This is a genomic window from Huintestinicola butyrica, from assembly GCF_025567215.1.
GTDB classification, from domain to species: domain Bacteria; phylum Bacillota; class Clostridia; order Oscillospirales; family Ruminococcaceae; genus Huintestinicola; species Huintestinicola butyrica.
Map to the genome: position 1 here is coordinate 79,623 of NZ_JAOQKB010000003.1, position 45,792 is coordinate 125,414.

Consider the following 45,792-nt stretch of genomic DNA (forward strand, 5'->3'; position numbering starts at 1 on the left):
TTTAAACAAAACTTTTTACCTTGCTCTTATTTGTGCAGATTTTAAACAAAACGCCCCTGACGATATATCATCAGGGGCATTATCATTTTACTTTACTTCAGATACAACAGGTTCGAATTCAAGACGTACTGTGGGGAGCTTCTCCATGGTGTAGTAGTAGTTCTCTGCCCAGTCATCGCCCTGAGAAGGATCGTTCTCGCCGCTTGCGGGAGGTGCAAATATCTTGAGTGTCATATCGCACTCGCCCTCCAGAGGCTTCTCAAAGAATGCGCTCATAAGGTCAATGGTCTTTGCCTTGGGAGACTTGTAGAACCATGTGCCGTTAAGCTCCATCATATAGTTGCCGTCGTCCTCAAAGGTAACTTCGCAGAATTGAGGATTCTTCTCGAAATGGAGAGGAATTGCCACGCCGTCTGCGTCCTCTGCGCCGCCCCATCTGAGCTTTACGGGTGCGGAAGCGTCTGCCTTTGTTTCGGTTATCTCAGGCATGAACCAAGGGGAGTGGATTATCTCCTTGTATGTCTTGAGAACCGGCTGCTCGATGCCCACATCTGCATTGTTGGGATCCTCGATCTCCAGTCCCAGGCGGCCTCTGTCTCTGAACTGATACATTGTGAAGCCTGAGAACCAGTCAGCCTTTTCGTTTACCAGGATATCGCAGAATTCCTTTACCATTGCTGCCTGATCGTATGCGCCCGTAACATCGCCGTCGGCGTTGAACTCGCTCATTACCATGGGCTTGCCCTCGCCGCCGTTAAGGAACTTGTAGCGCTCAAAGCTTGCCTTGGTCTTTTCATAGGTCTCTCTTACGCTGCTTCTGGAGTGGGTGGAACCGCCCTTTACCGCAACGTCATAAGGCCAGCCCCAGTGGAGTGCCATGTACTTGTCAACAGACCAGATATCTGCGGAGGGGATAGTTGCCTTGAACTCCTCTTCCTTTTCCATCTCGGTCTTGTTAAGGTCCTCGATGCCGCCGATGCAGATGATAGTCTTTACATTGGGTGCATACTCGTGGATAATATCGGTGAAGCGAACGAAGAAATCGCCGATCTCCTTGTAGGTAGCTCTCTTGGTGAAGCTGAACCAGTTGCCTGTAGCCTCGTGGTTGATTCTGAGCATCATTCTGCCGAAAGGACGGAGATCCTTTGCAATGGCGATAAGCTGCTCATCGGTGCAGTGGGGGTCAACTGTAAGTGTGAGGGTAACGTCCTGACCGTGGCGGCGGACATCTCTCATGCAGGTGAAAGGCTCGTCATCGGTAGTTCCGCCGATACCGCCCTTGTAGGTGAAGTAATCGTCATAAGGGTAGTCCCACTGGAAGGAAACGTTTGCATCCTTCATTACCTCGGATATTCTTCCGGGCCACTGCTTGTCAAAGGGGTAATAGCAGTACATCAGGCTGATGCTTCTGTGAGGTCTGCCCATCTTGTGGAGTATGTAGTCCTGGTTTACATACTCGCCTCTTTCGGAGCCGTCGCCCAGGTCAACGGCGCACTTTGCCTTGCCCATGTGGACATTGTAAAGGTTTTCATTCATGGATATAGTCCTCCCATAATTATTTATTCACATTTAGACATTTTATCGGACAGGCATAACGCCTGTCCATATCATTTTAAGCTTGCTAATGTTATCTCTGCTGATTTGGGATATTGGGGTTCTGCTGAGGGATATTGGGATTTGAGGTGCGGGGCATCTTGATAGAGCCTTTTGTTCTCTTTACGGAAGTAAGGCTCTCTGCCAGAGTTTCCTCTGTCTTGGTGAGAATGTCGATGATATACTCATCGGCAGCGTTCTTTACAGCTCTTGCCTTGATAAGTGCGTTCTTCTCTATCTCAGCAGCTTTTGCCTGAGCAGCCTTGGTTATCTCGCTGTTTTCCACCATTGCGCTGGCACGGGCCTCCGCACGGGTGATGATCTCCTCAGCCTGCTTCTTGGCATCGTCCATAAGGGACTTGCGGTCCTGAACAATGCTCTTGGCATTCTTTATCTCATCGGGGGTGTACATTCTTATATGGTCGATACATTCTCTCAGCTGATCCACATCGACCACGCTCTTCTTGGAGGAAAAAGGGATAGCCTGAGCTTTATCGAGGATCTCGTCCATTGCGTCAAGATAATCTTCAAAAAGTGCCATTTTACTTCTCCTTACTGTTCGGGTTTAAGTCTTGCTTCAATATCCTTGAGTATGCACCTTGGAACAAATCGGCTGATGTCGCCGCCGTAATAAGCCACCTGCTTTACAACGCTGGAGCTGAGGTACATATTTTCCGAGCTGGTGGTGAGGAACACAGTTTCCGCACCGTCATAGATATTCCTGTTGACCAGTGCCATCTGGAACTCGTACTCAAAGTCGGTAACGGCTCTGAGACCCTTTACTATAGCCACCGCTCCCACTTCACGGACATAATCGGAAATAAGGCCGTAGCAGACATCTACTTCAACATTTTCAAAATCCGCTGTGACCTTTTTTATCATTTCCACTCTCTCTTCGGGAGTAAAAACGGGAGTTTTCATCTTATTTATCGCCACAAGGACAATTACCTTGTCGAAAAGCACGGAAGCCCTGTGGATAATATCCCTGTGACCGAAAGTAACAGGGTCAAAGCTTCCGGGGCATACAGCTATTCTCAACCGTATCAATTCCTTTCGGATATCATTCTTCATTATCGACAGGCAGGGGAACACGGTAAACAGTTACCTCTATCTTGCCGTATCTGTAGGTCTTTTTCTTTTCAAGCTTACCCACATTGTCGGGAAGCACCAGACCCTTTTCATGCTCGCAGACAACAATGCCCCTGTCGGACATTTTGCTTTCCAGAAGAGGGAGCGCCTGCCCGATAAGACCGTGCCTGTACGGAGGGTCGAGAAATGCAATATCAAAGGTCATTCTCACGCCACGTACAAAGTCGATGCTGTCCATAACGGAAACTGCGCTGTCACGGACAAAGCCGCAGGCAGTTACATTCTGACGTGTTATCTCCGCCGATGCCTGACTTTTGTCAACAAATCGGCAGTATTTTGCCCCTCTTGAAAGGGCTTCTATTCCAAGCTGACCCGAGCCGCTGAAAAGATCCAGCACCACTGAGCCTTCTATATCAAACTGAATTACGGAAAAAATAGCTTCCTTCACCATATCGGTGGTAGGGCGAACGTCCTCCCCCTCAAGGGTAACGAGCTTTCTTCCTCTTGCCAGACCGGTTATTACCCGCATATTATCTCCAATCTTTCCCGATGAGCACCTTTTGCATACATCGGAACTGTCAAAAATTACAAAACGATTACACGATACTATTTCTATTATAACCCAAAACAAAAGCTTTGTCTATAAGATAAAATGAATTTTCAGAGAGAATTTTGCACAAATTCATACACATCATTTGCTACACTTTGACTTATGCCGCCTGCCTGAGCGATCTCCTCAACGGTGGCTTTTTTCAGATTTTCCACAGTCTTGAAGTGGGTCAGCAGCTTCATCGCCTTTTTCTCGCCAATACCCTTGACGTTTGTTATGCCAAGCTCAAAGGTGGATTTTCTGTGCTTATTCCGCTGATATGTGATAGCAAAGCGGTGAACTTCGTCCTGGATACGTGTTACCAGCAGGAAAGCGGACTTTGTTTCGGAAATGCCTATCTCACCGCCGTCGCTGGTGATAGCTCTTGTGCGGTGGTTATTGTCCTTTACCATGCCAAAAACAGGTACGGTTATATCCAGCTCCCACAGCACTTCATTGACCGCAGCCAGCTGATTTTTGCCGCCGTCCAGCAGGATAAGGTCGGGGAGACGCTTGAAGCCCTCGTCCGTTTCCTCGGGGTCAAGGTAATGCTTAAAGCGCCTGCGCAGGACTTCCTGCATACAGGCAAGGTCGTTCTGGATAACATTTTCCTTGATGGAAAATTTCTTGTACATCTTCTTGCAGGGGCGGCCGTTCTCGAAAACTATCATGCCCGCAACCATGTCTGATGACCCCAGGTTGGAAATATCGTAGGACTCGATATAAAGGGGCGGCTTTTTAAGCCCCAGCATTCTTGCCAGCTCTTCAAGGGCGGATATCTCACGGGCAGTTCTGCCCACCTTTATAGAAAGATACTCCTCTGCATTGGACTTTGCTATCTCCGCCAGGCGCATATATCGTCCCCTCTGGGGGCTCATAACATCAACAGCATGACCCGAACGCTCCCTGAAAAATCTCTCCACGTCCTCGGGGCTTTCAACATCAGTACCAAGGACGATATTTCGGGGTATCTCCCGTCCGCTGCCGTAATACTGGGTGATGAAATCTTCCATCATAACAGTCTCGCTGTCCTCTTCGCCCAGGAACACCTCTTCACGGTCAAACAGCCTGCCGTTCCGGTACATGATGACCGCAGCGCAGGCTTCTCCGCTGTTTCGTGCAATGGCAACGGCGTCGGTGTCGGGGAGCTTTTCGGCAATGATGTTCTGGCTGTCCGCCGCTCTTGAAACGGCGCTTATGCGGTCACGGAGCTTTGCGGCAAGCTCAAAATCAAGCCGCTCTGCCGCCTCGTTCATCTGGGCGGTCATGCGCTCCACGGAAGCCTCCGAGCCGTTTTTGATGTAATCTACAGCCTCGTCGATTATCTTTGCATATTCCTCTTCGGAAATATTGCCCATGCACACGCCCATGCACCGCTTGATGTGATGATTAAGGCAAGGCCGACCCTTGCCGATGTCACGGGGAAACTGCCTTTTGCAGGTGGGGAGCATGAACACACGGCTGACCTCTGCCGCCGCTTGCTTTGCCACAAAGGAGCTGGTGTAGGGGCCCATTATCTCGCCTGTTTTGGGCTTCTGCATCTCCGCCGTAATGCGTGAATAAGGGGGCGGGGAAATGCGGATATAGCTGTAGCCCTTGTCATCTTTCAGCAGGATATTGTACTTTGGGGTATGCTGCTTTATCATTGAGCATTCCAGCACCAGTGCTTCATACTCGGAGGTGGTCACGATAAAGTCATAGTCATAGACATTCTCCACCATTTTTGCCACCTTGGGCGTGTGGTTGGGTGTCTTTGCAAAATATGATGACACACGGTTGCGCAGATTTTTCGCCTTGCCGATATAAATTATATGCCCTGTTTTATCCTTCATCTGGTACACCCCGGGGGCGGTGGTGAGCAGATAGGTTTTTTCTCTCAGATAATCGAGACGCTCGTTCATAGCAATGCCCTTCATTTGATTTAATAGTATTATTATTCTATCACAGCCCGCAGATTATGTCAATCACACAACATAGCCCACCATGAATCTGTCTTTGAATTTTCCGTCACAAAGGGCAGCTTCCGTTGAGGGGTACAGCACGGAATGGGCATGATTCCCGTAGCGGTTGAATGTCCGCATATTGCCGCCCTCGCTTACCGCCGCAAAGGTGTGTATCCCCAGATACAGCCCCATAACAGGCCAGCGGTAGCATATTATCCCCGCCCTGCTGCTGGATAGCGCATCATCAAAGCTTTCCTTCGGACCTATCTTTACAAAGGGCACATTAAATGCTTCAAGGCAGCTGCCCACCTTGTACGGGTCGCTGCCCCATGTGCCTTTGGGCGCAAGCCCCAGTATCCTTACGGCTGCGTTCATCTCAAACTCGACCGCAAGCTTGAAAAAGTCAGGCTCTTCACCTGCAAGGGTCAGGGCATTGTAAGCCGCCATGACCTCGCAGCACACGCCCGACATCTTTACCCGACAGAATTTCAGCTTTGGAAAATTTCCGCCGCTCTGATTTATGAGCAGCTCATATCCGTTGTAAATTTCTTTTGACGATCTGTTAAGCCCGATGTTTACATTGGCAAAATAATTCCTGAGGGGCTTTCTCGGCACTTTTGTCTTTTCAAAGCCCATGTGATTGAGATATGCTTCACTGAAGCGTATCCAGCCCTTTGGGGACACAAGCTTTGCTGCCGTATCTCCGCCTGCGGAAAGCACTCCCGCTCCGCACCTTAGCATAAGGTGTCTTCCATTGCAGGGGACTATTTCCCATATCTGATTTTCGCTTTCCGAAAAGCTTTCAAGCCCTGCGGAGCCTTCAGAAAGGGTCAATGCTCTGCCGTCATTTAATGAGCAGATCTTATATCCGCCGCCTAAGCGCATGAACCTGAAAGGCTGATCTTCAAACGCCTTTCCGCCTATGATAATGCGCATTATTTCATTGTGCAGTGCGTTTGCGTCCATTTCCACATTCCTTTTCCGTCTTTGATATCATTATGAGCAAAAGTATAAAGAAGAAAGCGATATATACAGGCATTATCTTCAGGCTGATATGGTTTGCCAGGAGTCCGAAAAGGGGAGGCATAAAGGTGGAGCCCACATATGCGCTTGCCATCTGGATACCGATTATGCCCTGGGAATTTTCTGCACCGAAATTATTTGGCGTGGAGTGGATAATGCAGGGATATACAGGCGCACAGCCAAGACCTATGACCACAAAGCCGATCTCGGCGACAATGCTCACAGGAATTGCGATAAGTGCCGCACCCACCAGCGCCAGGGAAGTTCCCAGCCTTATCATTTTATTGTCCCCGAGCTTGTCGGAAATAAAGCCCGAAAGAAATCTTCCTGCGGTTATGCCAATAAAGAAAAGCGAGCCGAATGCGGCAGCCTCGTCCTTTGAAACGCCTCTTGCGCCCTCAAGATAGCTGCTCGCCCAGAGCATCGTGGTGGCTTCCGCCGCACAATATGACATAAAGCCTATCAGCAGATAGGGAACTCCCTTTATTTTGAACGCACCCTTTATGCCCAGCGGCTTTGCGGAGCCTTCAGCCTCGGAAGCAGTCTTGTTTATCTTCCATAAGGGCCACGCCAGCACCAGTATCAGCGTGATGCCGAACTGGATATACGATACCGTGCGGTAGCCGTTTGTCCAGCCGGAATGGGTCAAAGCATAGCTCATTATATAGGGGCTGACGATAGTTCCCACGCCCCAGAAGCAGTGGAGCCAGCTCATGTGGCGGGAATTGTAGTGAAGCGCCACATAATTGTTCAGCGCCGCATCAATAGCACCTGCGCCCAATCCGTAGGGGATACCCCACAGGCAAAGCTGATAAAACTCCGTTGATGTGGAAAAGCCGAACATAGCCGCAGCGGTGAGGAACACGCTTATAGTCGTCACCGCCCTTGTGCCAAGCTTTTTGGTCAGTCTTTCGGACATAAGCCCAGAAATGATAGTTCCGCCTGAGATTATCATGGAAACAAAGCCCATGTATGACAATGGTATGCCATACTCGGCATGAATAGTGGGCCACGCAGAACCCAGCAGAGAGTCGGGGAGACCCAGACTTATAAATGCGATGTATATCACCGCCAGCAGAAGCAGATACATATTATCCCTCTTTCATTTATTGACCGTCACAAGTGCCGTAAATATTTTTCCGAACTCATATGCCCTTTGCAAAGCTTTCCGCCAGCTGAGCGGTGTTTCCTCCGGGTCGGCCGCCGCCCCGCACAACAAGGATATTCTTTCCCATATATTCCTCCGAAACATTTTTCGTCCATTATAGCACAGGGCATTTAAAAAGTAAAGCCGGATTTTTATTAAATTTTTATTTCATCATTTCTTTTACGCAGGCAATAATTCCCTTTTCTGCGGTCGGCAGATGAGCTGAAAGAGCCTGTTCTTCTCCCACCATGATCCCGAGACCGTAAAGTGGTTCATGAGCATAGTATAATACTAATCACCAATAAAACTATAGACAAAAAATCATCGCATAATCCATATACGCAAGATTATGCTCAATTTTTTGTATAGTTTTTAATTGGTGCTTAGTATAAGCAAAAGCCGTCTTGCAAATGCAAGGCGGCTTTTTTGCATAAAAGCATTACAATGCACAAACCGATCCCCCACAAAAAACACCCCGTATCAAATGATACGGGGTGAAATTTGTTTATTGAGAAGTCAGAATTACTTCTGAGCTTCCTTGATTGCAGCCTGAGCAGCAGCCAGTCTTGCGATAGGCACACGGAAAGGTGAGCAAGATACATAGTCGAGGCCAATTTCGTGGCAGAACTCAACAGATGTAGGATCGCCGCCGTGCTCGCCGCAGATACCGATGTGGAGCTTGGGGTTAACAGGCTTGCCGAGCTGGATAGCCATCTTCATGAGCTTGCCAACGCCAACCTGGTCGAGCTTTGCAAAAGGATCGTTCTCGAAGATCTTGGTGTCATAGTAAGCGTTGAGGAACTTACCAGCATCGTCTCTGGAGAAGCCGAATGTCATCTGAGTAAGGTCGTTAGTACCGAAGCAGAAGAAGTCAGCGTCCTTAGCGATATCGTCAGCTGTGAGAGCTGCACGAGGAATCTCGATCATAGTACCAACCTCGTACTTGAGATCGGAACCTGCTGCTGCGATGATCTCATCAGCAGTCTTTACAACGATGTTCTTAACGAACTTGAGCTCCTTATCCTCACCAACGAGGGGGATCATGATCTCAGGAACGATAGTCCAGTCGGGGTGCTTTGCCTTAACATTGATAGCAGCCTTGATAACAGCTTCAGTCTGCATCTTAGCGATCTCAGGATATGTTACAGCAAGACGGCAGCCTCTGTGGCCCATCATGGGGTTGAACTCGTGGAGAGAAGCAATGATGTTCTTGATAGTCTCAACGGACTTGCCCTGAGCCTTTGCAAGAGCCTCAATGTCAGCTTCCTCAGTAGGAACGAATTCGTGAAGAGGAGGATCGAGGAATCTGATAGTAACAGGGTTGCCCTCGAGTGCCTCGTAGAGAGCCTCGAAATCGCCCTGCTGCATGGGTTCGATCTTAGCAAGAGCTGCTTCTCTCTCTTCAACTGTATCGGAGCAGATCATCTCTCTGAATGCTGCGATTCTGTCAGCCTCAAAGAACATGTGCTCTGTACGGCAAAGACCGATACCTTCAGCGCCGAGCTCTCTTGCCTTCTTAGCGTCAGCAGGAGTATCAGCATTGGTTCTAACCTTAAGTCTTCTGTACTTGTCAGCCCAAGCCATTACACGGCCGAACTCACCGGCGATCTGAGCATCAACGGTAGGAATGATCTCGCCGTAGATGTTACCGGTTGTACCGTCGATGGAGATGTAGTCGCCCTCGTGGAAGGTCTTTCCGCCGAGCTCGAACTTCTTGTTCTCTTCATCCATCTTGATATCGCCGCAGCCGGATACGCAGCAGGTACCCATACCACGTGCAACAACGGCAGCGTGAGAGGTCATACCGCCACGAACTGTGAGGATACCCTGGGAAGCCTTCATACCGGTGATATCTTCGGGAGAAGTCTCAAGACGAACGAGAACTACCTTTTCGCCCTTAGCGTTCCAAGCCTCTGCATCATCAGCAGTGAATACGACCTTACCGCAAGCAGCTCCGGGAGAAGCGCCGAGGCCCTTTCCAAGAGGAGTAGCAGCCTTCAGAGCCTTAGCATCGAACTGAGGGTGAAGAAGAGTATCGAGGTTTCTGGGGTCGATCATAAGAACAGCTTCCTGCTCGGTCTTGTGGCCTTCGTCAACGAGGTCGCAAGCGATCTTCAGAGCAGCCTGAGCGGTTCTCTTACCGTTACGGCACTGGAGCATGAAGAGCTTGCCGTTCTCAACGGTGAACTCCATGTCCTGCATATCGTGATAGTGGTTCTCGAGGATATCGCAAACCTTGATGAAATCAGCATAAGCTTCGGGGAACTTCTCTGCCATCTGAGCAATAGGCATAGGAGTACGAACGCCTGCAACAACGTCCTCGCCCTGTGCGTTAGTGAGGAACTCACCCATGAGCTTCTTCTCACCTGTAGCAGGATCTCTTGTGAAGGCAACGCCTGTACCGGAGTTGTCGTTCAGGTTACCGAATACCATGGGCATTACGTTAACTGCAGTACCCCAGGAATAAGGGATATCGTTGTCACGACGGTAAACATTTGCACGAGGGTTGTCCCAAGAACGGAATACAGCCTCGATAGCGAGCTTGAGCTGCTCAACAGGATCGGAGGGGAAGTCAGAACCGAGCTGCTTCTTGTACTCTGCCTTAAACTGCTCAGCAAGTGTCTTGAGGTCAGCAGCGGTGAGCTCTACATCGTAATGTACGCCCTTTTCTTCCTTCATCTTGTCGATGAGCTGCTCAAAGTACTTCTTGCCGACTTCCATAACAACGTCGGAGAACATCTGGATAAATCTTCTGTAAGAGTCGTAAACGAATCTCTCGAACTTAGGATCGGAGTTGCCTGCGATCATAGCAGCAACAACGTCGTCGTTAAGACCGAGGTTGAGGATTGTATCCATCATACCAGGCATGGAAGCTCTTGCGCCGGAACGAACGGAAACGAGAAGGGGATTCTTAAGATCGCCGAACTTCTTGCCGTTTTCCTTTTCCATCCAAGCAACGCCTTCCATAGCCTGAGCCATGATCTCGTCGTTGATCTTTCTGCCGTCCTCATAGTACTGAGTGCAGGCCTCGGTGGTGATAGTAAAGCCCTGAGGAACAGGAAGACCTATCTCGGTCATTTCAGCAAGGTTAGCGCCCTTACCGCCGAGAAGGTTACGCATAGTCATATTACCTTCTTTAAAAGTATAGACCCATTTTTTTGCCATTGGATTTTACCTCCATATAAATATAGATTTTTTTCACGGCCGCAATTTGAGAATTGCAACAATTTACATCTTTTTCCCACATATATAACAGTGCATTGTTGTGCTGCCATGAACATAACTATATTATAACAGAAATATATGTATTTTTCTACTGTTCAATAGCAGAAAAATTGAGCCCGTATCTTTGGCTATTTTGACCAAAAGATTGTGATTTTCTATAATAAAGAACAATTAAAGTAAAATGCACTTGAAATATCCATCAAACTGTGGCATAATAATATTTGAAAGGCATATTGGCAGAACGCCATATTTTTACAGCCTGTATATTGATTTTGCACAATATACTTTAAGTATTTATTTACCGATGGCAGAAGCAGTAATTTAAGATACTTGATGTATAATCAAAGTTTTATAATACATAAAGTATATTATAACAAAGCAAGTGCAATTTACAGTTCTTTATAATCAGGAGAATTTATACTATGAGTAATAATTCTAAAAACTGCGCCGTTATCCTCGCAGGAGGACAGGGCAAGAGAATGAAGTCAGATCTCCCCAAGCCCATGTTTGAGGTTCTGGGTCTCCCCATGCTGGACTGGGCGATAAGAGCCTGTGAGGACGCAGGCATAACAGATATCTGCGTGGTAACAGGCTTCAACCACGAGGTCATCGAAAAGCACCTGGACGGCAAGTATCACACCGTTTTCCAGCCCCAGAGAATGGGCACGGGCCATGCGGTGATGATGACCATAGACTGGCTCAAGGAGCGTGCTGACGGCAACGTGCTTATCCTTAACGGAGACGCTCCATTTATCGACAAGGATACTATACTTGGAGCACTTTCTCTTCATGAGGAGAAAAACAACGCCGTTACAGTTATAACCGCCGAGCTTGATAACCCTTACGGATACGGCAGGATACTCCGCCATGATGACGGCATTTACGGCATCGTGGAAGAAAAGGATGCCACTCCCGAACAGAAGAAGATAAAGGAAATAAACTCAGGCGCATATTGGTTCGGAGTTGAAAAGCTCATCTATGCCCTTGGTGAGATAAAGCCCAACAATTCTCAAGGAGAATATTATCTTACCGACTCGGTTTATATCCTTATCAGCGCAAAATTTCGTGCAGATGCCTATATTTCTTCAAATTCCGATGCGGTTTTAGGTGCAAATGACAGAAAAGGTCTTTTGTTATTGAATAATACCGCAAGATTTGCTATAATAGAAAGGTTGATGGACGAGGGTGTCGAATTTACCTGCACCGACGGCGTTACTATCGGCAGGGACGTAAAGGTCGGCAAGGGTACGACTATCATGCAGGGAGTTATCCTCAAAGGAAACACCGTTATCGGCGAAAACTGCAAAATAGGCCCCAACTGCATCATTGAAAACTGCACAGTTGGCGACGGTGTTACCCTTAACTCCGTTCAGGCATTCGACAGCGAGATCGAGGACAGTGCAAAGGTAGGTCCTTTCGTTCAGATACGTCCCGGAAGCAAGATCTGCAAGGGCGTTAAGATCGGCGATTTCGTTGAGATCAAAAATTCCGTTATCGGTGAAAACACCGCTGTTGCACATCTTACCTACGTTGGCGATTCCGACGTGGGAAGCGGCGTAAACTTTGGCTGCGGCGTAGTTACCGTAAACTACGACGGCGAAAAGAAGTTCCGCACCACTATCGGCGACGATGCTTTCATCGGCTGCAACACTAACCTTGTGGCTCCCGTAAAGATCGGCAAGGGCGCATATACAGGCGCAGGCTCCACTATTACAAAGGACGTTCCCGACGGCTCTCTCGCAGTTGAGAGAGGAACAGCCAAGATAATAGAGGGCTTCGGTCTCAGAAAGCTCAAGGGCAGGATAGAAAAGAACCACAGCAAATAATACCTCAAAGGCACAGGCGCTGATTGTGAGCAGCGCATAAAACAGCCCCATATTTTTGGAATTTATTTATAGAAAAGGAGAAGAAAAATGAATCTTCACGGTAAGGATATCAAAATCTTCACTGCAAACTCCAATCCCCAGGTAGCTGCCGACATCGCAAAGGCGCTGGGACTTCCCCTCGGTCAGTCCGAGGTCGTTACCTTTTCCGACGGAGAGGTAAGCGTTTCCATTAAGGAAAGCGTTAGAGGTTCCGACGTATTCGTTGTTCAGTCCACCAGCACCCCTGTAAACGACCACGTGATGGAGCTTCTCATTATGATCGACGCATTTAAGAGAGCTTCCGCAGGCCGTATCACAGCAGTTATCCCCTACATGGGATATGCACGTCAGGACAGAAAGGCTAAGGCAAGAGATCCCATCTCTGCAAAGCTTATGGCAGACCTGCTTACCGTTGCGGGCGCTGACCGTATCCTCACAATGGATCTCCACTGCGCACAGATCCAGGGCTTCTTCAACATTCCCGTTGACCATCTCCTCGGTGTGCCCATTCTGGTTCCCTACTTCGTTGAGAAGTTCAAGGACATCAAGGACAATACCATCATCGTATCTCCCGACCTTGGCTCCGTAACCAGAGCAAGAAACTTTGCCGCTAAGTTTGACGCTCCTCTTGCTATCGTTGATAAGAGACGTCAGAAGGCAAACGTATGCGAAGTTATGAACATCATCGGCGACGTTAAGGATAAGGACGTTATCCTCGTTGACGATATGATCGACACCGCAGGTACCCTCTGCAACGCTGCAAAGGCTATCATGGAAAAGGGCGGCGCAAGATCCGTTACCGCTTGTGCAACTCACGGCGTTCTTTCAGGCCCTGCTATTGAGAGGATCCAGGCAAGCGTTATCAAGGAAGTTGTTATCCTTGATACTATCGCACTCCCTCCCGAGAAGCACATCGACAAGATCACTGTTCTCCCCGTTGCTCCTGTATTTGCTCAGGCTATCGAGAGAATTTACGCAGACAGACCCATTTCCCCTCTTTTCAATAACTGATATCGTATATCAAACCAAATAAATAAAAGATACATAGGCGGCACTAACATCGTTAATGCCGCCTAAAGGTATTTATAAATATGAGTTACCGAGCTTGTGTAAACGGAAGGAAATAAAATGAGTATTTTTGATGTATTCGAGCAGCTCAACAAAAACAAAGTCCCCAAGCCGACAGGTCCCGTGGAATATATCATTGTAGGTCTGGGAAACCCAGGGGCACAATATGAAAACACCCGCCACAACGCAGGCTTTATGACTGTCGATACCCTGGCGGCAAAATATAAATTTGACATAAAGAAGCTGAAATTCAAGTCCCTTACAGGCGATGTTGTCATTGCAGGCAAGCGATGTCTGGTAATGAAGCCCTCCACATTTATGAACAACAGCGGAGAAGCTGTGGTGGAGGCGATGAATTTCTACAAGATACCCATCGAAAATGTGATAGTATGTTATGACGATATAAGCCTTGAACCGGGCAAGCTGCGCATTCGCCGAAAGGGAAGCGACGGCGGCCATAACGGCATAAAGTCCATCATATATCTTACAGGCTCTCAGGATTTCCCACGCATAAAGATAGGCGTAGGCGCAAAGCCCTCCAAGGACTATGACCTGGCAAACTGGGTGCTGGGCAATTTTCCCTCGGAGGATATCCCCAAGATGCACGAATCCACCGAGCACGCCTGTGAAGCCATAGAGCTTATGGTCAAGGGCGAGACCGACAAGGCAATGAACCTTTTCAACTGATAAGAAAGACAGGCGGAAAATGAACAACTCACTTTTCGGTAAAATGCAGAGCGTGCTTATGTCTCAGTCGGACATAAAGGACATCTGCGACACATTAAAACGAGGATATTACCCACTGGCTGTGTCTGGACTTTCGTCCATACACAAGGCTCAGCTGGCACTTATAATAAGCACCCTTTCGGAAGAAAGCGCCCCTCTCCTTATCATCACCGATGACGAGGCAGGGGCTAAACGTATTTGCGATGATATAAACGAAATGTATGCCGTTTCCCAGAATGAAAATGAAACAGCCGCATATATCTATCCCGCAAAGGACATCACTCTGGCAAGGGTGGAAAGCGTTTCAAAGGAATATGAATACCAGCGCCTGTGCGTGCTGGCGAGGCTCATAGACGGCAGCTGCAAAATAGTCTGTGCTTCGGCGGAGGCGGTAATGCAGCGCACTATCCCTCCCGATGTGCTGGCTGACCGCACAATCAAGCTGTCAAGGGACACTTCCGTGCAGCTCCCCGACCTCATAAGCCGCCTTATCGCCGCAGGCTACACCCGCTGCGACAAGGTGGAAAGCCCCTCCCAGTTTTCCGTGAGAGGTTCCATTGCGGATATCTTCCCCGTGCAGGAGAAAATGCCCGTCCGTATGGAGCTGTGGGACGATGAGATAGATTCCTTTGCATATTTTGACCCCGAGACCCAGCGCCGCACCGAGCAGATAGACGAGCTTATTATCCCCCCCGCAGGCGAGGTGCTTTTTAACAGCGCAGACGCACTTGTACAGAAGATAAACGCCCTCTCCGCAGGAGTAAGAGGAAAGCGCACCGAGCTTGTGCGCTCAAACCTTGCCAAGGACGCAGACAATGTTTCAAACGGCGTAAGCCTTGCAAATATCGACAAGTATCTGCCGCTGGCATATGACAAGCCCGCACTTATCTTCGATTACCTGAAGCCCGACAGCCCTGTGCTTTTCTGTGAGTTCCACAGCTGCTGCGAAAAGGCAAAAGCAATACAGTCCCAGTTCAATGAGGACATGAAGATACTCCTTGAAGAGGGCGAGCTTTGCAGAGGTCTGGACGGCTATATAGCCGAGTTTGAGAGCATTTCCGAAACAGCTGTGAAATTCCCCTGCGTGCTTATGGATACGTTCCTGCGCACAAACGATATCCGCTGCAAAAAGCTCTGGACAATGACCGCCTATCAGACCGCTCCGTGGGGCGGCGAGATACGTCAGCTTTCGGAGGATCTGCGTTCGTTCATCGACCGCAACTACTCCGTCATCGTGCTGGCAGGCTCTGAAAAAACTCTGCCCATAATCGCCGAGGATCTGAGAAATGACGGCATTCCATGCGACATAATGACAGAGGAGACCACCCTTACCAAGGGCAGAGTTCTCATCACCACAGGCTGCCTGTCATCGGGCTATGATTATCCCGACATCAAGACCGCCCTTATCACTCAGGCAAAGGCAATGAGCTCCAAGAGGAAGCTCAAAAAGAAGAAAAAGGGCGAGGAAATAAAGTCCCTGGCAGATATCGCCCCGGGCAATCTGGTAGTTCACGCTCTCCACGGAATAGGCAGATTCGAGGGCATTCGCAAGCTGGAGCTGGAGGGCATCACCAAGGACTATATCACCATAAAATACGCAGGTACGGACGTGCTTTATGTGCCCGTTACCCAGATGGATCTTATTTCAAGATATATCGGTCCCCGTGACGATACGGGCGTAAAGCTCAACAAGCTTTCCTCCAACGAGTGGCAGAAAACACGTTCCCGTGTAAAGAAAGCCGTCAAGGATATGGCGGACGAGCTTATTGCCCTCTACGCAAAGCGCAGCAAAACAAAGGGCTTTGCATTCTCTGAGGACAACGACTGGCAGAACGACTTTGAAGCCCGCTTTGACTATACCGAGACAGATGACCAGCTCCGCTGCATAGAAGAGATAAAGCAGGATATGATGAAGCCCACCCCCATGGACAGACTTCTCTGCGGAGACGTGGGCTTCGGAAAAACAGAGGTGGCTTTCCGTGCCGCATTCAAATGTATGCTGGACGGCAAGCAGTGCGCAGTGCTTGTGCCCACAACCGTCCTTGCATGGCAGCATTACCAGAGCGCACTGAAAAGATTTGAGCATTTCCCGTTTAAAATAGAGCTTTTGTCCCGCTTCCGCACCAAAAAGCAGCAGGAAGAGATACTCAAACAGGTGGCTCTGGGCACTGTGGATATGGTCATAGGCACTCACCGCCTTGTGCAGAATGACGTTAAGTTCAAGGATCTGGGTCTTGCCATAATCGACGAGGAACAGCGTTTCGGCGTTGCCCACAAGGAGCGCTTCAAGGAAGCGTTTACGGGCGTTGACGTGTTGACCCTTTCCGCAACACCTATCCCACGAACCCTCAACATGGCAATGAGCGGCATAAGAGATATGAGCGTCATAGAAGAGCCGCCCGTTGACAGATATCCCGTGCAGACCTATGTTATCGAGCACAATATGGGCGTTATAATCCAGGCGATAAACAAGGAGCTGAGGCGTGGCGGTCAGGTTTATTATATCCATAACCGTGTGGAGACCATCGACCTGTGCGCCGCAAAAATAGCCGAGCTTATCCCCGACGCACGTATCGCCGTGGCTCACGGTCAGCTTTCCGAGGAACGTCTCTCGGATATCTGGACGGAGCTGGTTGACCACGAGATAGACATACTTGTCTGCACCACCATCATCGAAACAGGCGTTGACGTGCCTAACGTAAACACACTTATCATCGAGGACGCAGACAATCTGGGACTTTCCCAGCTCTATCAGCTGAGAGGCCGTGTGGGACGTTCCAACAGGCGTGCCTTTGCGTATTTCACTTTCAGGCGTGGCAAAGTGCTTACCGAAATAGCCTCCAAGCGCCTTGACGCAATAAGGGAGTTCACCCAGTTCGGCAGCGGCTTCCGTGTGGCAATGCGTGACTTGGAAATAAGAGGCGCAGGCTCAATTCTGGGCGGTCGCCAGCACGGTCATATGGAGGCAGTAGGATACGATATGTATCTGCAGCTGCTGAACGAAGCTATCGCCGAGGAAACGGGACAGACACCTCCCCGCACTCCCGAGGAATGCCTTATCGACCTGCAGATCGAGGCGCATATCCCCGACGACTATATCGAGAGCCTTGCAGGCAGACTGGACGCTTACCGCAAGATCGCAGCAGTTTCCACCAAGGAAGAGAGCATCGACCTGCTGGACGAGTTCATCGACCGCTACGGCGATCCTCCGAAAGCAATACAGGGACTTGTCACCGTTGCACTTACAAGGAATATGGCAGGCAAGGCGGGAATAACCGAGATAACCCAGCGCAGCAATGCACTGCTCATATATGTAAAGACAGCGGGCATGGAGCAGGTTCAGGCGCTTGTAAAGGCATTTGGCGGCAGAGTATCGGTAAACGGCTCTGCGGATAAGCCGTACATTGCTATAAAGCTTACCAAGACTGACAGACCTGTTGAGATAATGCAGACTGCTGTTGAAACATTCTATGAAGCAGGGGAACAGGCAAAGAAAACCAAATAATATAAGGGAACCTCTCCTTTTCGGCATGAAACGGAGAGGTTTTTTGCGTGCAGAGTCAGTTTTCGTGTTCATAATATGTTCTTGATTATTATTTCATAAAATGCTATAATATATTGTGAGTAGCTATAGGTACTCGTATCCGGTGATACAGATCAGTATTACAACGAAAGATGGTATTTATTTGATAAAAAAATGGCAGATCGGCACACCCGACCCTGCGGCTGCGGATATTCTTTCCCGACAGGGAGGGCTGTCCGTTCTCGCCGCCAAAGCCCTTGCTTCAAGAGGCATTGATACAATAGAAAAAGCTGCCGATTTCTTCGGTCAGAATGATGATGAGCAGTATTCCGACCCGTTCCTTATCCGTGATATGGACAAGGCCTGCGACGCTGTTTCCGAAGCGGTGGAGAACGGCACGCTCATCTGCATATACGGCGATTACGACTGCGACGGCGTTACCGCCACAGCTGTATTGTCAGGCTATCTTACCGATATCGGCGGAAACGTGATGACCTACATCAACGAGCGTGAAGAGGGCTACGGAATGAACAGCGGAGCTGTCAGGAAGCTGGCAGAGCAGGGCGTGGGGCTTATCGTCACCGTGGATAACGGCATTGCCGCCGTTGCCGAAGCGGAGCTTTGCAAGGAGCTTGGCATAGCCCTTGTTATAACCGACCACCATCAGCCCGGGGAGAATTTGCCCGATGCTCTTGCAGTGGTTGACCCCCACAGAGCCGACTGCCCCTCGATATATAAGGACCTTTGCGGCTGCGGTCTTGCACTGAAGCTCATTGCAGCCATGGAGGGCGGCGATATGGACTGCGCTGTTGAGCAGTTTTCCGACCTTGCCGCCGTTGCCACGGTCGCCGATGTTGTTCCTCTCACGGGCGAGAACAGGGCGCTTGTGCGGGACGGTCTCCATTACCTTGAAAACACCGAAAATATGGGGCTTCGTGCCCTTATCGGCAAAGCAGGGCTGAAAGCCCCCTACACCTCCGCATCGGCAGCCTTCGGGCTTGCCCCAAGAATAAATGCGGCAGGCAGGATAGGCTCTCCATCGGACGCTCTCTCGCTGCTTACGGAGGAAGACCCCGATGAGGCGGAAGCTCTGGCGGAAAAGATATGCGAGCTTAATGCAGAGCGCAAAAATTACGAAAACGCAGTTCTTGCGGATATCTACGAAAAAATAAAGGAAAATCCCGCAGTGCTGGACAAGCGTGTGATTGTTTTCAGCGGCGTTGACTGGCACCACGGCGTTGTGGGAATAGTTGCGGCACGGTGCATGGAAAAATTCGGCAGACCCGTTTTTCTCATGTCACGCAACAGGGGAGACACGGAGGTGCGTGGCTCCGCCCGTTCATTCGGCGGCTTCAGCATCTTCAAGGCACTGAGCTTTGCAGCAGATACCCTTACCAAATTCGGCGGACATTCGGGCGCAGGCGGCTTTTCTCTGACTGAGGAAAATATCCCGCTGTTTGATGAAAAACTGCAGGAATTTGCGCATGGTCTTGCCTGCGACGGCGTTTCATTCTCACCTGCGGTGACAGTCTGCGGAGCGGTAACTCCCGGTGAGCTTACGGCTGAAAACATCGAGGGACTGAACGTCCTCGAACCCTTCGGAGAAGCAAATCCCCGTCCCGTTTTCCTTATTTCCGACTGTGTGATATCAGACATTATCCCCCTTACGGGCGGAGCGCACACCAAGCTCACGCTCACAGGCGGGAACACAAAATTTGCGGCGCTTATGTTCGGCACAAAAACTGCTGAATTTTCATATAAAAAGGGAGATGTGGTGAACGTCATCGCTTCTCCCGAGATAAACACCTTCGGCGGCAGAAAAAGCGTTAATCTGCGCATCGCCGATATAAGAAAAAAAGGCATAAATCAGTCAAAGCTCATTGCAGCCGAGGAAGCATATTATGCCTTTAAGCGAGGTGAGCGTATCGACAGGCGGCTCATTCCCCACATAACCCCCGAAAGAGCCGACCTGGCGGCAGTGTATAAGGCTCTCGGGAAAGACACTATTTCTCCTTTCGGACTGTTCCAGAGGGTTGGCGGAGATATGAACTACTGCAAATTTCTCATCTGCCTTGACGTATTCGCCCAGTCGGGGCTTATGGCTTACGATAAGGGCGCAGACAGGATATCTGTCATTCAGGGCGCACCAAAAGCCGACACGGAGAAGGCTCCCATAATGGAAGCTCTCAGGCGGCTGGCGGCACAGTGATCACATACTTTAGGAGGCGGCGCATATGCTCAACAAATCCGAGACTGTATATACAATAGATTCGCTTATTCAGAAAATACTTGACGATGAAAAGCAGTATGACCTGAGCAAGATAATTTCCGCATATGAATTTGCGGCAAAGGCTCATGCAAATCAGGTGCGCTCATCGGGCGAGCCGTACATCACCCACCCCGTAGCAGTGGCATATATCCTGCTGGAGCTGGGTATGGATACGGATACTATCTGTGCCGCTCTTCTCCACGACGTTGTGGAGGATACGGACACCACCCTTGAAGAGCTGAGAAAGCTTTTCGGTCAGGACGTGGCAATGCTGGTTGACGGCGTTACAAAGCTGGGCAAGATACCCCTTTTCACCAAAGAGGAACAGCAGGCAGAGAACGTAAGAAAAATCCTCCTTGCCATGTCGCAGGATATCAGAGTTATCATAATAAAGCTCTGCGACCGCCTCCACAATATGAGAACGCTCCAGTTCCGCCCCGCATACAAGCAGAGGAACACGGCTCTGGAGACCATGAACATCTATGCGCCCATAGCTCACCGTCTCGGTATCAGGACTATCAAGGACGAGATAGAAGATCTGGCGTTCAGGTACCTTGACCCCTACGCATATGCCGAAATAGAGCAGATGCTTAAAATACGCAGTGACGAGCGTCAGGCATTCATCAACTCCATCAAGGAGCAGATCGCAAAGCGCTTTGTGGAAATGGGTCTGCCCGAGCCTCAGATGTCGGGACGTGTAAAATCGGTTTACGGCATTTACCGAAAAGCATTCATCAAGGGCAAGGGTCTTGATGAAGTGTATGATATTTACGCCGTGCGCATTATAGTCAACACTGTAAACGAGTGCTACAATGCGCTGGGTATAATCCACGATATGTTCAAGCCCATACCCAACCGCTTCAAAGACTACATCGCAACGCCCAAGGCAAATATGTATCAGTCCCTGCATACCACCGTTATCGGCAGAGAGGGTATCCCCTTTGAGGTGCAGATAAGAACTGTTGATATGAACTACACCGCTGAATACGGTATCGCAGCCCACTGGAAATACAAGGAGGGCATAAAGGGAAAGGATAAGCTGGAGGACAGACTGGCATGGATACGCCAGATAATTGAAGCCCAGCAGGAAACCGACGATGTTGAGGAAATTGTCCGCACCATCAAGAGCGACCTTGCTCCCGAGGATATTTTCGCATTCACTCCCAAGGGCGATATCATAACCCTGCCTGCGGGCGCAACCATAATCGACTTTGCCTACGCAATCCACACCCAGGTCGGCAACAGAATGAAGGGCGCAAAGGTCGATGGAAAGCTTGTTTCCCTTGATTATCAGCTCCAGACGGGCGAGATAGTTGAGATACTTACCTCTCAGGCTCCCGACCACGGTCCCAACCGTGCATGGCTGGATATATGCAAGACCAACGAAGCCAAGTCCAAGATACGCTCATGGTTCAAGAAAGAACGCCGTGAGGAAAATATCGCCAAGGGCAAGGAGGATCTGGAACACGAGTTCAAGCGTAACGGCATAAACGTTCCCCCCGAGGATATGGAAAAGTTCCTTGCAGACGATATGAAGCGCCACAACTGCGCAACGCTGGACGATTTCTATGCGGCTGTGGGCTACGGCGGCATCATTCTTTCAAGAATACTCCAGAGGCTCAAGGACAGCTACGCAAAGCAGTACTCCGCTCCCAACGCCGCAAAGCCCGCTCCCTTTGTTCCCAAGAAGAGCAACACCGGCATCATTGTCGGCGGCGAGAGCAACATAGACGTAAAGCTTTCCAAGTGCTGCAACCCTCTCCCCGGAGAAGATATCATCGGCTTTATCACCAAGGGCCACGGCGTTTCCGTTCACCGCAAGGACTGCTCCAAGTATATTGAAGCAATGAAGAACGGTATCGAGACCGACCGCTGGGTAGAAGTCACATGGGCAGAAAATGCAGCCAAGAACGACAATCCTATATTCAAGGCAACGCTGGACGTTGTTTCCTACGACAATATCTCTCTGCTGGCAAACGTTACCGCAGTCACAGCGGAAATGCGCATACCCGTCTCCGAGCTGACCACAAAGATGCTCAAAAACGGCAACGCAAATCTTATCATGACCTGCAGCATCGCAGGAGTTCAGCAGCTTAATATGCTTATCTCCAAGCTGAGAAAGGTGCAGGACGTTATCAGCGTGGAACGTATCGTAAACTGATACTGATAATATACCTCGGAAAGGCGGTAATAATATGAACGTGCTCAATCTTCCCCCTCTTAGCCAGTTCGGGGTAAACTCGTACCTTATCTGGGACGAGAACATGAACGGTGCTCTTATAGATGCTCCCTACGGCGGCGATTATATATTGAAGCAGATAGCCGAAAAGGGTGTAAAGCTGAAAAAGATCCTCCTCACCCACGGCCACTGCGACCACATTGCCTCAGCGGCATATGTGTCCTACAAAACAGGTGCGGAAATAGTTATCCATTCCGCCGACAGGGAAAAGCTCACAAACGGAAAGACAAATCTCACGGAATATTTCGGTCTCCCTCCCGTTGACCCCATTGGCGAAGCAACGGAGATACAGGACGGAGATATCGTAACCGTAGGGGAGCTGGAATTTGAAGTCCTCCACACCCCGGGTCACACAAGCGGCTCCGTGTGCTATATCCTGGGTGACAATATGTACTGCGGAGATACCCTTTTCAAAAACAGCATGGGCAGGACTGACATGACCGACGGCAGCGAAAAGGCAATGTATGAGTCTCTGGCAATGCTTTATGATTTTGATACCAAGACCGACTACAAGCTTTTCTCGGGTCACGGTGAAAACTCCACCATGTTTGAGGAAAGGGCACACAACCCTTATATGAAATACGCATGGGAGCATTTTGCGGGTGAGGAATAAAAAAACATAGCGAATAATCAAAACGAAAGGAGCGCAGCTGGGTGAAGTATTACACCATTATCGGCGGAGTAAACGGAGTTGGCAAAAGCAGTCTGACAGGCGTATTGAAAAAGCAGCGTACTGATATGGGTATGATAATCGACACGGATATGCTGAACGCCAAGTACAACGGCGACCGGATAAAAGGCGGAAAAGAAGCTGTCCGTCTTATAAACGACTGCCTTTCAAAAGGCATAGATTTCACACAGGAAACCACGCTTTCGGGAAAGAAGACCCTGAAAACAATAATCGCCGCCCGTGAAAAAGATTACTGCATACGTTTGTTTTATGTTGCTGTAAGCTCATCGGAAGAAAGCATACGGCGCATTGCAAACCGTGTTGCCAAGGGCGGGCACAATATCTCCGATGACGACGTTAAAAGGCGCTATGCCAACCGTTTTGATGACCTGCTTGCCGTTCTTCCGTACTGCAACGAAGCGCATTTCTATGACAATGAAAACGGCTTTGAAGAAGTGGGCGAATACCGCAACGGGGACATACTCTTTACCAGCGAAGCTCCCCCTACATGGCTTAAAGAAATAAAACATCGGCTGACAGAATAAGACTGCTTTCCTGCCGCCCGCAAAATAAAAAGCACTACGGGAAGCATGAAAAATACTTTCCCCCATAAGAAAAGTGAGATAATACAATGACCGTATATTTTGAAAACAACACATACAAATACGAGACGGAAGCGGTGCTGAAGCTCTTCTGTCCGCTGGAAAGCTTTGAGTTTGAATATGATAAGCCCGCTCCCGACGAAGGGGACAGGATAGTTGTATCCGTATCGGATAAGTTATACATACTCGCCTGCCTGCACGGAAAGACCTGCGAGAGATCTCTCCCGCTGCCCGAGGAAAGCGAGTATGAGATATCCTTGTGCAGGATGCTTTACAAGGCGCTTTCCGAAATCACGGGAGTAACGCCCAAATGGGGCTGCCTTACGGGAATACGCCCCGTAAAAAAGGTGAACGCACTTATTGAAGAGGGACTTTCCAAGGAAGAGATATTTGAAAAGCTGAAAGAAAAATATTATATCTCCCCCGAAAAATTTGAGCTTTCCTACCGCACCGCCGTGACACAGAAAAATGCGCTGGATACCCTTGACCCAAAGAGCTATTCGCTTTATGTGTCAATCCCATTCTGTCCGTCAAGATGCTCATACTGCTCATTTGTTTCCCACTCGATACAGTCAAAGGGAGCAAAGGAGCTTATCCCCCGGTATGTGGATATGCTCTGCCGTGAGATAGAGGAAACGGGAAATATCCTCCGTGGCAAGAACACTTTCTGCGACACTGTATATATCGGCGGAGGAACGCCCACATCACTTTCCGCACAGGAAATCGAAAAAATAATGCAGGCAATAGCCAAAAACATTGACATTTCTAAAATTCGTGAATATACTGTAGAAGCAGGCCGTGCAGATACCATCACCGAAGATAAGCTTATCGCCATAAGGGATAACGGAGCCACAAGAATTTCCGTAAATCCCCAGACCATGATAGACAGCGTCCTGAAAGCTGTGGGAAGAAAGCACACAGCAGCTCAGGTGGAAAAATGCTTTGCCCTTGCAAGGAGCCTTGGCTTCAAAAACATCAATATGGACACCATTGCAGGGCTGCCTACGGACACCACAGAGGGCTTTAAGGAGACCATAGACCGCCTTACCGCACTTGACCCCGAAAGCATCACCGTTCACACCCTTACGGTAAAGCGTTCTGCCGATCTGTTCAAAAGCTCCGATGATCTGAGAAAGAATTATCTTACGGATAACTCCATCTCGGAAATGGTGGACTTCGCCTTTGCGGAGCTGACCGGAAAAGGCTATGACCCATATTATCTTTACCGCCAGAAGAACACGGTGGGCAATCTGGAGAATGTGGGCTACGCAAAGAAAGGCTATGAGAGCCTTTACAACATCTACATCATGGAAGAGGCTCAGAACATCATTGCCTGCGGCGCAGGCGGCTCCACAAAGCTTATTGACCACTCCACAGGCAAGATAACACGGCATTTCAACTACAAGTTTCCCTACGAGTATATTTCACGCTACGAAAAAATGACGGCATACAAGCCGCAGCTGGAGGAGTTCCTTTCTCAGCTGTAACCAAGAGGAGGAAATTTTTATGAAATACGGTTTTGATGACATTGTTGCAATTTCCAAGGACGCTGTTGACAAGATAACAGGCAAGGCAAATGAGGCTGTCAACGTATCAAAGGCATATGTTGAGCGTGCGCAGCTGCGGGTTAAGCTCAAAGAGCGCTACTATGAGCTGGGCAAGGTATGCTATTCCATGCACAAGGACAGCACCGACGAAACAGGCAATATGAAGCGCCTTATCAAGGAAATAAAAATGCTGGAAGCTCAGCTGGAATTTGCTGAGGACGCCAGCGGCAAGCCTCATGTATGCGAGTTCTGCGGCGCAAAGAACGCTCCCGACAACACCTACTGCTGCAAGTGCGGCGAGAGATTATAAAATCATAATATAAACTCCCAAATGGAAGGAATGAACATCACAATAAAAAAGAATGATATTATCACGCTTGAAATAACGGATATTACCGCCGAGGGCAGCGGAGTGGGGCATGAAAACGGCATGGCTGTTTTCGTGCCCTCTGCCGCAAAGGGCGATATTATCTCGTGCAGGATAGTCAAGGTGCTGAAAAATCTGTGCTACGGCATAGTTGAGGAAATAATCACTCCCTCGCCCGACAGGCAGGACAGAGGGTGCGATGTCAAGAAAGCCTGCGGCGGCTGCGTTTTCCGCCACATATCATATGAGTCGGAGCTGGATATCAAAAACAACATCGTAAAGAACGCCTTTATCCGCCTGGGTAAATTTGAGGACAGCGGGATATTTATGCCTCCGCTTGGCTGCGATGAAACGGACAAATACCGCAACAAGGCGCAGTATCCCGTTACCACAGACAAGGACGGCAGGCTCACCTGCGGCTTTTATGCCCAGCGCAGCCACAGGGTAGTGCCATGCACCGATTGCCTTCTCCAGCCCGATACCTTCGGCGAGCTGCTAAGGGAGATACTGAAGCTTGCAAACGAGAGGCATATCTCCGCATATGACGAAGCCAGCGGAAAGGGCATTCTCAGGCACATATATCTGCGCAGAGGATATCACAGCGGAGAGATAATGGTCTGTTTCGTATCATCAAAGCCCGACCCGAAATTTCAGTCCATTGCAGATATACTTATGAAAAATCACGCCGATATAAAGTCGGTGATACTTAACATAAACAGCAAGAACACAAACGTTATCATGGGCAGCAGGTGCATAACTCTCGGCGGAAGCGACACCATAACCGACATTATGTGCGGAAACAGAATATCTTTGTCGCCGCTGTCATTTTATCAGGTGAACACCGCTCAGGCGGAAAAGCTTTACGGCATAGCTGCGGAGTTTGCGGCGCTGACAGGCGATGAGGACGTGCTTGACCTTTACTGCGGCGCAGGAACCATAGGGCTTTCCATGGCAGGAAAAGCAAAGCACATAACAGGTGCGGAGATAATCCCTCAGGCGGTGGAAAACGCCAAGCTCAACGCCCGTAAGAACGGCATAGAGAACGCCGACTTCATCTGCGCCGATGCGGGACAGGCGGCAAAGCTCCTGTGCGACAAGGGCAGAGCTCCCGATGTTATAATCACCGACCCTCCGAGAAAGGGCTGCGACGCTCTCACCCTGGACAGCATTGTGAAGATGTCTCCCAAGCGTGTTGTAATGGTCTCCTGCAATCCCGCCACCGCCGCCCGTGATTGCCGCTGTCTTGCGGACAAGGGGTATGAGCTTCAAAAGGTAAGGGCTGTTGATCTGTTTCCCGGTACGGGGCATGTGGAGTGTGTGGCATTATTGTCCAAACTCAAAAGTGACTAGCATATTGAGAAAAATACACAACGATCAGCGGCTCTCTAAGTCATCTGTGCAGAAGTGAAAAAAGTGATGCCCAAGGCTGTGCAATGTGTATTAAGGAGGTTGAGGATATTATGGAACGAACTGTAAGAAATGCGGCAAAAGCATTGATCATAAAAGACGGTAAGATGTTGGCAATAAAAATAAATGACGGAAAAGAAGAATGGTATATTATGCCCGGCGGTGGGCAAGATGCGGAGGAACTTCTTCCTGAAGCGGTTTGCAGAGAAGTGGCAGAAGAAATGGGATTGCAGGTAGAGGTGAAAGACTTGGCGTTTGTTATAGAAGGCTTACATGGAGAACAGTTTCATCGGGTCGATTTGGTGTTTTTGTGTGAGTATATAGGAAAAGCTGAAAATGCTGTTTTGCAAAGTGATACAAATCAGGTTGGATATGACTGGCTGGATATTGAGACTTTAAATACAACACCTTTATATCCTTCAAAATTACGCAGGCAGATCATGAATTTGTATGAAAGAAAAGCGTATAAAGTATATTTGGGGAATGAAGAAATTGGAGACCCGGAAGTAACAGACTAAATAATGAAGGGAATCGTTTATGCGAAGAGTGATACCGTATAATAAAGTGAGTTATGATTATGAGAAGGTATTGAATGAGTTTGTATCAGCCTTAAAAAACAGATTAGGCGAATGCTTAGTAATGGTTTATTTGACGGGAAGTTATGCGAGAGGCGATGCAAATGATAATTCGGATTTAGATGTGTTCTGTATTTTCAGTACAATAAATCAATATGTTTTAGAAACTGTTGGTCATTGTGCAAGAAACACATCGATACCTTATGATTTGTTGGAGATAAATACTCAAAGTCTATCAGTAAACGAATATAAAAGTAAAATATTCGAAGATTGGTCAGAATATGCGGTTACAGAACTAAATAGCGTTTTATTGTATGGTGAGCAACCGATAGAAGTTGAAAATATAAATGAAAAAATTCAGTTATCTTACAAGAAAAATATGGCAGATATTATAATGAGTATTCGCCATTATATATGTGTAGATGAGCCAAAGGAATTACTTACGCATAAAAAAATTTCTACATACATTTTGAAGCCACTCATGTTTGCATTAAGACAAGAACGCTTTTGCTCAACAGGAGTTTATCCATTGTCGACAGAAAGCTTATTAGAATCGTATCAGGATGATAACAGGATTTTGGTTGAATACTTCTTGAGTCAGGAAAGATTCGAAACTGATATTTTGTCTGATCATAAAGAGACTTTGATGTTTCTTCATGATAAAATACAAAACTTTCTTGAAAACGATATATGAGCAGAAAATCACTTGAAAACTTCAGCTTTATGAACGCATCTCCTCAAACGGCCCGAACACATAAAAGGATATGGACTTACCGAGCTGAGATCATGGCAAGAAAAGATCTCATGATTGACACCCCCGCACGCAGGTGATATAATAGAAAGAAAAAAAGAAAGCAGGCAAAAAAATGACAGGACTTGTACTTGAGGGCGGAACCTTCAGAGGAACATTCTCCGCCGGGTTCATGGACGCTCTTATTGAAGAAAACATCGAATTTCCGTACATAGTGGGAGTTTCTGCGGGAATATCCAACGCCGCCTCCTACGTGTCAAAGCAGTTCGGACGAAATCTTGAGATATTCAAAAAATACCGCAACGACAAGCGGTATGTGGGCGCAGGGAATTATATGCGCTGCAAAAGCTATTTCGGACTGGACTTCGTTTATGACGAGATACCCAACAAGCTTGTGCCCTTTGACTACGAGGAATATCACAAATACAAAGGCCACTTCCTTGTGGGCGTGACCAATGCCGAAACGGGCAAGTTTGAGTGCTTTGACGGCATCAGGGACACCGACAAGTGGCAGTATCTCAGGGCGTCATGCGCTATTCCCGGCTATTTTCCGCCCATAATGATAAACGGCAAACCCTATTTTGACGGCGGACTTGCTTCTCCCATCTGCGTAAAGCAGGCGCTTAAAGACGGCTGCTCAAAGACGGTTATAATCCTCACCCAGCCCAAGGGCTTTGTAAAAAAATGCGGCAAGGGCAATATTGTCATGAGCCAGCTCATAAAGTCAAAATACCCCGCAATGGAGATGCCGCTCCTCGCCCGCCACAAGCTTTACAACAATCAGATACAGTTCTGCGAGGAACTGGAAAGACGTGGCAAGGCGCTGATATTCCGTCCCTCCGAGGCGCTGGACAGCTTCCAGAAAAACACCTCAGAGCTGGAGCGCTACTGGAAAATGGGCTATGACCTTGCCAAGGCAAACGCCGACCGCATAAGAGATTTTATGAACTGATATATTCTGCTTTCATGTGCATAATAATGTTAACGCCGCACGATGTACGGCATATGCAATGAAAGGAATGTATATTATGGAAAAAAACGGACTTAACGCCCTTTTAAATTCAAACAGGCAGGCAAAGACATTTTTCGGCTCGCTGCCCGATTATGTTCAGGGCGGCATAATGCTCCGCTCGGAAGAGATAACCTCCGAAGAGGAGCTTCACAAATGCGCCGACAGCATCTTTGCGGAGTTTGAATAAGGGCACTCTGAAAGGAAAATCAAAATGCTGCCAAACGACCCCATCATGCTTATGAGCGTGGTAAACACCAAGCTCAGGGACATTTATCCCTCTCTTGAACGTCTCTGTGACGATCTTGACATCTCCGAAAAGGAGCTTACGGACAAGCTCAGTGCCGCAGGCTTCACCTATGACCCTGAGCAGAATCAGTTCAAATAATAAAAAATGGCTGTATCGAAGAAATACTTTCGATACAGCCATTCTTTATAAACATATAGCGCTTCTTGCCTTGTTCACGATAGTCTTGTCGTTTTCATAGGTGAGCATCTGGACGGCGTGACCGATATCCACCCATCTTATCTCGGCGATCTCGTCCTCCTGAGGGACGTAATCGAAGGTCTTTGCCTTGGCTATGAAATAGACCACTACCTTCTGGGTGTCCTTTCTGGGAAAATAGGTCACAGTTTCACGGAATGTGGGGTCGATGAGGACATCAAGCGACGTTTCCTCCTTTATCTCACGCAGAGCCGTCTCGACCTCTGTCTCGCCCTGCTCAACGTGCCCCTTTGGAAAAGACCAGTGACCGCTGTTAATGTGTTTTATAAGCAGTATTTCCGTGTTCCCGTGGTGCTTGCGATAGACTATTGCGCCGCAGGACTTTTCATAGGTCATATATGTAGCACATCTCCCTTTCCGAATAGAATTTTAAATTAGTATAATTATACCATAAAAAAATCGTTTTGTCTGCACTTTTTATAAAAAACATAAAAAAATTACGTTTTATTTTTTGTGACTTAATTTTTGGCGGCATGTTGCCGCTGCCTCTTCGTTGATTCGTTTTGTACAGGCATATCATTTGTGACTCGGTAACTTTCGTTTACACGATTTATTCAACAGTGTCGTGTCGCCGCTGCCGCCTCGTTGATTCGTTTTGTACAAGCATATCATTTGCAGCTCGGTAACTTTCATTTGTACAGGGATAGAATCCTGTCATTTACATCATGCCCTGCCGTTCCGACATATATGCTTTAAAGTTTGATATTGGCATTTTATATTACTATAAGTATAATTACAGTAATATTATACTATAATCAATCAAAGATTAAAATCAGATTACAACTTGCCGAGATACCTTGACAGGCGAGGTATCTAATATTATAATAATAGCATAGGAAATAAACGGAAAGAAGGTGCGTGATGTCAGTTGCATCCGACCTTATACGAGGTCACACGGACACAATAATACTTTCCCTGCTTATCATCGGGGACAGCTACGGATATAAGATAAACAAGGACATAATGCTTCTCACGGGGAACCGCTTTGAGTTCAAGGAAGCCACGCTTTACAGCGCTTTCAGGCGGCTGGAGCAGGCAGGTCTCATCGTCTCCTACTGGGGCGAAGAGGCTGTGGGCGCACGGCGCAAATACTACACCATCACCGATGCGGGACGGAAGCAGTACAAGGAAAACATTTCCGACTGGGAACGCACAAGGGCGGTAGTGGATAACCTGCTTTATGCGCCCAGGAACGAGGGGAAAGAAAATGGCACTGAATAAGCAAGACCTGATAAACGGCTTTTGCAAGGCAGGGATAAACAAAGGGGACGAGATAGAAGTCCACAGCTCCCTGAGCAGCTTCGGATATGTTGACGGCGGAGCAGAGACCGTTATCTCCGCCCTGAAAGAGGCTGTGGGAGATAACGGCAGCATTTTTATGCCCGCTCTGCGGCTCAGTCCCGAGCTTCCTCTTACAGAAGAGGACAAAAAAGCGGGCATCACCTCAAAGATAAAAATTCTCCCCGAAAACAGGACGCACAGCGCCATGGGCATAATTGCCGACACCTTCAGAATGATGCCCGACACTGTCACGGGCGACGGGATATTTGCAGTATCGGGCTGGGGACGAAACGCCAATGAAGCAGGCGAGCCGCCCGTAAAGCCATGGTATTCCATTCAGGCTCAGGCATATGAAAAGGGGCTTATCCGAGAGGGATACATAGGCAGCTGCAAATATATGTGCTTTGGCATACGGGACGTTGTAGGTCTGTACAGGCAGGCACTTGAGACCGACCCGCCGGGGCTGTACGGTCTGAGATAATGAAAGGAATGAGATTCGATGAAAAATTCACTTAAAGCATATGTTGACGGATTGTTTGCGGACGCTGTTCCAAGCCCTGCGCTGGAAGAGCTTCACGATGAGATACTTTCCAATCTTTCCGAGCGATATGACGACTGCATAAAAGCGGGAATGTCTCCCCAGAGAGCATTTACCGCAGTTATCGGCACCATGGGCGACGTAAGCGGACTTATCGCACAGGTAAGCGGTTCGGGAGTACATGAGGTTGGCATATTTGAAAAAATATCCCCCAAGAGCAGACTTTTTGAGAAATACGCATATGTATTTACAGAGGATAACCTTAAATCAATAAAGGGCGCTGTTATATCTGTGATGTGGCTGGCAATAGTCATCATTTACTTCCTTGTAAGCTTCCTCTATGGCGGCTGGACAGTCACATGGCTCATTTTTGTCGTAGGCGCTGCGCTGACGGTGGCAGTGAACACCGCCTCAAAGATCATGAAATACAGCAGGGCAGGCGATGACCCCGAAAGCAGGATAAAGCTTCTTTCCGCAGTCGAGGGCGGCGTTACCTCCATCATGTGGCTTGCCATTGTGATAGTGTACTTTATCGGCAGCTTCGCTTCACGCAGATGGGAAATTTCATGGCTCATATTCGTTGTGGGCGCTGCGGCGCAGATAATCATCAGCCTTGTTTTCAAAATTCAGAAAAGCAGATTTAATACTAATCACCAATAAAACTATAGACAAAAAATCATCGCATAATCCATATACGCAAGATCATGCTCAATTTTTTGTATAGTTTTTAATTGGTGCTTAGTATAAATTCGGAAAGGAAATCATTATGAAAGGACTAAGGCGCAGGGATATTGCGGTAATGGTCATCGTTTTTTCGGCGGCGGTATGGCTGGCGGGAATGATGCGCTCGTTCCTGCTGAGTGAGATTGCTGAAAGGCTTCTTCCCCATGTGATATTGCAGGCTGCGGAAAGCTCTGACGGCAATGAAGCACAGTTCTCGCTCAAAGCAGGCGATACAGTTCTGCGCATATACACAAGTCCCGACAACAAACTGCACATCTTCCGACAGGAGCATCAGAACTGTCAGGAAAAACAATAAATCGGTGCAGTGTAACATGAAAGGAACAATCAATGAACACCCCCATAAAGGATTTTACTGATAATTACGCAAAGAGCGGGATAATTCGTGCCCATATGCCGGGGCACAAAGGAAAATTTCCCCTTACCGAGTTTGATATAACCGAGATAAAAGGCGCCGACAGTCTTTTCGAGGCGGACGGCATCATTGCCGAAAGCGAGAAAAACACCTCGGAGATATTTCACTCCTACAAGACGCTTTACTCCGCAGGCGGCTCTACTCTCTGCATTTTCACAATGCTTGCCATGTGCCTTATGAACGGCAAAAACCGCCGTGTGGCTGCCGTGCGCAACTGCCACAGGTCTTTTCTCAATGCCTGCGTGTTCCTTGACGCAGAGGTGGAATGGATATATCCCGAATATGAAAACACCCTTGTTTCGGGAAAAATCACTCCCGAAGCAGTGGAAAGGGCCATAGAAAAGTCCTCCCCAGCCTGCGTATATCTCACCTCGCCCGATTATCTGGGGCATATAACCGAGATAGACGGAATCGCAGATATCTGCCATAAACACGGCGTGATGCTGCTGGTGGATAACGCTCACGGGGCATATCTTAATTTCATAGGCGAGCCGCCCATGCACCCCAATTACCACGGTGTCGATATGTGCTGCGACAGCGCCCACAAAACTCTCCCTGCCCTGACGGGCGGGGCATATCTGCATATAAACAACCCCAAAGCGGAAAAGTACGAGGGCTATGCCAAGGAGATAATGTCCATGTTCGGCTCCACAAGCCCCTCATATCTTATCATGCGCTCCCTGGACGAATGTGCCGATTTTATGGACACAAGGGCAGGCAAATATTTTAACGAGATGAAGCTTGCGGCGGATAAGGCAAAGTCTCTCCTTTCCCCCGTGTGGCGCACCGAGGACACGGAAGCTGGCAAGCTTACTTTGTTCACCCCGCCCTGCGGATATACGGGCACGGAGCTTGCGGACATTTTACGTGAATATAAGATAGAATGCGAATACGCCGACCACACCCACATCGTGCTTATGCTGACAGGGCTTTCGGCAGATGAGATAACATACATAGGCAAGGTGATATCAAACCTCCCACAGCCGAGGATATTTGTCCCAACGCCGAAGATAAAAAGCTTTTCGCCCCTTGAAAAGGCTATGAGCATTCGTGAAGCGGCATTTTCGGACAGCGAGGAAATATCCGTATCCGATGCGGCAGGCAGAATATGCGCCAGAGCCGTTTCCTGCTGCCCTCCAGGGATTGCGGCAGTTGTGGGCGGAGAAAAATTTTCCCGGGAAAGCATAAATATTTTGAAAAACTATAGCATTTTTAAAGTAAATGTGGTAAAATGATAATGTATAGCTGTACCATTGCTATACTGTAAAATTTGATTTTATGCAAAGGAAATGATCCTATGAAGCTGATATTTGCGGTCATCAACAACGACGACAGCCACGAGGTCTCAACCGAGCTTACAAAGAACGGTTTTTCCGCTACAAAGCTTGCTTCCACAGGCGGATTTCTCATGTCGGGAAATAGCACTTTCCTTATATGCACCGACGAACAGCGTGTCGATGAGGCAATAGACATTATCAGGAACTGCTCCAGAAGAAGGAAGCAGTTCGTTCCCACAACTCCCTCGGGCCGTGCGGAGGCTACTGCTTCCTTCCCTGCGGAGGTATCCGTAGGCGGCGCCACTGTGTTCGTAACGGACATCGAGCGCTTCGAGAAGCTCTGATATGAAGCTGTATTCAAAGGAATGTATCGAGCGGCCTGTAAGCGCCATGGCAAAAAGCGGGCGCTTTGTTCACTCGTATATCATCACAGGCGAAAAGGGCACGGGCAAAAAGGTGGCTGCAAAGTACATCGCAATGCAGCTGCTGTGCGATAATCACAATGCCTGCGGGCAGTGCCGTCAGTGCAGGCGTGTGCTGAACGGTCAGCACCCTGACTTCATCACCGTGGAAAAAAGCGGACGCATCTACACCATAAACGATGTGCGCACCAAGGTGGTAGATGACAGCTACACCGCTCCCAACGACTGCGAGAGAAAGGTGTATTTTCTCCCCGACTGCGAGGGCTGGATGGACGCCGCTCAGGACGCTCTGCTGAAAATTACGGAAGATCCCCCCGACACGGCGTATTTCATCTTCACAGCCGTTAATAAGAACAGCTTTCTGCCCACGCTCATCTCCCGCTCAATGACGCTGGAGGTCCCCGAAGCCACCCGTGAAAACTGTGCGCAGGCACTGAGGGACACAGGCAAATACACCGAGGAGCAGATAAGCGAGGCTGTAGGCTCATTCGGCGGAAACATAGGCAGGTGCATGGATTTTCTGGACGGCGACGCTGACCTGAAAAAATCCGCAGATGCTGTAAAAAAAGCAGTGGAAGCCATGATAACAGGCAACGAATATTCCCTGGCAGTGACGCTGAACAGCGCCGCATCAAGCCGTGAGGAAATGAGAAGCGTTCTTGAGATGCTCTCCCGTGTTGTCCGTGACGCCGCTGCCGCAAGGTATGGCTCAAAGACATTTCTCGGCTGCTCCGCAGGCGGTGCGATGAGAATGTCCGAAAGGATATCGTCGGGCAGGCTGATAGCAATGTACGACGCAATCTGCGAGGCTTCATACAGATGTACCCGAAACTGCAACGCCCAGGTGGCTGCGGCAGTTCTCAGCGGAAAGCTTTGCAGATAAATTTGAAAGGACTGGTCATAGAAGTGACTGAAATAATAGGAGTCAGATTTAAGCGCACCGGCAAGACCTACTACTTTGCTCCCGGCAGCCCCGCTCCCGAGGTGGGAATGCAGGTCATCGTGGAAACAGCCCGAGGCGTGGAATGCGGCGAGGTGGTCATGGGCAGCCGCATGGTGGAGGACGACAAGATAATCCCCCCCTTAAAGCCCATAATCCGTATTGCAACGGAAAAAGACCTGAAAATAGTTGAGCAGAACAGGGCAAAGGAACAGACTGCCGCAAAGATATGCCAGGAAAAAATTGCAGCCCACAAGCTGGATATGAAGCTGGTAGATGTGGAATGCACCTTTGACAACAACAAGCTCCTGTTCTATTTCACAGCCGATAACCGAGTGGATTTCCGTGAGCTGGTAAAGGATCTGGCGGCGGTGTTCCGCACAAGGATAGAGCTTCGCCAGATAGGCGTAAGAGACGAGGCAAAAATGCTGGGCGGTCTGGGCATATGCGGAAGGCCCTTCTGCTGCAAGACATTTCTCAGCGAATTCCAGCCTGTATCCATCAAAATGGCAAAGGAGCAGGGACTTTCCCTGAACCCCACAAAAATATCGGGAACCTGCGGCAGACTTATGTGCTGCCTGAAATACGAGCAGGATTTCTACGAGGAGCAGATGAAGGTAACGCCCAAGATCGGTGCATACGTCAAAACTCCCGATTTCAAGGGCTATGTGGAGGAGGTAAATCTTCTCACAGGAAAGCTCAGAGTAAAGCCCGAAAAATCCGATGACCCCTCCGTGGTATTTGACAAGGAGGACGTTAAGGTAATAAAAGACGGCCGTGTAAAGATCGACCGTGATGAAATAAAAGCTCTCAAGCAGCTTGAAGACAAATAATTATTGGAGGTATTTATTATGGAAAAGACAAACAAGGGACTTTCTATCGCAAGAGAGATCATTCTGGGAACCACATTCTTCCTTACACTGGCAAATGTAGTTCTTATGATAGTTCAGCTGGCTCTGGCTGCAAAGCAGAACAGAGGATACATCAAGATAAAGGACAATGACGAGCTTCCTTTCTGAGGAACGCTCACGACAGGAAAGGTTTGGGTAGTGTAAATGAGTGACGTTATTGACGTTAAGACAGGTTCAAAGGCAGGCAAGATAGTCGCTGCCGTAATAGTGCTGCTGATAGTCGTTATTATCGGCTGCAGCGCTTTTACCACGGTAAGGGCAGGCCACACGGGAGTTGTGGTAACATTCGGAAAGGTATCTTCAAGCGTGCTGGGAGAGGGACTTCATCTTAAAATACCCTTTATCCAGCAGGTAGTACAGATAGATAACCGTGTACAGAAGGCAGAGGTGGACTGCTCATCAGCGTCCAAGGACCTGCAGACAGTCACAAGCACCATTGCCCTCAACTACAAGGTGAGAAATTCCGCTTCGGCTGACATCTATCAGAATGTAGGCCCCGACTTCGAGTCCATCATCGTTTCTCCCGCAATTCAGGAGTGCGTTAAGGCTGTGACCGCAAAATACACCGCAGAGCAGCTCATCACCGAGCGCCAGAGCATCGGCGACCAGATGAAAGACCTGCTGGGCGAAAAAATAAACAGCTACGGCATTGATATCGAGATATTCAATATCATCACCTTTGAATTTACCGATGAATACAACGCTGCCATTGAAGCAAAGCAGACGGCACAGCAGAATGCGCTGAAAGCCGAGCAGGATCTCCAGCGTATCAAGGTAGAGGCAGAGCAGACCGTTGCCAAGGCTCAGGCAGAGGCAGAGGCTTACCGCCTTAAATCCGAGCAGATAACCCCTCAGATGATAGCAATGGAATACATAGACAAGTGGGACGGCAAGCTCCCCGCTGTAGCAGGCGGCGACAGCAGCTCCATGCTCATTGATATTTCACAGATAATCGCTCAGATGGAGGAAACTGCGGGCAACGGCAATACTTCTCAGCCTGCTGCTCAGCCCCCCGTGCAGTCCGTTCAGGACGGTCAGGACACATTTGCGGACGAAGAAGCTGCGGAATAAAACAGAATAAAAAATCGGCTCCATGAAATTACATGGGGTCGATTTTTTTTACACAAACACGGTAGCGGATTTTACACAGCAGCGGTAAAATTATCATGGGTGATAATATGGATGTAGTAAATATCATAAAGGTTTTATGGGGACTGTTTATAATATACCTTACCGTAAAGGCAATAAAGGTGATAATTGCCATAAGAGAGGGCAAGCCCATGACGGCAATGGTGGTGGATCACGCTGAGGAGCATGACGATGATAACATCAGCTATTATCCTATCATAGAATACACCGACGAATACGGGAATCTGCGCCGTGAAAAGCTTAATGTTTCCGACAGCCAAAAGGAATACGGCGAAAGAATATTATATCTTTACAAGGGAAAATTCTATCAGAAAAAATCCCTGATACCGGCCATTGTTATGCTGGTGCTGAACATTCTCCCTTTTATAGTTGTACAAATAGAAGGTATGTATGTGATCTCAAAACTATACAGATAGTATAACTATACCAAAAGTAACATTATTTCATCAAATTGTAAACCCCGCTTTTATTGCCTTTGTCATTACTATATGCTATAATGATGAAAAACATCGGAGGGGGTATTGATACTAACCGCCAATTTTTTAATTGGTTCTTAGTATAACACGATGAAAAGACACAATATTTTAAGCATATTATGTGCAGCAGTAATTTTAACAGGCTGTCAGCAGATATCTGAGGAATATGTTCCTGCCGAGGCTATCATAACATCGGCTGAGACTACAGCTGCCGAAACCACAGCTGCCACTACTGAGATCACCACAGAAACGGAGCCTGTGATCACAGAAAAGACCGTTTCATTCACGGCTCTGGGGGATAATCTCATACACTCGTCTATCTACAAGCAGGCGGCAAGGCGTGGGGCGGAAAGCGGCAAGGACTATGATTTTGAATACGCATATGCAGGGGTCGCCGATCTGCTTGACACGGCGGACATAACCGTGCTCAATCAGGAAACGCTTATCTGCAACGATATGATAGAGCCTTCCACATATCCCTGCTTCAACAGCCCCAAGGCCCTGGGGGACTATATGGCGGAGCTGGGGGTAGATGTGTTCACCATCGCCAACAACCACACCCTTGACCAGGGCACAAAGGGACTTACATATTGCCTGGCATATTATGACGAAAACAAGTTCATGCGTGTGGGCGCTTACCGTGACCATGCAGACAGGGAAAATATACGGGTAATGGAAAAAAACGGCGTTAAAGTGTCGTTCCTTGCATATACCGAAAGCCTGAACGGTCTTTCTCTCCCTGCCGATACTCCGCTGGAGATAGGCAGGACGGACACGGACGTGATGAAGAGCGAGATAGCCGCCGCAAAGGAGATATCGGACATCTGCGTGGTATCTCTCCACTGGGGCACGGAAAACAGCAGCGTGGTGGAGGACTATCAGCGCACGGAGGCAAGGGAGCTGGCGGAAGCAGGTGCGGACGTTATCATCGGCAACCACCCTCACGTTCTCCGTGAGATAGAGATATTTGAAAACAGCGACGGCGGAGACACCATATGCGCATATTCGCTGGGCAACTTTATCTCCGCACAGTCGGTAGGCACGAACCTTATCGGCGGCGTGCTGGATTTTGATGTTTCCGTTGACGAGGGCAGGGAGCCTGAAATAAGCGGCTACACCTTTATCCCCATAGTTACCCATTACGACCATAACTACTCAAATATAAGGCTTTATAAGCTTTCCGACTACACTCCCGAGCTGGCATCTGCTCACGGTGTAAGGGCAAATTCCCGCTTTGATTATGATTATATTATTGAGTATCTTACGGACAAGGGGCTTTATGAGGCGGAATGATAATCCCACAAAAAACGGCTGCCATTTTAAAATGGCAGCCGTTTTACTTTTAGTATATATTTGATTTATTTTACAGCAAGTTTACTTCTCTTCTGTGAAATAAACCACCTTGGAAGCAAAATCGCCGTGAATGCTTACGTTGATACCGCAGTTCATAAGAGCAGCTCCGCTGTGAACCTCGCCTGTCTCGTGATCCTTGTAGCGCTTTACGGGGTCAAGTCCCTTGAGCTTTATGCGTCTGCTGCGGTAGTTGGGTCTGCCTAGGACCTGAACAAAGGTGAATACTGCCTCGCTCTTGTCCTTTGCAACAAACATCCATGCGTCCCACATATTGTCCTCGAACACGTTGCCGATGCGGTACTGGTCGCCTGTGCGGATAAGGGGATTGTACTTCTTGAACATCTCTATCTGACCGGGTATCTCGTTCCTGTCAGCCTCGGGTATTCTTGTAACATCAAGCTCGTAGCCGAAGGTTCCCACCATTGCAACGTTTCCTCTTGTGGAGAAAGGTGTGGTTCTGCCTACGGTATGGTTGGGGCAGTCGGAAACGTGTGCGCCCATTGCGGAAGCAGGGTAGCAGATAGATGTGCCGTGCTGTATCTTCAGTCTCTCGATAGCATCGGTATCGTCGGAAGTCCATATCTGAGGAGAATAGAACAGCATACCCGCATCAAATCTTGCGCCGCCGCCTGAGCAGTTTTCAAGGAGCAGGTGAGGATAATCGGTGATAAGTCTTTCCATAACGTCATAAACGCCCAGAACATATCTGTGCCACAGCTCTCTCTGACGGTCGGAAGCAAGAGCGTTGGAGCCAACCTCGGTAAGCTGTCTGTTCATATCCCACTTGATGTACTCGATGTTTGCGCTGTCAAGTATCTTCTTCATCTGACCGTAAATGCAGTCTCTTACTTCCTTGCGGCTGTAGTCAAGAACATACTGCTGACGGCTCTGGGTCATGGGCATACCCTCTATTTGGATAGCCCAGTCGGGGTGAGCCTTGAACAGCTCGCTGTCGGGGGATATCATCTCAGGCTCGAACCAGATGCCGAACTTCATTCCCAGCTTGTTTACCTCGTCAACCAGGTGCTTGAGGCCGCCGTCTATCTTCTTTTCATATACGAACCAGTCGCCAAGAGAGCTGTTGTCGCTGTCTCTGTGACCGAACCAGCCGTCGTCCATTACCAGCATTTCAATGCCCAGCTGAGAAGCCTGCTTTGCGATGTCGATAAGCTTTTCGGTGTTGAAATTGAAGTAGGTCGCTTCCCAGTTGTTGATGAGGATAGGACGGCGCTTGTCCTTATATTCGCCTCTGATAATGTGCTGTCTGTACAGGTCATGGAATGTGCGGGACATCTCGCCGATACCCTTGTCGGAGTAAACCATAACGACCTCGGGAGCGGTAAATTCCTGAGCTGGCTCCAGCTTCCAGGAGAAGTCAAAGTGGTTGATACCCATAACGAAGCGTGTTTTCTTGTGCTGAGTTACCTCTGCCTGGGCAAAGAAGTTGCCGCTGTAAACAAGGTTGAAGCCGTAAGCCTCGCCCATATCCTCGTCCGCATTGTGGGAAACAAGTGCGGCAAAGGGGTTATTCTGGTGGGAGGACTCACCCTTTACTGAGTCGATGCTCTGCTTGCCGTGATGAAGTCTGCATCTTTCCATAACTCTCTCTCTTGCCCAAGAGCCGTTGAGGGTGATGAAATCATACTGATCCGAATCAAAATCAACACAGGCGGAAAGAGCACGGGTAAGCTTGAAAGCCTTGTCGCCGCCGTTTATAAACTTTACGCTTCTTGTAATGGCGTTAAGGTCAGCAAAAACAGTGTAGTAAAGGATAGCTGTAAGACCCGAATGAGCGTCCTTCATGGTGATAGCCAGTGTCTGAGCCTCGTCCTTAGCCGCAAAGGTAGCGGGGAGACGGACAGTGCAGTCCTCCAGCTGCTGATACAGCTCGGGCTTGCCGTCGATTATCTCGTAGGAAACAAAGCGCAGGTCAAGAGCGGTCATTCCCTTTTCGTCCATAATGGAAACAGCAGGCTCCCTGTAGTCGCCGATGCCGTGACAGGGATATTCAAAGGGAGTGGTGTCCATAAAGGTACCCATATCTCTCTCGTTTACCTTGGGAACAAAGGGATTTTCGTTCAGTCTCATAAGGTAGGAAAGATCCTCGTCGTCAGCTCTCTTACCGTAGTAGATGTGTGCAAGATGACCGCTTTCCAGAGCTGCAAGAGCATATGTAACGTTCTTGCCTGTAAGGGTAAAGATAGTCATTTCCTCGGTAAAGGTCTCGTTGGCATTTATCTGCCACTTCCAGTAGGTGTATTCCTTTTTGATCTTTTTTGCGGTGATAAGGTCCATGTATTTGCTTCCTTTCATTTATCAGTATCGGCGCCCGGTTCGTGCGCTTCTTCAAAAGCTTCCGAGACTGAGCCGCTGTACTGTTTGCTTTATGATTTATTCAAGAGGGATATACCCCGTCTTTTCAATAAGCTCCTGCCCCTGCCTGCCCTGCATAAATTCGGCAAGACGTGGAACATTTTCATTGTCATTATCTTCAAGATATATGGCGTAAAGGCTTGTGGTCATGGGGTATTCTCCGCTCCTTATGGTATCGGGATCGGGACATACTCCGTCAAGGGAGAGGAATTTTATGCCGCTCTCTTCACCGTCGGCTGCCATTCCCGAAGCATAGTAGCGGAATGAATATCCGATAGATGAAAGCTTGTTCTGATATTCCGCCACAGCGGTTATCACGCCCACCATTGACATTTCAAATTCTACCTTTAGCGGCTCCTTTAATGCCACATCGCCCATAAAATGCTCCATCATTGTCTGGGAGCCTGAGTTTTTCGGCCGCTGAAAGGCGAGAATGGGAACATTATCCCCTCCAAGCTTTTTCCAGCTGCGTATCTTTCCCGAATAGATGCCCCGTATCTGCTCCGAAGTGAGGGAATCAACGGGATTTTCGCTGCTTACGAAAAACACAAAGGCTTCCTTGCCGATAGGTGTCATCACAAGCGACTTTCCGTTATCCTCCGCCAGCTTTTTCTGCGCTTCAGAGGGCATTGCTCCGAAGAAAATATCTGTTTCGCCCGAAATAAGACTTTCGTATGCTTTTACGGTATTGGTGAAGCGTATGGGCATTGGCGGTTCATTTCCGCTTTCCTTTGCTGCCGACTGTATCTCGCCGATATTTTCATAGCAAGCGTTTGCGATCGCAGAATAAACGGGATATGCTGCCTCTGCACCGTCAAGCACAGGCATTTTTTCGGGGGCTGTTATCACAAACTCTGACGGCTCGGTAAGAAGCGCCAGCTTATTTTCTGGATTTTCCACATAGTATGGTCTGAGAGGAACGCTTGACAGACCGTGTTCATAGGGAAAACCATAGCCCTCGGAGGTCGGTGCAGGGTCATCCGCCATCATAATATATTGATCGTAATCTGTCATGTCAATATCTACGGTGGAAAGGCTGTGGTAATATTTTGCATATTCCCCGCCTGCGGCAAGAGCCGCAATGACTATTACCTCAGAAACGGCAAGCTTGATGCCTGGGAGCGGCCTGTCAATGCCATTAGCCTTTACAGCTCTGCGCTCGCCAACAGCAAAGCATATTATTCCCACTGCATTTATCAATATAAAGGCAGCAAGCCCCTTTTCAACAAGGAATGTCTGAAAAAAGTTCAGGTACGCAAACATCTCTGCGGCAGCGCTTTTATATATTTTATGTAAGCCGTCAGATTGTATCTTTGAAAATGAATTTACAACAAGCCCTGCCGCAAACGGCACAAGGGCGGGCAGATACACTGCCCACGGCTTTTCGGGTGCTTTCATCAGCCTTGCTGCGGTAAGGTATCTTCCCGCAAGAAAGCAAACTGCCGAATATATCACTGCCGCAGCCGCCAATATGGGTATATGCAAAATCATACAAAGGATAATGCCAAGACTTGAAAAAGCGATAATAAAAACGGGGACTGATATAAAATAAGCGGCAGAAAGTCGTTTCATATCAATGCTCCTTTTAAATAATGTCATGCGCAGCAGCTATTCTCTCACAATATCATCGGATTTCTCCTCGATATAATGCTCGGTAACTGTGCCGAAGCCCCTGGTGATAAGCCCTGTGAGCCAGTAGAATATCACGCCCGAAATGTTGGTATATATCGCCTCGGGAATGAAAATGCTCCTGAATACCGCTCCCGATGGGTCATATCTCCATATCCGATAGAAAAACAGATAATGGAGCAGCGACTGTATGACGATGACGCACAGGTCGAGCCACAGAAAGTTCAGTATATGCCGCCTTAGAACGTAATGGAACAGCAAAGATATAAACAAGCTTGCCCACATAAGAATAATGGCATTGAAGCCCGTAAGCGTGCCCGATGCGGAGTCAAGGAGAAGTCCGCACACGCAACCGAAAAGAGCGCTGTTGAACGGCGACTCACGGACAGCATAGCACACGGCGCATGGGATAAGCAGCACAGGCAAGGGGCTTCCCGTATTCACCGTGGAAATGAACACGTATGAAAAGGACATCAGAAGCACCTGTATAAGCTGCCTGATGATATAATTGCGCTGCTCTTTTTTCTTTTTCAGCTCAATGTTCATCGGAAGCCTCCGCAGTCTGATCTTCCCCGTTCTGCTCCGAAACAACTTCCGAAGCGGCTTCCGGAACAGTGTCCGGAACGTAAGAGGTCACCGCCTCCTCCTGACCTGTCTTTATGGCAGTTACCTCGTCCAGCTCATAGTTTATTATAACAAACACGCTTGTTATGGTGTTGGGATCCTCTGCGGGAATTACAACAGCGTACTTGGAAAGTCCGCTTGCTTCCATTTCAACAGATTCAACAGTGCCGATAAGCTGACCTGCGGGATAGTTGGTGCTTCCCGAGGTAACGATAACGTCGCCCACGGCGATATCGCTTTCCTTGCTTATGTAGCTCATGCGTATCCTGCCCCTTTTAGCCAGGTCATAGCCGCCCTCAACAATGCCCTCGGACTTTGTTCTTACAGTGTAAACGCCCACGGCGGTCTTTGGGGAATAAAGCGTCCTGACCTTGCAGGTGGAGCGGGAAACCTCATAGCACACGCCCACGATTCCGCTTTCAGTGACCACGGGATCGCCGGGCTTTATGCCGTCATTCTCGCCCTTGTCAACGGTAAAGGAAGCGTAGGGGTCGTTGGTGGTTCGTGCAATAACTGTGCATGGGGGAGAAAACTCAAAGTCGCTGTACTCCTCTTTAAGCCCCAGCATAACACGCAGCTCACGGTTTTCCTCCAGCACCTTGTCGTAGTCGATAACATCGTTGTAAAGGCTGTTGAGCTGTTCTTTCAGCTGAATGTTCTCGTTGTAGTATTTTTCCGCATTTATGAGCATATCCAGCGATGTGGATACCTTTTCGGATATCTTCGAGGACAAGCTGCGGACAGGCTCGAACACGGTCTCAAAAATATAGGAGCTGCCCGATGAGTAGCCCCCCGTTGTGACGGAATAGATCATTGCTCCCAGCAATATAGCCATAAGGGCGACTATTATTTTGAATTTTACGCTGTGAAAAAATTCTTTCAAGCCGCCTGCTCCTTTCAAGCTCCGTCAGATATTGTATCTTAATAGTATTTAGCGTCGTCGTTCAGAACATCGTGAAGCTTTTCGATATCCTCCAGCACCTTTCCTGCGCCTGTTGCAACGCAGTCAAGAGGGGATTCGGCAATGTTCACAGGCATACCCGTCTCACGGTTGATGAGCTTGTCAAGGCCCTTGATAAGCGCACCGCCGCCTGCCAGTGTTATTCCCTGGTCAATGATATCGGCAGCCAGCTCAGGGGGAGTTTTTTCCAGAGTGGTCTTGATAGCCTCAATAACATGAGTGAGAGGCTCAGCCAGAGCTTCTCTTATCTCAATGCTTGTTACGGTGATGTTCTCGGGGAGACCGTTGAGAAGATTTCTTCCCTTTATCTCCATTTCCTCCTCGCCGTCCTGCCTGTCGGGAGGGAAAGCGGAGCCGATGGCGATCTTCACATTTTCGGCTGTGCGCTCGCCTATGAGCAGATTGTATTTTTTCTTGATGTAGTTGATGATAGCGTTGTCGAAAGCGTCTCCCGCAATTCTTACGCTGCGTGAGGTAACTATGCCGCCAAGCGAGATAACAGCCACCTCGCTGGTTCCGCCGCCGATATCGACTATCATTGAACCCGCAGGCTCGGAAACGGGCAGACCTGCGCCTATTGCCGCAGCCATAGGCTCCTCAATGATGTTTACTCGCCTTGCGCCCGCATTCTCCGCAGCTTCCTTTACGGCTCTGCGCTCAACGGCAGTAACGCCCGAGGGAATGCAGATGATAACGTTTGCTCTGGTAAAGAAAAAGCTTCCCTTGAGAGCTTTCTGTATAAACTCGTTGAGCATGGCGGAGGTTATCTCAAAATCTGCGATAACGCCGTCCTTCAAAGGTCTTACGGCGGTAATGGAGCCGGGAGTTCTTCCGATAACTTCCTTTGCCTCCTGACCCACATATTTAGGCTCTTCAGTGCGTGAATCCACAGCCACCACCGAAGGCTCCCTTATGATTATGCCCTTGCCCTTCATATACACAAGGGTGTTGGCAGTACCAAGATCTATTC

Annotated in this window: 42 protein-coding genes; 28 read left to right on the forward strand and 14 right to left on the reverse strand. The window is 48.7% G+C overall.

From position 1 onward, the window contains the following. Positions 1-87 precede the first annotated feature (87 nt). From OCV68_RS04485 to ppdK, 8 genes are all read right to left on the reverse strand, one after another. Positions 88-1,536 (reverse strand): glycoside hydrolase family 26 protein, encoded by a 1,449-nt coding sequence (locus OCV68_RS04485; protein WP_262571054.1) that lies wholly within the window; start codon positions 1,534-1,536, stop codon positions 88-90. A gap of 91 nt (positions 1,537-1,627) precedes the next feature. Next, on the reverse strand, positions 1,628-2,134 hold the full coding sequence (locus OCV68_RS04490; protein ID WP_022474256.1) for an ATP synthase subunit B family protein: 507 nt from the start codon (positions 2,132-2,134) through the stop codon (positions 1,628-1,630). 11 nt (positions 2,135-2,145) lie between these two features. After that, complete coding sequence (gene coaD, locus OCV68_RS04495) at positions 2,146-2,631, reverse strand: pantetheine-phosphate adenylyltransferase (protein ID WP_022474255.1); 486 nt, start codon at positions 2,629-2,631, stop codon at positions 2,146-2,148. Between the two features lie 22 nt (positions 2,632-2,653). Then, positions 2,654-3,211, reverse strand: coding sequence for a 16S rRNA (guanine(966)-N(2))-methyltransferase RsmD (gene rsmD, locus OCV68_RS04500; protein ID WP_262571056.1), 558 nt, complete (start codon positions 3,209-3,211; stop codon positions 2,654-2,656). 131 nt (positions 3,212-3,342) lie between these two features. Further along, complete coding sequence (gene uvrC / locus OCV68_RS04505) at positions 3,343-5,172, reverse strand: excinuclease ABC subunit UvrC (protein WP_262571058.1); 1,830 nt, start codon at positions 5,170-5,172, stop codon at positions 3,343-3,345. A 63-nt stretch (positions 5,173-5,235) separates the two neighbouring features. After that, complete coding sequence (locus OCV68_RS04510) at positions 5,236-6,180, reverse strand: hypothetical protein (protein ID WP_262571060.1); 945 nt, start codon at positions 6,178-6,180, stop codon at positions 5,236-5,238. Next, positions 6,155-7,327, reverse strand: coding sequence for an MFS transporter (locus OCV68_RS04515; RefSeq protein WP_262571062.1), 1,173 nt, complete (start codon positions 7,325-7,327; stop codon positions 6,155-6,157). The genes OCV68_RS04510 and OCV68_RS04515 overlap by 26 nt, the downstream gene beginning before the upstream one ends. 579 nt (positions 7,328-7,906) lie before the next feature. Then, positions 7,907-10,549, reverse strand: a complete 2,643-nt coding sequence (gene ppdK / locus OCV68_RS04520; protein ID WP_147622916.1) for a pyruvate, phosphate dikinase — start codon at positions 10,547-10,549, stop codon at positions 7,907-7,909. A gap of 482 nt (positions 10,550-11,031) precedes the next feature. Here ppdK and glmU point away from each other — a divergent pair, with 482 nt between their 5' ends. From glmU to OCV68_RS04600, 16 genes are all read left to right on the forward strand, one after another. Next, on the forward strand, positions 11,032-12,435 hold the full coding sequence (glmU, locus tag OCV68_RS04525) for a bifunctional UDP-N-acetylglucosamine diphosphorylase/glucosamine-1-phosphate N-acetyltransferase GlmU (RefSeq protein ID WP_262571065.1): 1,404 nt from the start codon (positions 11,032-11,034) through the stop codon (positions 12,433-12,435). An 87-nt stretch (positions 12,436-12,522) separates the two neighbouring features. Then, entirely contained in the window at positions 12,523-13,485 is a 963-nt protein-coding gene (locus OCV68_RS04530) for a ribose-phosphate diphosphokinase (RefSeq protein WP_022474247.1), read from the forward strand. A 117-nt stretch (positions 13,486-13,602) separates the two neighbouring features. Further along, the gene (pth, locus tag OCV68_RS04535) at positions 13,603-14,229 is read left to right on the forward strand and encodes an aminoacyl-tRNA hydrolase (RefSeq protein WP_262571067.1); all 627 of its coding nucleotides are present in this window, start codon (positions 13,603-13,605) and stop codon (positions 14,227-14,229) included. A gap of 19 nt (positions 14,230-14,248) precedes the next feature. Further along, positions 14,249-17,773, forward strand: a complete 3,525-nt coding sequence (gene mfd / locus OCV68_RS04540) for a transcription-repair coupling factor (RefSeq protein ID WP_262571069.1) — start codon at positions 14,249-14,251, stop codon at positions 17,771-17,773. A 181-nt stretch (positions 17,774-17,954) separates the two neighbouring features. Then, complete coding sequence (gene recJ / locus OCV68_RS04545) at positions 17,955-20,000, forward strand: single-stranded-DNA-specific exonuclease RecJ (protein ID WP_262571071.1); 2,046 nt, start codon at positions 17,955-17,957, stop codon at positions 19,998-20,000. 25 nt (positions 20,001-20,025) lie between these two features. Then, positions 20,026-22,221 (forward strand): RelA/SpoT family protein, encoded by a 2,196-nt coding sequence (locus OCV68_RS04550; protein ID WP_022474243.1) that lies wholly within the window; start codon positions 20,026-20,028, stop codon positions 22,219-22,221. A gap of 34 nt (positions 22,222-22,255) precedes the next feature. Beyond that, positions 22,256-22,912, forward strand: a complete 657-nt coding sequence (locus OCV68_RS04555; protein WP_022474242.1) for an MBL fold metallo-hydrolase — start codon at positions 22,256-22,258, stop codon at positions 22,910-22,912. Positions 22,913-22,953: 41 nt separating this feature from the next. Next, complete coding sequence (locus OCV68_RS04560; protein WP_147622919.1) at positions 22,954-23,514, forward strand: zeta toxin family protein; 561 nt, start codon at positions 22,954-22,956, stop codon at positions 23,512-23,514. An 86-nt stretch (positions 23,515-23,600) separates the two neighbouring features. Then, positions 23,601-25,058 (forward strand): coproporphyrinogen dehydrogenase HemZ, encoded by a 1,458-nt coding sequence (gene hemZ / locus OCV68_RS04565; protein WP_147622920.1) that lies wholly within the window; start codon positions 23,601-23,603, stop codon positions 25,056-25,058. A 19-nt stretch (positions 25,059-25,077) separates the two neighbouring features. Next, entirely contained in the window at positions 25,078-25,428 is a 351-nt protein-coding gene (locus tag OCV68_RS04570; RefSeq protein WP_022474238.1) for a hypothetical protein, read from the forward strand. Positions 25,429-25,458: 30 nt separating this feature from the next. After that, positions 25,459-26,835 (forward strand): 23S rRNA (uracil(1939)-C(5))-methyltransferase RlmD, encoded by a 1,377-nt coding sequence (gene rlmD, locus OCV68_RS04575; protein ID WP_262571074.1) that lies wholly within the window; start codon positions 25,459-25,461, stop codon positions 26,833-26,835. 110 nt (positions 26,836-26,945) lie between these two features. After that, positions 26,946-27,410, forward strand: a complete 465-nt coding sequence (locus OCV68_RS04580; RefSeq protein ID WP_262571075.1) for an NUDIX domain-containing protein — start codon at positions 26,946-26,948, stop codon at positions 27,408-27,410. A 19-nt stretch (positions 27,411-27,429) separates the two neighbouring features. Then, entirely contained in the window at positions 27,430-28,161 is a 732-nt protein-coding gene (locus tag OCV68_RS04585; protein WP_262571077.1) for a nucleotidyltransferase domain-containing protein, read from the forward strand. Between the two features lie 172 nt (positions 28,162-28,333). After that, entirely contained in the window at positions 28,334-29,170 is an 837-nt protein-coding gene (locus OCV68_RS04590) for a patatin-like phospholipase family protein (protein WP_147622926.1), read from the forward strand. A 76-nt stretch (positions 29,171-29,246) separates the two neighbouring features. Beyond that, positions 29,247-29,417, forward strand: coding sequence for a hypothetical protein (locus OCV68_RS04595; protein ID WP_022474476.1), 171 nt, complete (start codon positions 29,247-29,249; stop codon positions 29,415-29,417). A gap of 24 nt (positions 29,418-29,441) precedes the next feature. Next, entirely contained in the window at positions 29,442-29,615 is a 174-nt protein-coding gene (locus tag OCV68_RS04600) for a DUF4250 domain-containing protein (RefSeq protein WP_022474475.1), read from the forward strand. Between the two features lie 45 nt (positions 29,616-29,660). On the opposite strand, the gene OCV68_RS04605 is transcribed toward OCV68_RS04600, so the two are convergent. Next, the gene (locus tag OCV68_RS04605) at positions 29,661-30,068 is read right to left on the reverse strand and encodes a bis(5'-nucleosyl)-tetraphosphatase (protein WP_022474474.1); all 408 of its coding nucleotides are present in this window, start codon (positions 30,066-30,068) and stop codon (positions 29,661-29,663) included. Between the two features lie 525 nt (positions 30,069-30,593). Between OCV68_RS04605 and OCV68_RS04610 the strand changes: the two genes are divergently transcribed. The 12 genes from OCV68_RS04610 (at position 30,594) to OCV68_RS04665 (ending at position 39,175) form a co-directional block, all read left to right on the forward strand. Then, positions 30,594-30,953, forward strand: coding sequence for a PadR family transcriptional regulator (locus OCV68_RS04610; protein ID WP_262571082.1), 360 nt, complete (start codon positions 30,594-30,596; stop codon positions 30,951-30,953). Continuing rightward, positions 30,940-31,494 carry an AAC(3) family N-acetyltransferase gene (locus OCV68_RS04615; protein WP_262571084.1) on the forward strand — a complete coding sequence of 185 codons (555 nt, stop codon included), beginning with the start codon at positions 30,940-30,942 and terminating at the stop codon, positions 31,492-31,494. The genes OCV68_RS04610 and OCV68_RS04615 overlap by 14 nt, the downstream gene beginning before the upstream one ends. Positions 31,495-31,512: 18 nt before the next feature. Continuing rightward, positions 31,513-32,211: a permease prefix domain 1-containing protein gene (locus OCV68_RS04620; RefSeq protein ID WP_262571086.1), complete on the forward strand. Its 699-nt coding sequence runs from the start codon at positions 31,513-31,515 to the stop codon at positions 32,209-32,211. Between the two features lie 106 nt (positions 32,212-32,317). Further along, on the forward strand, positions 32,318-32,590 hold the full coding sequence (locus OCV68_RS04625) for a hypothetical protein (protein WP_262571088.1): 273 nt from the start codon (positions 32,318-32,320) through the stop codon (positions 32,588-32,590). A gap of 32 nt (positions 32,591-32,622) precedes the next feature. Then, the gene (locus OCV68_RS04630; protein WP_262571090.1) at positions 32,623-33,942 is read left to right on the forward strand and encodes an aminotransferase class I/II-fold pyridoxal phosphate-dependent enzyme; all 1,320 of its coding nucleotides are present in this window, start codon (positions 32,623-32,625) and stop codon (positions 33,940-33,942) included. Positions 33,943-34,004: 62 nt separating this feature from the next. Then, on the forward strand, positions 34,005-34,328 hold the full coding sequence (locus OCV68_RS04635; protein WP_262571092.1) for a cyclic-di-AMP receptor: 324 nt from the start codon (positions 34,005-34,007) through the stop codon (positions 34,326-34,328). 1 nt (position 34,329) lies between these two features. Continuing rightward, positions 34,330-35,289, forward strand: a complete 960-nt coding sequence (locus OCV68_RS04640) for a DNA polymerase III subunit (RefSeq protein ID WP_262571094.1) — start codon at positions 34,330-34,332, stop codon at positions 35,287-35,289. A 23-nt stretch (positions 35,290-35,312) separates the two neighbouring features. Then, positions 35,313-36,179: a PSP1 domain-containing protein gene (locus OCV68_RS04645; RefSeq protein ID WP_022474465.1), complete on the forward strand. Its 867-nt coding sequence runs from the start codon at positions 35,313-35,315 to the stop codon at positions 36,177-36,179. An 18-nt stretch (positions 36,180-36,197) separates the two neighbouring features. After that, complete coding sequence (locus OCV68_RS04650; RefSeq protein WP_022474464.1) at positions 36,198-36,365, forward strand: hypothetical protein; 168 nt, start codon at positions 36,198-36,200, stop codon at positions 36,363-36,365. Between the two features lie 36 nt (positions 36,366-36,401). Then, the gene (locus OCV68_RS04655; protein WP_262571096.1) at positions 36,402-37,328 is read left to right on the forward strand and encodes a prohibitin family protein; all 927 of its coding nucleotides are present in this window, start codon (positions 36,402-36,404) and stop codon (positions 37,326-37,328) included. Positions 37,329-37,423: 95 nt separating this feature from the next. Continuing rightward, entirely contained in the window at positions 37,424-37,822 is a 399-nt protein-coding gene (locus OCV68_RS04660) for a hypothetical protein (RefSeq protein WP_262571099.1), read from the forward strand. Between the two features lie 150 nt (positions 37,823-37,972). Beyond that, a complete protein-coding gene (locus tag OCV68_RS04665) occupies positions 37,973-39,175 on the forward strand; it encodes a CapA family protein (RefSeq protein WP_262571101.1) in 1,203 nt (400 codons plus the stop codon). Between the two features lie 81 nt (positions 39,176-39,256). Here the strand turns inward: OCV68_RS04665 and OCV68_RS04670 are convergent, their stop codons facing one another. The 5 genes from OCV68_RS04670 to OCV68_RS04690 all read right to left on the reverse strand — a co-directional run bounded on the left by OCV68_RS04670 (position 39,257) and on the right by OCV68_RS04690 (position 45,790). Next, positions 39,257-41,443, reverse strand: a complete 2,187-nt coding sequence (locus OCV68_RS04670) for an alpha-galactosidase (RefSeq protein ID WP_262571321.1) — start codon at positions 41,441-41,443, stop codon at positions 39,257-39,259. A 183-nt stretch (positions 41,444-41,626) separates the two neighbouring features. After that, the gene (locus OCV68_RS04675; RefSeq protein WP_262571103.1) at positions 41,627-43,180 is read right to left on the reverse strand and encodes a PstS family phosphate ABC transporter substrate-binding protein; all 1,554 of its coding nucleotides are present in this window, start codon (positions 43,178-43,180) and stop codon (positions 41,627-41,629) included. Positions 43,181-43,216: 36 nt separating this feature from the next. Further along, on the reverse strand, positions 43,217-43,783 hold the full coding sequence (locus OCV68_RS04680) for a hypothetical protein (RefSeq protein ID WP_022473799.1): 567 nt from the start codon (positions 43,781-43,783) through the stop codon (positions 43,217-43,219). Further along, positions 43,773-44,744, reverse strand: a complete 972-nt coding sequence (gene mreC, locus OCV68_RS04685; protein WP_022473800.1) for a rod shape-determining protein MreC — start codon at positions 44,742-44,744, stop codon at positions 43,773-43,775. Before mreC ends, OCV68_RS04680 begins: the two co-directional genes overlap by 11 nt. Positions 44,745-44,782: 38 nt before the next feature. Beyond that, entirely contained in the window at positions 44,783-45,790 is a 1,008-nt protein-coding gene (locus OCV68_RS04690) for a rod shape-determining protein (RefSeq protein ID WP_262571105.1), read from the reverse strand. Positions 45,791-45,792: the final 2 nt, after the last annotated feature.

What these genes read in the sequence shown, in the direction of transcription:
- OCV68_RS04485 (WP_262571054.1), bottom strand. Translation starts at nt 1,536, where the DNA reads ATGAATGAAAACCTTTACAATGTCCACATGGGCAAGGCAAAGTGCGCC.
- OCV68_RS04490 (WP_022474256.1), bottom strand. Translation starts at nt 2,134, where the DNA reads ATGGCACTTTTTGAAGATTATCTTGACGCAATGGACGAGATCCTCGAT.
- rsmD (WP_262571056.1), bottom strand. Translation starts at nt 3,211, where the DNA reads ATGCGGGTAATAACCGGTCTGGCAAGAGGAAGAAAGCTCGTTACCCTT.
- uvrC (WP_262571058.1), bottom strand. Translation starts at nt 5,172, where the DNA reads ATGAACGAGCGTCTCGATTATCTGAGAGAAAAAACCTATCTGCTCACC.
- OCV68_RS04510 (WP_262571060.1), bottom strand. Translation starts at nt 6,180, where the DNA reads ATGGACGCAAACGCACTGCACAATGAAATAATGCGCATTATCATAGGC.
- OCV68_RS04515 (WP_262571062.1), bottom strand. Translation starts at nt 7,327, where the DNA reads ATGTATCTGCTTCTGCTGGCGGTGATATACATCGCATTTATAAGTCTG.
- ppdK (WP_147622916.1), bottom strand. Translation starts at nt 10,549, where the DNA reads ATGGCAAAAAAATGGGTCTATACTTTTAAAGAAGGTAATATGACTATG.
- glmU (WP_262571065.1), top strand. Translation starts at nt 11,032, where the DNA reads ATGAGTAATAATTCTAAAAACTGCGCCGTTATCCTCGCAGGAGGACAG.
- OCV68_RS04530 (WP_022474247.1), top strand. Translation starts at nt 12,523, where the DNA reads ATGAATCTTCACGGTAAGGATATCAAAATCTTCACTGCAAACTCCAAT.
- pth (WP_262571067.1), top strand. Translation starts at nt 13,603, where the DNA reads ATGAGTATTTTTGATGTATTCGAGCAGCTCAACAAAAACAAAGTCCCC.
- mfd (WP_262571069.1), top strand. Translation starts at nt 14,249, where the DNA reads ATGAACAACTCACTTTTCGGTAAAATGCAGAGCGTGCTTATGTCTCAG.
- OCV68_RS04550 (WP_022474243.1), top strand. Translation starts at nt 20,026, where the DNA reads ATGCTCAACAAATCCGAGACTGTATATACAATAGATTCGCTTATTCAG.
- OCV68_RS04555 (WP_022474242.1), top strand. Translation starts at nt 22,256, where the DNA reads ATGAACGTGCTCAATCTTCCCCCTCTTAGCCAGTTCGGGGTAAACTCG.
- hemZ (WP_147622920.1), top strand. Translation starts at nt 23,601, where the DNA reads ATGACCGTATATTTTGAAAACAACACATACAAATACGAGACGGAAGCG.
- OCV68_RS04570 (WP_022474238.1), top strand. Translation starts at nt 25,078, where the DNA reads ATGAAATACGGTTTTGATGACATTGTTGCAATTTCCAAGGACGCTGTT.
- rlmD (WP_262571074.1), top strand. Translation starts at nt 25,459, where the DNA reads ATGAACATCACAATAAAAAAGAATGATATTATCACGCTTGAAATAACG.
- OCV68_RS04580 (WP_262571075.1), top strand. Translation starts at nt 26,946, where the DNA reads ATGGAACGAACTGTAAGAAATGCGGCAAAAGCATTGATCATAAAAGAC.
- OCV68_RS04585 (WP_262571077.1), top strand. Translation starts at nt 27,430, where the DNA reads ATGCGAAGAGTGATACCGTATAATAAAGTGAGTTATGATTATGAGAAG.
- OCV68_RS04590 (WP_147622926.1), top strand. Translation starts at nt 28,334, where the DNA reads ATGACAGGACTTGTACTTGAGGGCGGAACCTTCAGAGGAACATTCTCC.
- OCV68_RS04595 (WP_022474476.1), top strand. Translation starts at nt 29,247, where the DNA reads ATGGAAAAAAACGGACTTAACGCCCTTTTAAATTCAAACAGGCAGGCA.
- OCV68_RS04600 (WP_022474475.1), top strand. Translation starts at nt 29,442, where the DNA reads ATGCTGCCAAACGACCCCATCATGCTTATGAGCGTGGTAAACACCAAG.
- OCV68_RS04605 (WP_022474474.1), bottom strand. Translation starts at nt 30,068, where the DNA reads ATGACCTATGAAAAGTCCTGCGGCGCAATAGTCTATCGCAAGCACCAC.
- OCV68_RS04610 (WP_262571082.1), top strand. Translation starts at nt 30,594, where the DNA reads ATGTCAGTTGCATCCGACCTTATACGAGGTCACACGGACACAATAATA.
- OCV68_RS04615 (WP_262571084.1), top strand. Translation starts at nt 30,940, where the DNA reads ATGGCACTGAATAAGCAAGACCTGATAAACGGCTTTTGCAAGGCAGGG.
- OCV68_RS04620 (WP_262571086.1), top strand. Translation starts at nt 31,513, where the DNA reads ATGAAAAATTCACTTAAAGCATATGTTGACGGATTGTTTGCGGACGCT.
- OCV68_RS04625 (WP_262571088.1), top strand. Translation starts at nt 32,318, where the DNA reads ATGAAAGGACTAAGGCGCAGGGATATTGCGGTAATGGTCATCGTTTTT.
- OCV68_RS04630 (WP_262571090.1), top strand. Translation starts at nt 32,623, where the DNA reads ATGAACACCCCCATAAAGGATTTTACTGATAATTACGCAAAGAGCGGG.
- OCV68_RS04635 (WP_262571092.1), top strand. Translation starts at nt 34,005, where the DNA reads ATGAAGCTGATATTTGCGGTCATCAACAACGACGACAGCCACGAGGTC.
- OCV68_RS04640 (WP_262571094.1), top strand. Translation starts at nt 34,330, where the DNA reads ATGAAGCTGTATTCAAAGGAATGTATCGAGCGGCCTGTAAGCGCCATG.
- OCV68_RS04650 (WP_022474464.1), top strand. Translation starts at nt 36,198, where the DNA reads ATGGAAAAGACAAACAAGGGACTTTCTATCGCAAGAGAGATCATTCTG.
- OCV68_RS04655 (WP_262571096.1), top strand. Translation starts at nt 36,402, where the DNA reads ATGAGTGACGTTATTGACGTTAAGACAGGTTCAAAGGCAGGCAAGATA.
- OCV68_RS04660 (WP_262571099.1), top strand. Translation starts at nt 37,424, where the DNA reads ATGGGTGATAATATGGATGTAGTAAATATCATAAAGGTTTTATGGGGA.
- OCV68_RS04665 (WP_262571101.1), top strand. Translation starts at nt 37,973, where the DNA reads ATGAAAAGACACAATATTTTAAGCATATTATGTGCAGCAGTAATTTTA.
- OCV68_RS04670 (WP_262571321.1), bottom strand. Translation starts at nt 41,443, where the DNA reads ATGACTATCTTTACCCTTACAGGCAAGAACGTTACATATGCTCTTGCA.
- OCV68_RS04675 (WP_262571103.1), bottom strand. Translation starts at nt 43,180, where the DNA reads ATGAAACGACTTTCTGCCGCTTATTTTATATCAGTCCCCGTTTTTATT.
- OCV68_RS04680 (WP_022473799.1), bottom strand. Translation starts at nt 43,783, where the DNA reads ATGAACATTGAGCTGAAAAAGAAAAAAGAGCAGCGCAATTATATCATC.